The 57,357-nt window shown below is 61.1% G+C and carries 45 protein-coding genes and 1 tRNA gene; 20 read left to right on the forward strand and 26 right to left on the reverse strand.

Annotated elements, in window-relative coordinates; all coding sequences use genetic code 11:
- Positions 1-48: 48 nt before the first annotated feature.
- On the reverse strand, positions 49-759 hold the full coding sequence (locus tag SH809_04290; GenBank protein ID MDZ4698906.1) for a hypothetical protein: 711 nt from the start codon (positions 757-759) through the stop codon (positions 49-51).
- A 206-nt stretch (positions 760-965) separates the two neighbouring features.
- Here SH809_04290 and SH809_04295 point away from each other — a divergent pair, with 206 nt between their 5' ends.
- On the forward strand, positions 966-2,159 hold the full coding sequence (locus tag SH809_04295; GenBank protein ID MDZ4698907.1) for a histidine kinase: 1,194 nt from the start codon (positions 966-968) through the stop codon (positions 2,157-2,159).
- Positions 2,160-2,164: 5 nt separating this feature from the next.
- Positions 2,165-3,013, forward strand: a complete 849-nt coding sequence (locus SH809_04300; protein ID MDZ4698908.1) for a LytTR family DNA-binding domain-containing protein — start codon at positions 2,165-2,167, stop codon at positions 3,011-3,013.
- 213 nt (positions 3,014-3,226) lie between these two features.
- Here the strand turns inward: SH809_04300 and SH809_04305 are convergent, their stop codons facing one another.
- The 10 genes from SH809_04305 to SH809_04350 form a co-directional block, all read right to left on the reverse strand.
- The gene (locus SH809_04305) at positions 3,227-3,604 is read right to left on the reverse strand and encodes a hypothetical protein (protein ID MDZ4698909.1); all 378 of its coding nucleotides are present in this window, start codon (positions 3,602-3,604) and stop codon (positions 3,227-3,229) included.
- Between the two features lie 471 nt (positions 3,605-4,075).
- The gene (locus SH809_04310; protein ID MDZ4698910.1) at positions 4,076-5,068 is read right to left on the reverse strand and encodes a cobalamin-independent methionine synthase II family protein; all 993 of its coding nucleotides are present in this window, start codon (positions 5,066-5,068) and stop codon (positions 4,076-4,078) included.
- Positions 5,069-5,273: 205 nt separating this feature from the next.
- Positions 5,274-6,161, reverse strand: a complete 888-nt coding sequence (locus tag SH809_04315; protein ID MDZ4698911.1) for a carbohydrate ABC transporter permease — start codon at positions 6,159-6,161, stop codon at positions 5,274-5,276.
- Positions 6,158-7,039 carry a sugar ABC transporter permease gene (locus SH809_04320; protein ID MDZ4698912.1) on the reverse strand — a complete coding sequence of 294 codons (882 nt, stop codon included), beginning with the start codon at positions 7,037-7,039 and terminating at the stop codon, positions 6,158-6,160. Before SH809_04320 ends, SH809_04315 begins: the two co-directional genes overlap by 4 nt.
- A 123-nt stretch (positions 7,040-7,162) precedes the next feature.
- Positions 7,163-8,575, reverse strand: coding sequence for a TolC family protein (locus tag SH809_04325; GenBank protein MDZ4698913.1), 1,413 nt, complete (start codon positions 8,573-8,575; stop codon positions 7,163-7,165).
- 238 nt (positions 8,576-8,813) lie between these two features.
- Positions 8,814-10,151, reverse strand: coding sequence for an ABC transporter permease (locus SH809_04330; GenBank protein ID MDZ4698914.1), 1,338 nt, complete (start codon positions 10,149-10,151; stop codon positions 8,814-8,816).
- A 12-nt stretch (positions 10,152-10,163) separates the two neighbouring features.
- On the reverse strand, positions 10,164-11,423 hold the full coding sequence (locus SH809_04335) for a hypothetical protein (GenBank protein MDZ4698915.1): 1,260 nt from the start codon (positions 11,421-11,423) through the stop codon (positions 10,164-10,166).
- A 174-nt stretch (positions 11,424-11,597) separates the two neighbouring features.
- Positions 11,598-12,029, reverse strand: coding sequence for a hypothetical protein (locus SH809_04340; GenBank protein ID MDZ4698916.1), 432 nt, complete (start codon positions 12,027-12,029; stop codon positions 11,598-11,600).
- 38 nt (positions 12,030-12,067) lie between these two features.
- The gene (locus SH809_04345) at positions 12,068-13,315 is read right to left on the reverse strand and encodes an ethylbenzene dehydrogenase-related protein (protein ID MDZ4698917.1); all 1,248 of its coding nucleotides are present in this window, start codon (positions 13,313-13,315) and stop codon (positions 12,068-12,070) included.
- A gap of 134 nt (positions 13,316-13,449) precedes the next feature.
- The gene (locus tag SH809_04350; protein ID MDZ4698918.1) at positions 13,450-15,546 is read right to left on the reverse strand and encodes a T9SS type A sorting domain-containing protein; all 2,097 of its coding nucleotides are present in this window, start codon (positions 15,544-15,546) and stop codon (positions 13,450-13,452) included.
- Positions 15,547-15,880: 334 nt separating this feature from the next.
- On the opposite strand from SH809_04350, the gene SH809_04355 reads away from it, so the two are divergent.
- The 4 genes from SH809_04355 (at position 15,881) to SH809_04370 (ending at position 19,950) form a co-directional block, all read left to right on the forward strand.
- A complete protein-coding gene (locus SH809_04355; protein MDZ4698919.1) occupies positions 15,881-17,785 on the forward strand; it encodes a CocE/NonD family hydrolase in 1,905 nt (634 codons plus the stop codon).
- A gap of 8 nt (positions 17,786-17,793) precedes the next feature.
- Positions 17,794-18,525, forward strand: a complete 732-nt coding sequence (locus SH809_04360; protein ID MDZ4698920.1) for a hypothetical protein — start codon at positions 17,794-17,796, stop codon at positions 18,523-18,525.
- A gap of 106 nt (positions 18,526-18,631) precedes the next feature.
- Positions 18,632-19,648 (forward strand): xylose isomerase, encoded by a 1,017-nt coding sequence (locus tag SH809_04365; protein MDZ4698921.1) that lies wholly within the window; start codon positions 18,632-18,634, stop codon positions 19,646-19,648.
- Positions 19,603-19,950 (forward strand): hypothetical protein, encoded by a 348-nt coding sequence (locus SH809_04370; GenBank protein MDZ4698922.1) that lies wholly within the window; start codon positions 19,603-19,605, stop codon positions 19,948-19,950. The genes SH809_04365 and SH809_04370 overlap by 46 nt, the downstream gene beginning before the upstream one ends.
- A gap of 140 nt (positions 19,951-20,090) precedes the next feature.
- Here SH809_04370 and SH809_04375 read toward each other — a convergent pair whose 3' ends face one another.
- The gene (locus SH809_04375; GenBank protein MDZ4698923.1) at positions 20,091-20,999 is read right to left on the reverse strand and encodes a sugar phosphate isomerase/epimerase family protein; all 909 of its coding nucleotides are present in this window, start codon (positions 20,997-20,999) and stop codon (positions 20,091-20,093) included.
- Between the two features lie 188 nt (positions 21,000-21,187).
- On the opposite strand from SH809_04375, the gene SH809_04380 reads away from it, so the two are divergent.
- The 4 genes from SH809_04380 (at position 21,188) to SH809_04395 (ending at position 28,006) form a co-directional block, all read left to right on the forward strand.
- Entirely contained in the window at positions 21,188-21,646 is a 459-nt protein-coding gene (locus SH809_04380; GenBank protein MDZ4698924.1) for a (2Fe-2S)-binding protein, read from the forward strand.
- A 29-nt stretch (positions 21,647-21,675) separates the two neighbouring features.
- Positions 21,676-23,892, forward strand: a complete 2,217-nt coding sequence (locus tag SH809_04385; protein MDZ4698925.1) for a molybdopterin cofactor-binding domain-containing protein — start codon at positions 21,676-21,678, stop codon at positions 23,890-23,892.
- Between the two features lie 469 nt (positions 23,893-24,361).
- Positions 24,362-26,551 (forward strand): protein kinase, encoded by a 2,190-nt coding sequence (locus tag SH809_04390; GenBank protein MDZ4698926.1) that lies wholly within the window; start codon positions 24,362-24,364, stop codon positions 26,549-26,551.
- Between the two features lie 78 nt (positions 26,552-26,629).
- Positions 26,630-28,006: a transporter gene (locus tag SH809_04395; protein ID MDZ4698927.1), complete on the forward strand. Its 1,377-nt coding sequence runs from the start codon at positions 26,630-26,632 to the stop codon at positions 28,004-28,006.
- 52 nt (positions 28,007-28,058) lie between these two features.
- Here SH809_04395 and SH809_04400 read toward each other — a convergent pair whose 3' ends face one another.
- Together SH809_04400 and SH809_04405 are read right to left on the reverse strand one after the other, a co-directional pair.
- Positions 28,059-29,453: a bile acid:sodium symporter family protein gene (locus SH809_04400; protein ID MDZ4698928.1), complete on the reverse strand. Its 1,395-nt coding sequence runs from the start codon at positions 29,451-29,453 to the stop codon at positions 28,059-28,061.
- 78 nt (positions 29,454-29,531) lie between these two features.
- Positions 29,532-30,005, reverse strand: a complete 474-nt coding sequence (locus SH809_04405; GenBank protein MDZ4698929.1) for a hypothetical protein — start codon at positions 30,003-30,005, stop codon at positions 29,532-29,534.
- Between the two features lie 213 nt (positions 30,006-30,218).
- Here SH809_04405 and SH809_04410 point away from each other — a divergent pair, with 213 nt between their 5' ends.
- From SH809_04410 to SH809_04420, 3 genes are all read left to right on the forward strand, one after another.
- Positions 30,219-30,773 carry an RNA polymerase sigma factor gene (locus tag SH809_04410; protein MDZ4698930.1) on the forward strand — a complete coding sequence of 185 codons (555 nt, stop codon included), beginning with the start codon at positions 30,219-30,221 and terminating at the stop codon, positions 30,771-30,773.
- A 13-nt stretch (positions 30,774-30,786) separates the two neighbouring features.
- A complete protein-coding gene (locus SH809_04415; protein MDZ4698931.1) occupies positions 30,787-31,965 on the forward strand; it encodes a zf-HC2 domain-containing protein in 1,179 nt (392 codons plus the stop codon).
- A gap of 76 nt (positions 31,966-32,041) precedes the next feature.
- Positions 32,042-33,238 carry a serine hydrolase gene (locus SH809_04420; GenBank protein MDZ4698932.1) on the forward strand — a complete coding sequence of 399 codons (1,197 nt, stop codon included), beginning with the start codon at positions 32,042-32,044 and terminating at the stop codon, positions 33,236-33,238.
- Between the two features lie 47 nt (positions 33,239-33,285).
- On the opposite strand, the gene SH809_04425 is transcribed toward SH809_04420, so the two are convergent.
- Positions 33,286-33,531 (reverse strand): hypothetical protein, encoded by a 246-nt coding sequence (locus SH809_04425; GenBank protein MDZ4698933.1) that lies wholly within the window; start codon positions 33,529-33,531, stop codon positions 33,286-33,288.
- A gap of 112 nt (positions 33,532-33,643) precedes the next feature.
- Complete coding sequence (locus SH809_04430; GenBank protein MDZ4698934.1) at positions 33,644-35,533, reverse strand: CocE/NonD family hydrolase; 1,890 nt, start codon at positions 35,531-35,533, stop codon at positions 33,644-33,646.
- Between the two features lie 886 nt (positions 35,534-36,419).
- Between SH809_04430 and SH809_04435 the strand changes: the two genes are divergently transcribed.
- Positions 36,420-37,988 (forward strand): right-handed parallel beta-helix repeat-containing protein, encoded by a 1,569-nt coding sequence (locus SH809_04435; GenBank protein MDZ4698935.1) that lies wholly within the window; start codon positions 36,420-36,422, stop codon positions 37,986-37,988.
- Positions 37,989-38,549: 561 nt separating this feature from the next.
- On the opposite strand, the gene SH809_04440 is transcribed toward SH809_04435, so the two are convergent.
- The 6 genes from SH809_04440 to SH809_04465 form a co-directional block, all read right to left on the reverse strand.
- On the reverse strand, positions 38,550-38,834 hold the full coding sequence (locus tag SH809_04440; protein MDZ4698936.1) for a hypothetical protein: 285 nt from the start codon (positions 38,832-38,834) through the stop codon (positions 38,550-38,552).
- Positions 38,835-38,962: 128 nt separating this feature from the next.
- A complete protein-coding gene (locus SH809_04445; protein ID MDZ4698937.1) occupies positions 38,963-39,346 on the reverse strand; it encodes a type II toxin-antitoxin system VapC family toxin in 384 nt (127 codons plus the stop codon).
- Positions 39,343-39,606, reverse strand: a complete 264-nt coding sequence (locus SH809_04450) for a hypothetical protein (GenBank protein MDZ4698938.1) — start codon at positions 39,604-39,606, stop codon at positions 39,343-39,345. The genes SH809_04445 and SH809_04450 overlap by 4 nt, the downstream gene beginning before the upstream one ends.
- A gap of 14 nt (positions 39,607-39,620) precedes the next feature.
- Positions 39,621-41,174, reverse strand: coding sequence for a YifB family Mg chelatase-like AAA ATPase (locus tag SH809_04455; GenBank protein MDZ4698939.1), 1,554 nt, complete (start codon positions 41,172-41,174; stop codon positions 39,621-39,623).
- Between the two features lie 137 nt (positions 41,175-41,311).
- A complete protein-coding gene (locus SH809_04460) occupies positions 41,312-42,664 on the reverse strand; it encodes a 4Fe-4S binding protein (protein ID MDZ4698940.1) in 1,353 nt (450 codons plus the stop codon).
- 47 nt (positions 42,665-42,711) lie between these two features.
- Positions 42,712-43,995 (reverse strand): FAD-dependent oxidoreductase, encoded by a 1,284-nt coding sequence (locus tag SH809_04465; GenBank protein MDZ4698941.1) that lies wholly within the window; start codon positions 43,993-43,995, stop codon positions 42,712-42,714.
- A 126-nt stretch (positions 43,996-44,121) separates the two neighbouring features.
- Here SH809_04465 and SH809_04470 point away from each other — a divergent pair, with 126 nt between their 5' ends.
- From SH809_04470 to SH809_04485, 4 genes are all read left to right on the forward strand, one after another.
- Positions 44,122-44,985, forward strand: a complete 864-nt coding sequence (locus SH809_04470; protein ID MDZ4698942.1) for an NAD(+)/NADH kinase — start codon at positions 44,122-44,124, stop codon at positions 44,983-44,985.
- A gap of 107 nt (positions 44,986-45,092) precedes the next feature.
- Positions 45,093-45,165: transfer RNA gene (locus tag SH809_04475), tRNA-Phe, on the forward strand.
- Positions 45,166-45,617: 452 nt separating this feature from the next.
- A complete protein-coding gene (locus SH809_04480) occupies positions 45,618-46,451 on the forward strand; it encodes an IS5 family transposase (GenBank protein MDZ4698943.1) in 834 nt (277 codons plus the stop codon).
- Between the two features lie 54 nt (positions 46,452-46,505).
- The gene (locus tag SH809_04485; protein ID MDZ4698944.1) at positions 46,506-47,543 is read left to right on the forward strand and encodes a type IV secretory system conjugative DNA transfer family protein; all 1,038 of its coding nucleotides are present in this window, start codon (positions 46,506-46,508) and stop codon (positions 47,541-47,543) included.
- Between the two features lie 37 nt (positions 47,544-47,580).
- Here the strand turns inward: SH809_04485 and SH809_04490 are convergent, their stop codons facing one another.
- The gene (locus SH809_04490; protein MDZ4698945.1) at positions 47,581-48,480 is read right to left on the reverse strand and encodes a hypothetical protein; all 900 of its coding nucleotides are present in this window, start codon (positions 48,478-48,480) and stop codon (positions 47,581-47,583) included.
- A gap of 166 nt (positions 48,481-48,646) precedes the next feature.
- Positions 48,647-50,257, reverse strand: coding sequence for an ATP-binding protein (locus tag SH809_04495; protein MDZ4698946.1), 1,611 nt, complete (start codon positions 50,255-50,257; stop codon positions 48,647-48,649).
- A 278-nt stretch (positions 50,258-50,535) separates the two neighbouring features.
- Between SH809_04495 and SH809_04500 the strand changes: the two genes are divergently transcribed.
- The gene (locus tag SH809_04500) at positions 50,536-51,123 is read left to right on the forward strand and encodes a sigma-70 family RNA polymerase sigma factor (protein ID MDZ4698947.1); all 588 of its coding nucleotides are present in this window, start codon (positions 50,536-50,538) and stop codon (positions 51,121-51,123) included.
- A gap of 145 nt (positions 51,124-51,268) precedes the next feature.
- Here the strand turns inward: SH809_04500 and SH809_04505 are convergent, their stop codons facing one another.
- Positions 51,269-51,784 (reverse strand): HEAT repeat domain-containing protein, encoded by a 516-nt coding sequence (locus tag SH809_04505; GenBank protein MDZ4698948.1) that lies wholly within the window; start codon positions 51,782-51,784, stop codon positions 51,269-51,271.
- 333 nt (positions 51,785-52,117) lie between these two features.
- Between SH809_04505 and SH809_04510 the strand changes: the two genes are divergently transcribed.
- Entirely contained in the window at positions 52,118-55,303 is a 3,186-nt protein-coding gene (locus SH809_04510; protein MDZ4698949.1) for a serine/threonine-protein kinase, read from the forward strand.
- Between the two features lie 91 nt (positions 55,304-55,394).
- Here SH809_04510 and SH809_04515 read toward each other — a convergent pair.
- The coding region (locus tag SH809_04515; GenBank protein MDZ4698950.1) for a T9SS type A sorting domain-containing protein at positions 55,395-57,357 on the reverse strand (1,963 nt) is incomplete at its 5' end.

Raw genomic sequence — 57,357 nt, forward strand, 5'->3', positions numbered from 1 at the left:
GCAGCCAGTCACCCCGGAGGTTATCCGGGGTGACTGGCTGCCGGTCGATTACATCGCGAAGCAGTAGAAATACCCGTTCCCGCCGGTGCCTACCAGGTTTTCCTGGCTGCAGCCGCGGGAGCCGTGGGCGGCGTTCCAGGACGTCGGGTTGTCGCCGCCGCCGACGCGGTCGTGGTGGCCGACCTGGGCGCTGCCTTCGCCGTTGCTGGTCCAGTTGCCGCAGGTGTGGTCGCCTTCGGCGAAAACCGTCCCGTCGAGCTGCGAGCCGGTGATGATGTCGTGCTGGTTCGGCGTATCGCCGCGGCCATTAACCATCATCCCTTTTTCGGTGAGCGAGTTCTCTTTGCTCAGCTTGTTGTTTTCGCTGTGGAGGTCCGCCACGCTCGTCGCCACGACGACGCTTTTGACATTCATCCACGGGCCGGCTCCTATGCGGTCGCGGGCGTTGACGGCCGGCTGGCCGTCGGCGGCGTGGGCGCTGAGGTAGGCATGCCAGGTTTTGTCGCCCGCACCGGCGGCGGCGGCGAGCGTCTGGCATTGGGCGTCGGCGCCGGCGAGGCCGCCGAGGTTGGCGCCGTCACCCGAGCCGACGCTGGTGATGAAGAACCCCATGTCGGCGGGGTTGAGATCGGACACCTCGGCCACGGTCGTGGACGGCGTCGTTTCGGATGCGGCGGGGGTCCGCGCTTCGCCGCAGGCCTGGAGTATGCCGGCGAGGAGGAGCAGGGCGATTGGGAAATACGAGTGTGTTCGGTTCATTGTTCGTACGGTTGAGTGATAGAGAGCGAAACCATTGGTTCAAGATAGGCATGTCCGAAATAGTGTGCAGGATTTCGGTTTGGATCGCACGTCGTTCCGCATTTGTGCCGTTCGTCCCTGTGAAGAGGCCATCCAGCACATGGGCGGCTCATTTGCCGGAGGGCCGGTGTATATACCGCATGCATGCCCGATTCTGAATGACCACCATGACCCGTACATCTTCCCCACCCCCGCGACCTGCGATCGCGCCGACGCTATCTACGCGCTGGCGCTGGATAGAGGGGGGATTGCTCGTGCTTTTCTGGGGGACATTCGCCCTGCTCGCCATCGGGCGCGAGGCCTTTAATCCGCACTTCGGCGGATCGAGCGGGCTGCACGAGGGGGAGGCATTATACATGTTTTTGGAAAACATGGTTTGGGCGTCTATGACGCCGGTGGTGTTCTGGATCAGTACTCGACTCTTTCCGGACCGGATCGGCTGGTTGCGAACAATCCTCGGCGCCGCCGGCACGGGCGTGACGATGGCCATCGTGGTGGATATGATCGACCATATGTTGTGGAACGGGATCGTCGCCGGCCGGCAGGATCGCCCGTTATCCATCGTCTACATCCTCAGCAATTTTCATTTCCTGACCGAATTTTTTGTCTATACGGTCGTACTCATCGCCGGCTACGCGCGGGCCTACTTCCTCCGCTCGCAGGAACACCTCAAGGAAGCCATCCAGCTCCGCGTGGATGCGGCCCGTCTCCAGACGCACCTCGCCGAGGCCCGCCTGCGCGCCCTCCGAATGCAGATCAATCCGCACTTTTTGTTTAATACGCTCCACGTGATTTCCGACCATTTCGAGGAAGATCCCCGCGCCGCGCGGCGGATGATCGCCCGTCTGAGCGAAATCCTTCGTTACACGTTCGAAGGGACGGAGACCCGTGAGGTGCCCCTCTCCAACGAGCTTCGGTTTCTGGATGGGTACCTTGATATCCAGCGGTTCCGCTTCGAGGATCGCCTCGCGGTTAACCTGGACATCGCGCCGGAGGCCATGGAGGCGCTTGTGCCCACCCTCATCCTTCAACCCCTTGTCGAAAACGCCATCAAACATGGCGTCAGCCAGATCGAAGGCCCGGGCGTGATCACGATTCGCGCCTGGCGGGACGACGAGCAGCTGCATTTGCGTGTCGCCGACAACGGGCCAGGGGTGACGAAGCGAGAAGACAACGGCGGGCGCGGCGCATCCGGCGGTATTGGACTGCGTAACACGCGGGAGCGCCTTGAAACTTTGTACGGGACGCGCCAGCAGTTCACCGCCGAGTCCGCACCCGGCGGAGGGTTTGTCGCCCGCATCGTGTTGCCCTATCACACCAGCAGCGACTACTTTTTGGAGTCGGCGGATGAGGACGAATGATCCCTATGCACGAAGTTACCCCTTCCGCACCGCATACACCCCCCCGCCCGACGATCCGTGTGCTGGTCGTAGACGACGAGCCGGGCGCCCGCCGGCGGGTAGAGCGCCTCATCAAACGCGAGGCAGACGTCATCCTGGTCGACAGCGTGGGCACGGGCCGCGAAGCGCTGGCGGCAATTGCCGAGCACACCCCGGATCTCGTATTTCTGGATGTTCAGATGCCGATGATGACCGGCATCGAAGTCGTGCGCAACCTGCCGGCGGATCGTGCGCCGGCGATCATCTTCGTTACCGCGTTCGACCAGTACGCCGTCAAAGCCTTCGAGCTGGCCGCGCTCGACTATCTCCTCAAGCCCTTTGACGACGAGCGCTTCGAACAAGCCCTGGCGCGGGCGAGGAAGGCGCTTTCGGGATCGGAGGAGGGTCGGTTGGCCGAAAAGCTGGCGGCCATGTTGCAGGCCTTCGAGGGCGCGGCCAGGCGACCGGCGCCGCCGCGGTACATGGAGCGCATCGCCGTCGAGCTCCGCGGCCAGCTCCGCATCGTGCCCGTCGAGCAGATCGATTACATCAACGCGAGCGGCAACTACGCGTATCTCAACGTAGGCGAAGAAAAGCTGCTCGTCCGCGAGCAGATGCAGGTGCTCGAGGAGCGCCTGCCGCCCGACATCTTCTTCCGCATCCACCGCAGCTCGATCGTCCGCCTGAACGAGATCGAGCGCCTGATCAGCAATCCGGGCGGCGACTACGCCGTGCGGCTTCGCAGCGGCATGCTTCTCAAGGTGAGTCGCAACCGATGGGGCGAACTCGGGCTCCGGCTCGGCATCCAGTCCGCCGCCGGCGACGGGGCCGTTTGAGCGCCATCGCGTCCCCGTGCGTCTCAGCGCCCCCCGTGCCGTTTGTCCCCGGCCGCTTCTCCCCCCTTATCGTCCTTAATGCCCTATCGCAGCGAACGCCCCCGACCCGACCATCAACCGGTTCGACTACAACCTGAAGTGGAATAACCTGACCGAAACCGGCGGGCTGGTCGTGTCGGAAAACGTCAAGATCCAGCTTGAGCTGGCGTTGGATCAGGTGGCGACGGCTGGGCAGTAAGCGCGATGTAGCCGAATTGGGAGACACGTGGTGAGGAAATGACGGCGCCGGCCGGCGTGCGCAACCTCGCCCCGGTGGGCGGCGGCTTCGGCGGCATCCTGTGGGGTAGCGCCGGCCTGCCACCAGACGATCGCCTCGGGCGTGGTGGTTAGAGGCTTTGGCGGGGGGCAATCGCCGGCCGTCGGCAAGGTGATCGATACCCAGGTGTCGTACACCGTCCCGCTCGCCCTCGGGGTGTTCGACGAGGTCCACGCCCCGCACGCCGCCCGGCTCCTCGCCGAGAGCGTGAGGCGCGAAAACACCGACGACAGCGGGGCCAGCCGGCCGGCGTATTCGCTCATGACAGGCTTCATCGGGACGGCCTGGATCAGCAAGGCGCAGTCCGACCACAGCTACGGCGAGGCCGCCTACCGCCTCCTTCAGCAGACTTCCTACCCGTCCTGGCTCTACCCCGTGGCCCAGGGCGCGACGACGATCTGGGAGCGGACGGGGGATGGGGTGGTCCGTACTCCGCCGGGGCGTCGGCTGCCCGTGGCATCCCACGTAGAGACGCTCCGGTGGAGCGTCTCAGGGAGGTTGTGTCTTGCGGAATACCTCTTGATAACCACCGCCCACGGAGACGCCCCACCGGGGCGTCTCTACGACTTTTATGTTAAGGGGGCGCGTCGTCTGACGCCGTTTGTCATGCCCGATAAGAAAGCCCGGAGCAGCTGGGCTATGGGTCTCGGGATGACTTTAGTAAACGCTGGCTGCATTCATCAGACGAGCGAATACAACCCCTCGCCAACCCACTTTTCACTTTTCACTTTTCACTTTCCACTTTCTCACTTCCCCTCAAACAAATCTCTTCCTTTCACCAGCGCCCGCATCTTCGCGTCGGCGATGGAGCGTTTGAGCATCCAGAAGCCGCAGTCGGGGTGGACGTACCGGATGCGCTCCACGCCGGCGGCCTTCGCGGCGGCTTCGATCCGCCGGGCGACGAGTTCGGGGGTCTCGACGACGGTGGTTTTGATGTCGATCACGCCGATTCCGAGGCCGATTTCGGGGCGGATGTCGCGGAGATGCTGGAGTTCAGACTCGCCGCGAAAGGCGAATTCGAGCACCATGTGGTCGGTGCGCAGGCGGTTGATGTAGGCGATGAGGGTCTCCCAGTGACCCTTTTGAATCGACTGACCGCCGTAATTCCCGAAGCACAGGTGCACAGCCGGCTTCGTAGGGATGGCATCCAGCATGACATTCAGCGCGCTCGCGGCCCACTCGGCCTCCTCGGGGGAGCCGGTGATGTTGGCTTCGTCGAGCTGGACGATATCGGCGTCGATCTCGCGGAGCTGCGCGGCGAGTACCCCGGCGAGGGCGTGGGCCAGCTCGGGGACGTCGGCGTACTGCCGATCGAGCAGGGTCTTCGCCAGCATGTGCGGGCCGGTGACGGTGAACTTGAGCGGCGCCGTCGTCAGCCGGCGGACGCGCCGGTAGTCGTCCACCAGGTTCAGCATCCCCTCGCCCAGCGGGCCCTCGACGACAGCGGCCGGCCGGGTCCGGAAGCCCATCCCCTTGATCTTCCGAAAATCCTCCACATCCCGCCGCGTCACCCGGCTGCGGATGCCCTCCAGCGGGTTGACGAAGTACTCGATCATCCCGTTCGTCTCGGGGTGGTTGATGTCGAACCGGTACAACTCGCCGTCGGCGACGACGTCGATGCCGGCGAGCTCCTGCGTTTTGAGCACGACGCTGGTGGCGTCTTCAAGCGCCTGCCGGCTCGGGGCGGCCACGAGCCAGTCGAGGATGGGGTAACTGCCGACGACGGTGGTTTGGATCACAGGTGCTGTTTGTCTGAATGATATAAAAATAGGATCATCAGAAACTGGTGATATTTGCCTGTTTCTTAAATATCAAGTCATCCCCGCGCAGGCGGGGACCCAGAAAAAGCCAGTCTGACGGCTGGATTACTTCGTAAGTCGCTTCGCTCGTTTCCCGCCTTCGCGGGGATGACCAATCCTTGGTCTTTGAAATCTCACGTGTTTCTCACCCCTTCAGCCCGCTCAGCGTGACGCCTCGGATGAACTGGCGCTGCATGAGCAGGAAGAAGACGACGACGGGGGCGACGGCCACGGTGGCGGCGGCCATCATCTTGACGTAGTCCGGGTTGTTGATGTCGGAAAAGCCGAGGATGCCCACTTCGACCGGCTTCAGCAGTTCCGAGTTGATGACGATCAGTGGCCAGAGGAAGTCGCTCCACGACCACATGAACAGGAAAATGCTGTACGCGGCGAGCGTCGGGCGGATGAGGGGGAGGACGACGCTCCAGTAGCTCCGGAAGAGGCCGCACCCATCGATTCGGGCGGCGTCGAGCAACTCGTCCGGGATGCCCTTGATCGTCTGCCGGAAGAGGAAGATGCCGAACGGCTCCATCAGCCCGACGGCCGCGACGGCCCAGTAGGTATCTACCCAGCCGAATTGGACCATCATCTCGTAGAGGGTGAGCATCTTGATCTGGAACGGGACCATCATGGTGGCGATGATGCTCCAGAATAGAAGATTCCGGCCCCGAAAGCGTGTTTTGGCAAACAGGAAGCCGGCGAGCGAACAAAAGAACAATCCGGGTAGGATCTTGAGCCCGGTATAAACCGCGCTGTTCAGGAAATACCGCAGCATCGGCCGCTCGGTGAACACGGCGCGGTAGTTCTCCCACGTGAGCGGGTCTGGCCAGAGACTGCGGAGGACGGCCAGCAGCTCGCGCGGGGTGTCGAAAAACGCCTCGGCGTTGGCCGGCGTCTTCAGCGAACTCAGCGCCATCCACACCAGCGGCCCGACCATGACAAGACTGCCCAGAATGAGCAGGGCGTGGACCAGTACATCCACGAGGGGGGATTTCCGCCGGACGGCGCCGGCTGTCGTGGGGCGTGTGTTCATCGTTCCGCCCCCACCCGCCACTGGATGGCCGCCAGCAGTCCGACGATGATCAACAAGACAACAGACGCCGCCGAGGCGTAGCCCATCTCATCGTACTGGATACCCTGCTCGTAGATGTGGTAGACCACCGTCCGCGTGGCATTCAGCGGGCCGCCCTGCGTCATGGCCAGGACGGTCGTGAACACCTGAAACGAGCGGATGACGGCGGTGATACAGACCAGCAGCACGATGGGGCGGAGCTGCGGGAGGGTGATGAACAGGAAATCCTGCCACTCGTTCGCCCCGTCGAGGCTGGAGGCCTCGTAATACGACTCCGGGATCGCTTGCAGAGCCGCCGAAAACAGCACCAGGTCGAACCCGATGTTTTTCCAGACGGTGAGCGCCACCAGCGCCGGCAACGCCAGGTCCTCGCTCAGCAGCCAGGCCTGCGGATTGAACCCGAACCAGGTCAACACGAAGTTGAACAACCCGTTGGAGGCATACAGCCACCGCCACACCATCGTGGTGGCCAGCAGGGAGACGACCACCGGGATAAAAAAGAGCGTCCGGTAATACCGCGCCCAGCGGCCCGTCCGCTCCACGAGGATCGCAAAGAGTAACGCCAGCACCACACCGAAACCCACCGCCGAGGCCACGAACACCAGCGTATTGCCCAGGGCCGAAACAAACAGCGGGTCTTGAAACTGGCGCACGTAGTTGGCCAGGCCCACGAACGGCGTATCCCGCCTCAACAACCCGTAGTCGAAAAAGCTGATGTAGATGCTTTTTAGGATCGGGTAGTACTGAAACAGCGCGAAATACACCAGGACTGGCAGCAGCCACCACACGGGCGCGTGCCGTTCGGCGCTGCTCGACGGGCCGTAAACCAGCCGCCTCATCGGACTATCCTCCACCGAGACGAGTACATGCGCGGGGATACCTCATGCAACAAAAGGCATAAATAACGAGCTTCCATCCAGGGACTCAAGGACGGAAGGGCTTTTAATATCGCGGTATCGGATTTAAAACGAAAGGGGCGTTTTCAGGCTCAGATCAATCATGGTCAGCCGCTGGACGGTGAAATAGGAGCTCCAGAAGCGGCGCAGGGTCTGGATATACGACCGGTTCGCGGCGTCCTTTTCGTTCTGGGCATTGAAGAGGTCGGTGATGTCGATGTTGCCCACGAGATACCGGTTGCGCGCCACTTCGAACCGGCGCGTGGCGATGGTGTCCGCCTGGGCGGCCACCTCCACCTGCCGGCGGAGCAGCTGAAGCTGCAGGGTCTCAAAGTACACGGCCTGGTCCAACTCCTCCCGCTGCAGATCGCTGGCCTCCTCCGCCCGCCGGCGAGCGGCCAGGGCAGACTGGATACGGGCGCGCGACTGGCCCCACTGGAAGATGGGCACCTGGAAGCCAAGGTTAAACTGCTGCCGGTCTAGCGGATCGGTGTAGACACGGCTCAGATCCGTGGTGCTCTGGTTCAAGCCGTAGCTGGCGGACACGTCGATCGCGAACACGTTCCGCCTCGCCTGTTCGAGCAGGCGTTCCGCCTCCAGCTCGTCCAGCTCTGCCTGTAACGCCGCCGGCTGCCGCTGCCGCGCTTGATCCACCGCCTCCTCCGGCGTGGTGGTGATCTCAGGCAACTGCATCGGCGGGATAAGCTCTATCGTCTGCCCCGGCTCCATACGCAACGCGATCCGAAGCTCCTGGACGGCGCGTTGGTGGTTGATTTCGGCATTGTCCCGCGCCGTCCGCGCGTTGATGAGTTGGAGTTCGCTCTGCAGCAGGTCGTTCTCGGCGATCCGGCCGATGTCGAAGCGCCCTTGCGAGAGCACGAAGATCGTGTCGTTGACGGCCACGTTGAACACGGCGATCTCGATATCCTGTTGGGCCTCGAACACATCGAAATACCGGTTTGCCACCTCCCAGGCAATGGTCGCCATGTCCTCCGTGAAGGCCCGTTCGGCCACTTCGAGGCGTAGTGGCTCCAGCCGGCGCTGCCACTTCAACGCATTGTACTGAAAAAGCGGTTGATCGAGCGATACCAACAACGGGGCCGCCTGCCACTGGTTGGACCCGAACCCGCCGGTCTGGGTGATCCGGCTGAGCCCGGATGACACCCGTATACTGCCGCCGGTGAGCGGAATCGGCTGGCTGAGTGCGAGGCTCATGGAGGAAAACGTGCGCTGCTGCTGGATGTAGCGCAGCGAGCCGTCGTCCAGGTCCAGGCTGGTAAGCGAGCGGAGGTACCCCGGCGCGTTGCCGTTGAGCGACAACGCCGGCAACAACTCGGCCCGCGTCGCCCGATAGTCCCACTCGGCGATATCGCGGTCGTACCGCGCAATCCGGGCATCCGGCCCCTGCACCTGCCCGCGCGCGATGGCCTCGTCGAGCGTCAGGCTCACGGCCGGCTGGGCGAGGGTCGGGGCCGCCATGCCGGCGATTATAAACAGCATCAGCGCGAACGCCAGCCCCCCTGGAACAGGTAGCCGCGCACCGCCCTTGTCATCCCCGCGCAGGCGGGGAACCAGTCTGCTATCCGGTTGGCTGGATCCCCGCTTTCGCGGGGATGACGACCTATTTAGGGCCGAGGTAGACACATGAAGCGCGATTCGTTGCATAATGAAAGAAATAAATAAATGGGCGCACTGCCGTACGCCCCAACCTGCCAACCTACTCGTGTCGCAACGCATCCACGGGGTCGTGTTCGGCGGCGCGTCGGGCCGGCAGGAAGCCAAACACCAGGCCGACCGTCACGGCCACGACAAACGCCAGCAGCACGGAAAAGAGGGAGACGATGGTCTCGATCCCCGTCGCCTGTTCGATCCCGAAGCTGATCGACAATCCCACCAGAATCCCGATCACGCCCCCGCTGAAGCTCAGCGCCATGGCCTCGATCAGAAACTGCATGTGCACGTCCTGCCGCGTCGCGCCAAGCGAGCGCCGGATGCCGATTTCCTTGATCCGCTCCATCACGGAAGCGAGCATGATGTTCATGATGCCGATGCCACCCACCACGAGGCTGATCGAGGCGATGGCGGCGAGCACGATGTTGAAGAGGTTCTGCGTGCGCTGCTCCTGCTCCAGCAGCATCTCGGGTATCGTCACCTCGTAATCCACCACCCCGTAGTGCCGGCGCTCCAGCATCCGAGTAATGACTTCCGCAACGGGCTGGACGAACTCCGACCCCTCCACCCCCACCACCAGCCGATCCAGCTGATGGTAGTTTTCGGAGGTCGGCGCCACTCCCTGCTGCTGTTCCTGCTGCGCCTGCAGGATCTCCTGCCCCGTCACCTGCGCGCGGTTCTCGAAGCGGAGCAGCATCGTCGTGATGGGCGTGTAGATGTCCAGGTCGTAGTTGCGAATCCCGAGCCGCTCGATACTCTTGGCGTCGATGTTGCGCTCCTTCAACACCCCGATCACCGTGAGCCACAGCTGACCGCACTTGATCCGGTTGCCGATCGCCTCCTCCTTGGCAAAAAACTTGGTCTTCACATCCTGCCCGATGATGGCCACCGAGGCATTGGACCGCATGTGCTCCTCGCTGAAAAACTGCCCCTGGGCGAGTTCGAATCCGCTTGTCGCAAAGAAGGCGTTCTCCACACCCACCAGCTTGGTCGTCCTCCGGAAGCCGGGCCGTAGCGCGACGGTTTCGACGACGATCTCGGGGTTCACGGTGGCCACCTGCGGTACAAGCGCGCGGATACTCGCCGCGTCGGCCAGCGTGAGCCCCGGCGAATACGGTTGTTTTTCGGTGAGATCGACGTTGCCTTCGTCCTCAACCGCGCCTTCTTGCTGCTGGACGATCGGGGTGATGATAATGTTATTGGCCCCGAGCAGCCGGATCTGATCCAGGATCTCCTGCCGCGCCCCGCTCCCGATGGCGAGCATCGCGATCACCGATCCCACGCCAAAGATGATGCCCAGCGACGTCAGCAACGCCCGCAATTTATTGTAGGCGATCGCTTCGATGGCGATGTTAAAATTGTAGGTAAGTTTTTCGAACAGCATGACGGCCCGGCGTTATTCCCCCGAGACCGTCTGAAGCCGGGCGACGGGCGCCTCGTCCGCCGTCGCCGGCGCGGAGAGCAGCACCTGATCGTCCAGCGAAAGGCCGGCTTCCACCACAACTTCATTCTCATTCAACACCCCCAGCCGCACCTCGCGCCGCGCGGTCCGCACCCCCTCCTTCACATAGACAAAGGTCAACGAATCGGCCGTGTGCACGGCCTCCAGCGGGATGTAGAGCGCCTCGGGCAGGTCCGACACGACAATCGTGTTGCTCGTGGTCATCGCCGGCCGCAGCGTGCTGTCGCTTTCATGGATCACGATGGCCACCTCGAACACCTTGGCGTCCGAGTTCGGCCGCTGCTCGCCGATGTTGGCCACACTCTCCACCACGCCGGTCAGCTTCTTGTCCGCATCCGCGTCGAGCCCGATGCTCACCTTCTGTCCCACACTCACCTTCTGGATATCCACCTCGTTGACATAGGTGATGGACTGCATGATGGAGAGATCCGGCAATGTAGCCACGACCGGGTTCCAGGCACTCACCGTGCTCCCGATCCGCTTCTTCGCGCCATCCCACCCGCGGTCGTAAATCACCATCCCGTTGTCGCTCGCCATCACCGTAAATTCCGCCGCGATCGATACCAGGTCGTCGTGCTGCTTCTGATTCTTCGATAACTCCGCCCCAACCTCCTGCATCTTCGCGATCGCCTGATCCACCTGCGTCACGTAGTTCTTTTTCGCCTGCGCAAACGCCCGCTCCGCCTTCTCGAAATTGATCTCCTCCTGCCGCTGCACCGACGGCGCCTCAAACGCGGCCTGCTCCTTGTTCAGCTTGGCCTCCTCCATCGCATACTGCAGATTCACCAGCTCGTCTCGCGCCTTGCTCAACGTGAGCGCGGTGTCGAGGGCTGTTTGCGTGTACAGGCTCTGCGCCTTCTGCAGGTCGATCTGCGCCGTCTGGATGTTGCTGTTTAACTCGGATTTATCCAGCTCGGCCACAAAATCGCCCTTCTGCACTACCGTCCCCTCAGGCACCAGCTGCAGGATCTTCATCTCATAGATCCGCGCCTGCCGCGCCCGGCTCGGGCCATAGATCGAAACCGAATTCTTGGCCCGCAACTCGCCGGTGGCCGTCACGGTGACGCTGAAGGGTCCCTGGGTCGGCTGGACGACCAGTTCGACGCCGGATTCGGCCGGGCGATCCCAAAGAAAACCGGCGACGACGAGGATGACGAGGCCGGCGGCGATAAACAGGGAGTTTCGGAGATTCATGACGATCGTGCAAGAATGAGCAAGATAGGCTAGGGAGAAGATACGCGGCGGACCCAAAAGTCGCCGGGTCTTCCATATCCGCTCTAACGCAAGAAGTACGCTCGGGATGCACTGCTAAATTCTTAGCATACAACTCTCCCCGCACGATGTCAACCGGGGCGTGGAAATCGCCCCTCAATCATTCTTCGCCCCCGCCTCGATCCATGCCCGCACGGCCTCGATCTGATCACTCGAAAGCGCCTCGCGGCCAAGCGGCATCCGCAGGGAACCGCCGATGAGGGCGCTCCCCTCGATTTTGGCCACGAGGTAGCTGCTGTCCGGCTCGCCCGGCTCCACCAGCAACAACCCGCGCGAGCCAACGCCCGCGACATTGACGAGGTTCTCGTAAGATGCGCCGGCGCTGAGGTCGAGCCCCATCAGGGCATTGGGCCCGACATGGCACCCCGCCACGGCGCAGCTCACATCGAATATCGATGTCTGCAGATCAGTTAGCGTGGGCGCCTCGGGCAGTGGATCGGGCTCCAGCGGGCCGGCGTGTTCGCAGTGGAGCGTGAATAGGGCGAGGACAAAGAGGGGCGCGGAACGAAACAGAAACGACTGAACCATGGCACTAGAAGACAATTTCAGAAGAGGACACCAACCGTCTACCGCACCAGCACCATCGCACGAGTTTCGGAATAGGCGCCATTGGTGAGCCGGTAGAAATAGCTCCCCGAGGCCAGGTCGCGGCTGTCGAACGGGATGCGGTACGGCCCGGGCGCGAGGCTTTCTTGGAGCAGCGTCCGAACGACGCGGCCGTGGAGGTCCAGCACGTCCAGCCGGGTGAACGCCGGCTCGGCGATCTCGACCTCGATGCTCGTGGCCCCGGTGAATGGATTCGGGTAGTTCTGCCCCAGCGCCGTCCGGCGCGGCAGCGCGTCGGAGACGGGCTCGACACTCACTCCGACAATCGCGGAGAAATCCATCGTGTACAACGTCGGATCCACGGCCGTCGCGTCGAGGGCGTGGTTGCTGCCCTGGTTGTCGAACAGTTCGTGCGCGAACTGCACGGATGCGCCCGGCACGACGGTAAAGTCCTGCGCCCCGCCGGCGTACGGCCGCTTGAACTCGACCGTCCAGACGCCGTTGCCGAATGCGCCGGCCGCCTTGACGTCCGCCACACTGCCCGACGGAATCCGCAGCACATGGCCAGGAATCTTGTCGTTTGCCGCAAAGGTCGCCCCCGCGTTAAAGGCGACGGCCTCTTCGATCTTCTTGCCGGCCTGGACACCATAGGGATCGAAGGCCGCGAGCACATCGGCGTTTTCGACGAGGAAGTTGGCGATCGCCCCGGGGTCCACGCTGGCCATGAAGCCGGGCAGACCGGTGATTTCATCCTGAGCATTCAGTAACACGGCCGTGACGCCGTCGTCGTGAATCTGGCCGGTGGCGTTCCAGTGGGTGTCGTCGGCGATGCCCATCGGGTTGGAACGCGAGGCGCGCCACTGCCACACGTCCACCATGCCGCCGTTGGTGCTCATGATCGGAAAGTGGCAGAAGGCCTGGCAGTTGGCGCCGTCGGCGCCGGTTTGCCCCATATCGAACACAAAAGCGATCCGATCTTCGTCGCCGGCTTTCGACCAGCCGGTGCCGTTGAAGTTGTACCGGCTGTGCGAGGCGTCCTCGGTCGCATCCGCCCATGAGGCCGCGACATAGAGGTAGTCGCCGTCGGCCATGGCGTTGAGTGTCACGCCGCGCGCCGTGACAAGCGGCGAAGACGCCCACTCACCCGCCGAAACGACGCCATCGAGCACCGGCGCGCCGGGCTGTACGACGAGGGTGGTGTTCTGGGCGAGGGCCGGCGTCGCCAGGGCGCCGGCGAGGAGGAAGGAAAGGATGGGTTGCCTTGTCATGATATATAAAAACGTGTTATTTGAAAAGCTCGCCGCTCGTCATCCCCAATTTGATTGGGGATCCAAGCAAGGCTGGTTGGTTGCATGGATCCCCGCTTTCGCGGGGATGACGAGGACGAAAACGCATAACGTGCTCATCGCGCCACCGTCATCCCGCCGCTGAGGATGCGGGTATCGGCGCCCTGGCGGATCGTGAGGCGGTAGACATAGGCGCCGGCGGACAACTCGCCGCCCTGGATTTCGAGCTGGCGATTGGAGCCGGCCGGGACGGCGACTTCGGGCAGCGCCAGCGCGCGCCGGCCGAGTACGTCGAACACCTCAAGACGGACGTTCGCCGCCGTGGGGAGATCGAATACGACGGTAGTCGCGACGTCGAACGGGTTCGGGTAGTTGCCGTAGAGGGTGTACGACCCTGGCATCCCATCGCCATCCTCGATCGCGACGCCGCCGCTTTCCATGGGCTCGAAGACGGTGATACTTTCGCCGAGGTAGTTGGCCGTCCATATGGTGCCCGGGAACGGATCATCGTCGCCCTGCGCCACGAGGTCCAGCGGAACGCCGCCGATCGAAGGGAAGAGCACGGCCACGCCGCTGGCATCCCCCTCGATCACCTGGTCGCCGGCTTCGTTGAGCTTCGCGATGTACACATCGCCGTTCATCCCAACCGACAGGATCGCGCCCTGGAGCCCGCCGTCGAAGTTCGTGGCGGTGTACTCCGCGATGCCGTTGGTGGACGGGACGTAGTTGGCCAGCGCGCCGTCGCCTTCGCCGGAGTTGCGGAAGTCACACTCGGCCGCGTAGGCCGCGCTCTCGGGCACCGGCGGCCAGTCCGCCGGCAACGGGTTGTCGCCGGTCGTGCTGGTGCGGAAGACGCCGGTGACGTCGTCGTATGTATAGAGGCCGGCGCCCATCGGGTTGCCGCGCACGGGGTTCGGGTGGCCTCCGTAGTACCGGTGGCCGGGGTCTACCTCGCGGATGTAGTGGAGTCCGTTAAGGTTATTGACCTTGTTGTCGTTCCCCGCGGCGGCGTTGGAGCCCGGCTCGGACGGATCGTAGTCGTTGGTGCAGACGCCGGACTCGCCGGCCTGGGTGTATTCTTGCTCTCCCATGGGGATGCCTCCCCAGCCGGCGTTGGCGCCATTATCCACCGTATAAAAACGCCCTTCGCGGCCGGGCGTACGAGTCATGACGATGTCATACGGATTGCGGAAGCCCGTGGCGAAGAGCTGGACCGGCCCGTCGGGGATGACCTTCGCCTGGTTCAGACCATCGTTGCCGCCGAAGGGGTCGTTGACATCGATGCCGTCGTAGCCTTCGGCCGTGGGGTCGTCGATGCCGTTGACGTTGGGCCGGGTCGGGTCGTCGAGGGTGGGAAGATCGTAGACGTAGCTCGCGCCGGCGTCGTCCGTCAGGACCGGCATTGCCTCGAGCATCGTGAGGTCGATCGCCAGGATGGCGGCCGAAAGCGCGTATTCGTTCGTCCTGCCAAAATTCTCAGCCGGGGCGCCGGCGTTGGTGATGCCGCCTGTGGCGAGGTACAGGATATTCGTGGCCTCGTCGTAGACCATCCCGTTGGGCGCGTGCTGCTCCTCGGAGCGCGGCAGGCCGCGGACGAGATCGACCTTCACCCAGCTGTTGCCCTGTTTCGTGAGCCGGCTGATCACACCCGAGTTCGTGTCCAGATCTGTATCGTGCACGCCGCCGACGCCGCCCTGTCGGGGATCGCTCGAGGACACGTAGATGACCGGGATCGATGCCGTGCCCACGACCAGAACCCCCGTAGCCTGGCGCTGGGTATCCAGGTTCAACTGGAACGGGCCCTGAGCCACCGTGCTGTCGTTCGGCTCGCCGTCGTCATCGTGGTTCTGGGTGTCGAGTTTCACCTGGCGGAGCACCTCTTCAGCCGTCACCGTATAGGCCTGAGGGCCCATCCGCTCGATCGTGTAGGCCACAACGAGCCCATTTTCCTGGGCGACATAGAGCCGGCCGTCTGGCCCGAAGTTCAGCGCTGTCGGGTGGACCACCGCCTCGCCGGCGAGGTCGGTGCGCTCGAACGAATAATCGACGCCGGAGGCGGATAGATAGGTGTACCGATGGGGGCGGACATCGAGGTAGTCGGCCGGGATTGGGCCCAACCCCTGGGCGGATGCCTGGGGCGGGAGTAGCGCGAGGGAAAGGAGGAACACCATCCAGCCGAAGCCGGGATGAACACGAACAACAGGATTAGACATGATACAAACCCAAACAGTCTATAGGAAAACGCTCTGACTGTACCGGGGCCCATGCAAGGGATCCCTTACCGGTTCGATCCCACCTGCCGTACCCCGGGGGAGGCGCGGAGGGGCGGGCTTCAGAAGCGTCAAAAAAGAGGGGCGAGGGAGCGATGTGCGAACGACATCTGTGATGGACCGGAATATCGGAAACGAGGCGAGCGAAACCTGTAGGTTGCTCCTGTGGCTGAGTGCGGGGTAAATCCCTACGCACCCCCGTCGCCTGGCCTCGTGCACCATTGCGCCGGCGCGAGTATATTCCACCCAGATCCTACCATCCAGCCCGATTTGTTCGATGAATCCCACCTTCCGCCGCGCCGCGACCCTCATCCCGCTCCTTCTCACCCTCGCCTTCGCCGGCTGCGACGCCCCCGAACCGCCAGCGGAAGGCCCGTACGTCATCTCCGACCACTACACAAAACACGAATACCGCATCCCCATGCGCGACGGCGTGCACCTCTACACGGCCGTCTACCTCCCGAAGGCGGTGGATGAAGCTCTACCATTCCTGGTCCATCGAACCCCCTACAGCTCAGGCCCGTACGGCCCCGACGCCTTCCCGGATCAGCTGGGCCCGGCTGGCTCCGCCCGCTTCATGGATGAGGGATTCATCTTCGTCAACCAGGACGTCCGCGGCCGGTTTATGTCCGAGGGGAGCTTTGTCAACATGACGCCGGCCTGCCCCAGCGGTGCGCCGGCTGGGTGCATGGACGAAAGCACGGACATGTATGACACCGTCGAGTGGCTCCTCGCCAACGTCCAACCCAATAACGGCCGCGTTGGGATCCTGGGGATCTCCTACCCCGGCTTCTACGCCGCCGCCAGCATCGTCAACTCCCATCCCGCCATCCGCGCCGCCTCGCCGCAAGCCCCGATCGCTGACTGGTTCATCGGGGACGACTTCCACCACAACGGGGCGTTTTACCTGCAGGACGGCTTCAACTTCTTCAGACGATTCGAACACCCGGAGCCCAACCCGACGGCCGCTCGCATGGATCCTTTTGAATACCCTGTCGACGACGCCTACACGTTTTTCCTCGACCTCGGCGCGCTGCCCAACGCGAACAAACGCTACTTCAACCACCAGATCGCGTACTGGGACTCGATGATGACGCATGGCACATACGACGCCTTCTGGCAGCAGAGCAACATCCTCCCCTTTCTGAACAACGTTACCGCCAGCGTCATGACTGTCGCGGGGCTGTACGATGCCGAGGACCCCTACGGCCCCATCGGCATCTATAAGAGCATCGAGGAGCGCAACCCGGACGCGACAAACACGCTCGTGCTCGGCCCCTGGTTTCACGGCGGATGGGTACGCTCCACCGGCGACGCCCTGGGCAATGTGTCTTTCGAAGAACAGACGGCGATCTTCTACCAGGATGAAATCGACCTGCCCTTCTTCACCTTCCACCTCAAGGACAAGGGCGCCATCGACCTGCCCGAGGCCCTGGCATTCGCCAGCGGCTCGAATGACTGGCACCGGCTGCCGGCCTGGCCGCCGCCCGACATGACGACGCGCTCGATCTATTTTCACGCCGACGGCCGACTAAGCTTCGATCCACCGCCAGCCGATGGCGCGGACAGCTATGCCAGCGACCCGGCCAACCCGGTGCCTTACACCCAGGAGAAAACGACGAGCCGCTCGCGCGAATATATGGTGGAAGATCAGCGCTTCGTCGCCGGCCGGCCGGACGTGCTCGTCTACCAGACCGAGCCGCTGACCGAAGACATCACCTTTGCCGGCCCGGTCGCCACGACGCTCCATATCTCCACCACGGGGACAGACGCCGACTTCATCGTGAAATTGATCGATGTGTTTCCGGACGATACGCCCGAGCACCTGGAGCCGGCCGATAAATACCTGGACGTCCCGATGGCCGGCTACCAGATGATGGTCCGCGGCGAGGTCTTCCGCGCCAAATTCCGGAACAGCTTCGAAACGCCCGAGCCGCTCACCCCCGGCGCCATGGAAACGATCCGCTTCGCCGCGCCCGATATTTTCCACACCTTCAAGGCCGGACACCGGATCATGGTGCAGATCCAGAGCACCTGGTTTCCGCTCGTCGACCGCAATCCGCAGCAGTTCATGGACATCTACAGTGCCGACGACGCGGATTTCCTGCCGGCGACGCACACCGTCCACCGCTCGGCCACGCACCCCTCCCGCCTTGAAATCGGGCAATTTATCGCCCAATAACCCGTCCCATGCGTCACACGCTCCCGATACCGATCGGCCTCCTGTTGGGCGCCCTCTTGCTGACGGCGGCGCCAGCACTCGGCCAGGAGGCTCTGATCCCGCCCCTGCCGCCGCGTACGTTCGCGGTGGACGGGCTCGATGACGGCATCGTGCTCGGATGGACCACCCACCCCGGCCAACCGGACCCCGACGCGTGGGAGGTCTACCGCACCGTCCACTTCGCCGACAACCTGCCTTATACCCTCCTCCACACCCTGCCCGGAAGTGCACGCGCCGTGACGGATACGGCGTACGTGATGAACACCGGCTACTACTACTACCTCGTCGCGGTCGGAGGCCCGATGCCTGTGGACCCGACAGGGCTACACGGCACCCCCGACGGACGCCCGCTGCGCAGCGCCCGCTATGCCGCACAGACAGACATCCTCACGGCGGTCGGCTTCCGGCCCGGGCTCGACAGTGATGACCTTATCGTAAGCGGCCCCAACCCCTTCTCGTCCGAGATCCAGCTACGCTACATCGCCAACGGCCCCGCACTCATCCGGCTGAGTGTCTTTAACACCCTCGGCCAGGAAGTGGCGGTGTTGGTTGATGACTTTATCGGGCTGTTCGCCTCCCGGGAAGTGCGATGGGCCGGCGTGGATCACAGCGGCCGGCGGCTCCCGAGCGGCATCTATTTCGCCCAGCTCGCGGTGGGTGCCCGCCCTCCGCAGTCCGTCTCGATGGCCCTCGTTCGGTGATCTTCTGGGGAAGAGTTTCCCCGGGGCGGTGCGCGAATAGGTAGCGCTTCCTATCTTCCAGCACCTGATCCAACCGCCCATACATCGCTCCAACCACACGCCGCCCATGGCTCGCGCAACAGACTACTTCAACGGCATCGGCGCCATCCCTTTCGAAGGACTCGACTCCCACGATCCCCTCGCCTTCCGCTACTACGACCCGGCCCGAGTCGTCGCCGGCAAAACGCTGCGAGAGCACTTCAAATTCGCCTGCGCCTACTGGCACTCGTTCTGTAACGTCGGCGCGGACCCCTTCGGGCCAGGCACCCACCACTTCGCGTGGGACACGGGCAACGACCCGATCGACCGCGCGAAGCGTAAGATGGACGCGGCGTTCGAGTTCATGACAAAACTCGGGCTCGAATACTTCTGCTTCCATGACTACGACCTGGTCGACGAGGGTGCGACCCTCGCGGAGTCCGAGCGACGCCTGCAGGCCATCACGGACCACGCACTCGGCCACATGAAGGCTACGGGCATCAAGGTCCTCTGGGGCACCGCCAACCTGTTCGGCAACCCCCGCTACATGAACGGGGCCGCGACGAATCCGGATTTCAACGTCCTCGCCTTCGCCGGCGCCCAACTCAAGCAGGCTATCGACGCCACCATCAAACTCGGCGGCGAAAACTACGTGTTCTGGGGGGGCCGAGAGGGGTATATGACGCTCCTGAATACGGATATGCGCCGCGAACAGGATCACCTCGCCCGCATCCTCCACCTTTCCCGCGACTACGCGCGAGCCCAGGGCTTTAAGGGATCGTTTTTTATCGAACCTAAACCCTGCGAGCCCACGAAGCACCAGTACGACTACGACGCCGCGACGGTGGTCGCCTTCCTGAAGACCTACGACCTGGACCGCGACTTCAAGCTCAATGTCGAGGTCAACCACGCCACCCTCGCCGGACACACCTTCCAGCACGAACTCCAGGTCGCCGCCGACGCCGGCCTCCTCGGCAGTATCGACGCCAACCGGGGCGACTACCAGAAGGCTGGGACACCGACCAGTTTCCGAACAACCTCAACGAACTCACCGAGGCGATGCTGGTCATCCTGCGCGCCGGCGGCCTCCAGGGCGGCGGCGTGAACTTCGACGCCAAAATCCGGCGAAACTCCACCGATCCCGCCGATATCTTCCACGCCCACGTCGGCGGGATGGACACCTTCGCCCGCGCCCTCATCACCGCCGCGGCGCTCATCGAAAAATCCCCCCTCGAACAGATGCGCCGCACACGCTACGCCTCGTTCGACGCTGGCAACGGGAAGGCCTTCGAAGACGGCAAGCTCTCTCTGGCCGACCTCCACGCACTCGCCTCAACAGCCGGCGAACCCGCCACCACCAGCGGCCAGCAGGAGCTGTACGAGAATGTGGTGAATAGGGGGGTTTAGTTGGCAGGTTGCAGGTTGGCAGGTTTTTCAATGGTTGACGGCTGCCAACCTGCAACCTACTTCGTCGTAATCAGCACCACCCCGCTCGAACTGTGTGCCAGTACATTAATCTGGCGATGTGACATCCGCGTAACGTGTAGTCACGTGTCCAGCACCCCCACACGTTCCATGGCGCGGCGGAGCGTCTTCGCCGACACGTCCACCAGCCAGCTGTAGAACTCGTCTGACAATACACCGCTTGCGTGGTCTTCGATGAACTTGAGCTGCTCGGGCGTCAGTTCAGCTTCCGCGCCGGCTTTTGCATTTTTGTAGGGATTAGCCGGCGTACGGTCCAGCGGAGCCACAAATTCCACGGTCAGTGCATCGTTGTAGCCGGCGGCCTTGAGGGTGGTCAGAAGCCGTACCCAGTCGTAATCCCCCTGCCCCGGCGCCATCCGATTGTTGTCGGCCACATGGAATGCCCGCAACCGTGGGGCGGAATTGAGGATGGCCTGGTGGAGATCGGCTTCTTCGATGTTGATGTGGAAGGCATCCAGGCAGATCCCACAGTTCGGGCCGACGGCTTCGGCCAGCATCAGGGCCTGGTCGTGCCGGTTGAGGAAGTTGGTCTCGAATCGGTTGAGCGGCTCGATCCCGATCACCACGCCGGCTGGTTCGCTGTGGGCGTAGATCTCGCGCAGTCCCTCCACAGCCCAGCCCCACTCTTCCTCCTCGCTCGCCATCGCGTTCACTTTGCCCACTTGCGACGGTACGATGGTCATCTCCCGCCCCTCCAGCTCCTTCACCATCGTTATGCAGTCCTTGAGGTACTGCACCGTGTTGGCGCGCACGCCGGCGTCCGCATGGATGAGGTCGCGCCCGGCGAACATGAGCGACACCGAGCCAAAGCAAAACAACCCGTTGTCTTTCAACAGCTTACGGACTTCCTTCGTGTTGTACTTCGAGGGCTCGCCTTCGATTTCGATGCTGTGATACCCGCATTTCGCGAGCCGGCGGATGGTCACGTCGATCGGCTCGGCGCGCATCCAGTTGTGCATGGAGAGGAACATAGATGGTTGCAGGTTTGCAGGTTGGCAGGCTTGTCCTGAGAGACGACGGCGCAAGCCGGCGGAATGGAAAGTATTCGATCGCGGATAAAAATCTATCATTAACGCCTTTCTTTCGTGCCAATGGTAGAACATTATATGAGGATGCCCTATTTTGGGCCATCCAGTCTCAATCAGCCGACCCTTTCGCCATGGCAAACTACACCCTCGACGTCAACGGAAAACAGCACCAGGTGGATGTCGAATCGGACACGCCGCTCCTCTGGGTCCTGCGGGACCATCTGAATCTGACGGGCACCAAGTTCGGCTGCGGGGTCGCGCAGTGCGGAGCGTGCACGGTGCATCTGGACGGCGCGGCCGTACGCTCGTGCTCTACGCCCATCTCCACCGTGGGAGACATGGCGGTGACGACCATCGAGGGCTTGTCGGACGACGGCTCGCACCCGGTGCAACAGGCCTGGATGGAGCACGATGTGCCCCAGTGCGGCTACTGCCAGGCCGGTCAGATCATGACGGCCGTCGCTTTCCTGAAATCCAACCCGGCCCCGACCGACGATGCGATCGAGCAGGCGATGAACGGAAATCTGTGCCGCTGCGGCACCTACCTCCGCATTCGCGCCGCCGTCAAAACGGCGTCGTCCCACCTCTGATCCGCCCTTCGCCCCATCTCCAAGCTACCATGAGCCAGCCTGCCATGAACACGACGATCAACCGCCGCTCCTTCCTGAAAGCCTCCGCCCTCACCGGCGGCGGCCTGATGATTGGCTTCAACTGGTTCGCCGGCTGCCAGCCGGCCATCGATCCGCTTGCCCCCGTCGGGGACTGGAGCGAGATCAACGCCTTCCTCAAAATCGCCGAAAACGGGATCGTGACGATCATGTCGCCGAACCCTGAGATCGGGCAGAATGTGAAGACGTCGATGCCGATGATCGTGGCCGAGGAGCTGGATGTCGACTGGAAACACGTGATCGTCGAACAGGCCGGGCTCGACACGGTCAAATTTTCTCGCCAGCTCGCCGGCGGTAGCGATTCGATCCGCCAGAGCTGGGCCGGCCTCCGCAAGGCCGGCGCCACGGCCCGCCACATGCTCGTCGACGCCGCCGCCCAGCGCCTCGAGGTGCCGGCGTCGGAGCTGACGACAAGCGCGGGGGTCATCACCCACGCCGGGAGCAAGCGATCGGTCGGCTATGGCGAAGTGGCCAGCGCCGCCGCCCTGCTACCGGTGCCGGAGAACCCGACGCTCAAGGAGGCGAAAGACTTTACCATCGTCGGCACCAGCCGCAAGAATGTCGACGCCCCCAAAATTGTCCAGGGCGAGCCGCTCTACGGTATGGATTTTAAACGGGACGGGATGCTCATCGCCATGATCGAGCACCCGCCGGCGTTTGGGATGACGGTGAAGTCGGTCGACGCCACGGCGGCGAAAGCGATGCCGGGGATTGTCGATGTGATCACGGTCAACACGCGTCCCGATGGATTCCAGGCCCAGTGGATGGACGTGACGGCGTTTCCGGAGCTGGTGGTCGTCCTCGGCCGCTCGACCTGGGAGGTGATGAAGGCCAAAAAGGCCCTGACGATTGAGTGGGAGACGACGTCCAGGCTGGAGAACAGCGCCGAACAGAGCGCCAGCCTCGCCGGCCTGCTCACCGGCCGCACCGCCGAAGTCGCCCGCCGTGACGGCAACCCGGAGGCGGCGTTCCGGAATGCGGCGAAGGTGATCGACCGGACGTATAGCGCCCCGTTCCTCGCCCACAACACGATGGAGCCGATGAACTTCTTCGCGCACGTCACGGCGGACCGCGCGGAGCTGATCGGGCCGATCCAGACGCCGGAGGCGCTCCGCAAGTCGGTCTCGCAACTGCTGTCGATGCCCGAGGAAAACATCACCATCGCGCTTACCCGCATGGGCGGGGGCTTCGGCCGGCGCCTCTATGGCAACTTCGGGATGGAGGCCGCGGCGATTTCAAAAGTAGCCGGCGCCCCCATCAAGCTGATCTACAGCCGCGAGGACGACATGACGCAGGGCACCTACCGGCCGGCGTACCAGGTCCGCTACCGCGCCGCGCTCGACGCCAACAACAACCTGATCGCCTTCCACGTCCGTGGCGCCGGCATCAGCGAAAGCCCGGTGTTCGCCAACCGCTTCCCGGCCGGGACCGTGGATAACTACCTGGCGGAGAACGTCGTTTTGGAATCGAATGTGTCGACGGGCGCCTGGCGCGCGCCGCGCTCCAACTTCATCGCCGGCGCCGAACAGGCGTTTATCGACGAGGTGGCTGAGGCCGCGGGTAAAGACCCCATCGCCTTCCGCCTCGAACTGTTCGACCGGGCGATGACCAACCCGGTGGGCACGGATAACGACTACGACCCGGCCCGCATGGCCGGCGTGCTCAAGCTTGCGCGCGACAAATCGGGCTGGGACGCGACACCCGCCGGCGTCGCCCGCGGCGTGTCGGTCTACTACTGCCATAACTCATACGTGGCGCAGGTGCTGGACCTCACGATGAACGGCAACCAGCCGATCGTGGACAAAGTGTGGTGCGCGGTCGACTGCGGCATCGTCGTCAACCCGGACGCGGCGCTCAACCAGATCGAAGGCGGCATCGTGGACGGCATCGGGCACGCCATGTACGGCGCCATCACGATCGCAGACGGCCGGCCGGAGCAGCGCAACTTCGACACCTACAGCCTCATCCGCAACACACAGGCCCCAAAAGCCGTCGAGGCTTTCTTCGTGGACAACGGCATCGACCCGACCGGTCTCGGCGAACCCTCGCTGCCGCCGGTCTCGGGCGCCCTGGCGAACGCCATCGCGAAGGCTACCGGCAAGCGACTGTACAGCCAGCCGTTCGCTCCGGCGCTGGAGGGGTTGGAGCTACCGAGTGCGGTGGGGTGAGATCATAAAAATGCCGATGACCTGCAACAGTGATTTATTCACTGACGCCGTAGAGAAGCCCCGGTGGGCCGTCTCTGAACGACCAGGATTAGCACAAGTGCTGCGGTTAAACCTTGTGCAGAAGACGCCCCACCGGGGCGTCTCTACAGAATCTGTCATTGGCAGCCTCGCAAGCATCTGTCCCGATGGTGCCCCCTCCGTGTAGGGCTGGCCCTTGCAAAAATGAGAGGGGGTTCATATCTAATGACGTCAGCTTCCGCCTTTTTGAGATGCTCCCCGCATCTTATTTGGCGATCACATGTCGGTTGTTGATCCGCTTTTTCGCCTGTGAAGTAAGGGGGGCGTTTACTTATCCAGAACGAACAGGGCCTCCATAGACCTGTTCGTTATCCTGTATCCCTACCCCGTACCGATTGCCACCAGGCCGGCTCCCCTCGACGGTCTGGTATAACACCCCATCGTCTTGGAATTGATCGGTTCATCGCGACTCCACTACGACATCATCGAGAAGCTCGGTGAGGGCGGGATGGGTGTGGTGTATAAAGCGCATGACACGAAACTGAAACGGCATGTCGCCATCAAATTCATGCCCTGGCGGTATGCCACGATTCCCGACGTTCGGACGCGGTTTCGGATCGAAGCCCAGGCGGCAGCCACGCTGAATCATCCGAATATCGCTACGATTTATGCCATCGAAGAATTGACCAGCCCGGACGGGGTGGATGAGATTTTCTTCGTGATGGAGTATATCGACGGCATGGAGTTAAAACGGCGCATCCAGTCGAGCGAGATCCCCCTCGTCGAGACGGTTGATATTGCCTTACAGATCGCTGAGGGATTGAGTGTGGCGCATGAACACGGCATCACACACAGGGACATCAAGCCGGCCAACATCATGCTCACCCCGAAGGGCCGGATCAAGCTGATGGACTTCGGCCTCGCGAAAATAGGGCCCGGCATTCAACTGACTCAAAACAATACGACGCTTGGCACGCTCGCGTACATGTCGCCGGAGCAGGCGCGGGCCGAATCGGTAGACTATCGCAGCGATATCTGGTCGTTTGGGGTCGTCCTGTATGAGATGCTCGCCGGCACGCTACCCTTTGCCGACTATCGCGAGCATGCGCTCATCTATGCGATCATCCATCATTCGCATACGCCGCTCACGACGCAACGCCCGGAGCTCCCCGCTTCGTTGGCAGCGCTCGTAGAACGCGCCATGCAGAAGGATCCCAACGATCGCTTTCAGGGCATGGACGCGATGATCCTGGAACTGAAGCGCATCCGAAAAGAATTGCGGTTCGGGGCGGGCGGCCTGGACGATGGCGACACACAGCTGGTTCAGCCGACCTTGCCGGTGGCGATACTGCCCGGCCCTTCGCCGGTCGTCCCCGAGGAGTCTATCGAGATAGCACCAGCGGCGCCCGAACCTGTACGCCCCCGGCGTGCGCTTCAGGGGCTCGCCATCGCCCTGATCGTCCTGGTCGTAGCGGTCGGTTCTTTTTACGGGCTGCAGAGCGAACCGGCTGACGAGGCAGCCTCCAACGCTCCCGGGGTCATGCCATCCCCCGGCGAAGCAACACCCGACGAACCAGAACTCCGCGAACAGGCATCCGATGAACCGTCACCCGATGAACAGGTATCCGGCGGCCTGACCTCAAGCGAGCCGCTTACGAATGCTTCGCCAGATACTCATGTGGATAATCCAGTCCCCGGTGAGAGCCCGGCTACCGGAGGCGATACGGAGTCCCTAGTAGCCGGGGCCGACCCCGCTACCAGACCCTCAACCGAGCCGCCATCAGCCCCGGTGCAGGCGCCGACACCCACCGACACCCCTCCCGCAGCGGAACCAAACGCCCTGCTCGAGGCCGGCAAGAACCAGGCGACCGCGGCCAGGGCAGCGATGCAACGCGTGTTGGACACGCTGCCGGCGGACGAGACGCTCCTCGGCTCAATCGACGCGTATGGTTCCGCGAGAGAAGCGCAGCGACTCGGCGAGACCGCTTTCGAACAGGCGAGGTACGACGTGGCGCTCGCGCAATTCAGTCAGGCAGAAACGGGGTATCGAACAGCGCTGACGGAAGCACTCGTTACGGAAGAAGCGCGTGTTAACGAGACGCGTCGGGCGCTCGCTCAACTCATGGCCCGAGTCACGGTAACGTCTCCCGAGCCGGCATCCTACACCAAGGCGCTTGCTAAAGAGGCCGAAGGAAATCGAGCCTTTCAGGCAGGGGATTATGCCCTCGCCAATCAGCTCCTTCTCGAAGGCGTGGAGCTCCTCCAGCAACTGGATGCCGAACACACCCGCGAAGCGGAAGAAAAACGACATCTCGAGACACTCATCGATGAGGCCAAACAGCACCTCACGTCCGCTTTCCTGGATGAAAATTTTAGTCAATTTAGTTCGGCGGTGGCGCTGTCAGCATCCGAACAAAGGACTTGGACCAGCATCTTCGCTTCGTTTAAGAACTTCCAGTTCACGATTACGCGTGAATCCCTCCAGAACGTGGACCCCGACACGTACATCTACGAGTGCGGCGCTTCATTCACCTACACAAACAATAAAAACGAGAAAAAAACTACCGCTTTATCGTTCCAACAAACGCTCACACGGGAAGCCACCCGGTGGACGTCCTCCAAGTTCAGTTTCCCCCGCTAGCACCACGCCAACCACCCACTCGGTTTACCGCGCCGACCTGCTCCGCCCATAGGCTACCGCCCACCGAACCGTCTTCTCATGCCCATGCCCGCCACCGCCCGCACCGTATTGTTGTGTTTCGTGCTGCTGCTGTCTATTTCCATTCGTCCGGCGACGGCCCAGCTCGACCAGACGTTTAACGACGTTTTTAACTACTTCCTGCGTGACCGATTGGACCGAGACGATCAGGTCTTCCATGGCCAGCATTATTTCCCGGCGGCCGACAATGCGGAGCAGCTCCTCACCCCCGCCCTGAACGGGCTCATCGCATCCAACATCTCTTCATTTCCTCTGAGTTCTACGATCGCCGGCATGTCGATCGACTTTATGAACGGCGCCGCCGTCGTGACCAACGAGAGCCTGGGGCCCATCTTCGCGGAAACCGCGGAGTCCATCGGCCAGGGGAAAATCAACATCGGTCTCAGCTACTCCTACATGAATCTTGATCGTTTCAGAGGTCTCCCGATCGATCAGATGCGGTTCACGTTCGCGCATCAGGACGTCACCCCGACGCCTCCCTTTGAAGAGGAACAAACCCTTCCGGGCAGTCTGGGCGCTCCTGCCTATGAACTGGACAACATCGATGTCTTCCCGAACATGGACATCAGCAGCAGCATTTTTGCGTTCACGCTTTCCGCCGGCGTGCTCCGAAACCTCGACATCAGCCTCGCCATCCCGATCGTCAATATCTCTATGTCCGGGCGTGCGACGGCCGTGATCAACAGCTTTACCTATGGCCGACTCATCCCCACCCGGCCCGAGATCCAGGGTGCCGCCCACGCGTTCGGCGGCAACCAGCTCAATCCCATCCTCACAGCGGACACTACGTACAATGTCAGCACAAATGGGGTGGGCGATCTGGCCATACGTCTGAAATATGTGTTGCCCGGCGCAAACGCCCTCAAGGTGGCTTTATTGGGCGATATCAGGCTGCCTACCGGCGATGAACACAACTTTCTTGGCACGGGTAAACAGAATATTCGATTCCTCTTTATCTCCTCCCGGCGGTTTAATGACTTCAACCCCCACATCAACCTGGGCTACGACAAACGCGGCGGCGCGCTGGACAGCGACGAAGTGGAATATGCCATTGGTTTCGACCACAAAGTGTCCAACACGTTGACCTTCGCCGCGGACCTCCTCGGTTCATTCGACCTGCAAGAAGATGAAGCCATCGTCCTCTTCCCGGGCTCGATCGGCATCCGGGAGCAGTTCGAGGCCGGCTCACTCACGCGTTTCTTCGACCTCAGCAATATCCCAGAAAGCCGGCGCGACAACACGACCGATCTGGCCGTAGGCTTCCGCTTTGCGCCCTCGGACAAGGTCGTCCTCATGGTTAATATCCTCACGCCGCTCAACAAAAATGGCCTGCGTTCGGATGTCATCCCGACCGCCGGCCTGTCGGTCTCTATCTGACGCCACGCCCGCGCGGATAACCCATCAACTTCATACATGCAGGGCCGTGTACTCAGGCCCGCTTTTCCTCCGCGATCAGCGGGTGGTCTGTTTGAGGCACGGTTTCCAACACCGGCCGGCTCCGCCACCAGTTTGCCAGCGCGGACCCCGAGATGTTCATCCAGGGTCCAAAAATAGCTGGCGCCAGCCCCACTGTGGCCACCTTCCCCATCTGCAGGGCAATCCCGGTCGCCAGCCCGCCATTCTGCATCCCCACTTCGATGGAGATCGTCCGGCACGATTGTTCGTCCAAGCCGATCAGCCGGCAGGCCCAGTAGCCCAGGGTGTAGCCGGCGGCGTTGTGCACGATCGCCGCCAGAAAAAGTAATGGCCCGACCGTCAACAGGTCGTTCCTACCCGTGGCGACGATGATGGTGAGCACGACCGCGATGGCCGACATCGACAGCAGCGGCATCGCGTCGTGCAGCCACCGGTCGCGGCCCCGTAGCAGTCGGTTGACGATCAGGCCGAGCACGATGGGCACGATAACCATCTTCACGATCCCGATCATCATGTCGAAGAAATCGACGGGGACGAATTGGCCGGCGAGCACCTTCATCAACAACGGCGTCATCAGCGGCGCCAGCAGCGTGCTGCAGGCCGTCAGCGTGATCGACAGCGCCAGATTCGCGCGGGCGATGTACGCCATCACATTGGACGCCACGCCGCTCGGCGCCGAGCCAATCAACACGATGCCGGCGGCAATCTCGGGCGCAAATCCGAGGCCTCGCGCCAGGGCGACGCCTACCAACGGCATAATCGTGAACTGACAGGCCAGCCCGATAAACACCGCGCGGGGCATTCGGACGACGCCGGCAAAGTCGCCCAGGCTCATCGACGTCCCCATGCCGAACATGATGATCTGGATGAGGGGCACGATCAGGTTCTTCAGCTCATAGTCCCCCACCGCCAGGAAATACGACGGATACACCATCGCGGCCGACACGGCGGCCAGGATCCAGAGCGTAAAGGAGAGACTCCGCAGCGCCGGCGCCCCGCGGCCCCCGATGGCGAGGCACACGAAACACGCGATAAGCATGGGGCCGGCGACTGCCGCGCCGGCGGTAAATGCTGCGATGACTACGCCAAGAGCGCACAACGCGGCCCCGGCAAGGAAGATTTTATAGATGATGTGCACAGTAGCAACCTCAAACATCCAATAAGCCCCCCACCCACCATCACGAAGAGCCGGAACGTACGGCACATCCACCTGAATTGCTACCTCGTACGCGATAGACCACGCATCGCGGAGCGATGCCGCAATGTAGGCCGGCGTTTCAACGCCGGACTCCTTGAGGTGCCCCCTACCCATGATGCACAATGAGCAGATCGTCAGGGTCGTGCCCTGAAGCACGGGGGCTATGATGCGGCGTCGCGCGGCGACGCCAACTTGTCGTACAATATCCAAGCGGTCCAAAGAGTGGCGCCAGGCAGATGCAGCTGGTCCGCCCCCGGTCGCCGAGGGGCGGACCCATTCGCGATGCGATCACCCGGCTACGGCCACCTTTTCGAGCGCGCTGTTTATGTCGGCCGCGGTCAGCGTTCGGTGGACTGGCTCGATGCGGGTGCCGTAGCGATCGGGCTCCGGCAGGCGTACCTTCCCATCAGCGGCCACGGGTACGATGAGGCTGCTCACCGCCCCCCGGTAGGTGCCCGTGAGGGTCAACACCCAGTCTCCGTCCTCCGGACGTTCCCAGGCAATTTCGTAGAGGCCCTTCGACCGGGAGGTCAGCGTAATCGGGAGGGTCTGGCGGACCCCGTCGACCAGTCCTTCCGCGGCGCCGATCACGCGGGCATTTTCGGGGCGCTCGCAGCCCTTCGCCTGGATGGCGAGCACGGAGCCGGCCTGCGTCGGGTATTCCGCGCGGAGGTAAAAGCCGCCCTGGAACGTCGCTGCCGTACCGACGGCCAGCAGGACAAAGGCGAGGGAAAGAATGGCACGGGTGTGGTTTCGTTTCATATCGTCTCTCCGGTTGGTTGTGAGGTTCTGGCGCGCGACTCGCACCGGTGTTCTGATGGTGTGATGCCAGGCATACACGAAGCGTTTAGTGATCCCCGGCAAAAAAAAACGCGGCATGCGTAAACCTCGGCGTCCCCGGCGGCATCCAACCTCTATACAAACCGGAATAGACGGCAGCCCTGCCCCCTCGTAGCGCATCGCGTTGAGATCATTTTGGAGGAACCCCTTGACGACCCCCATCCACCCACCGCCAACCTCGTGCAGCGCGCGCAGGCCGGCGATACGGCCGCGTTCGAGCAGCTGTACAGGGCGCATGTCGGTCGCATTTATGCCCTGTGTCTGCGTATGGTGGCGGATGTGACCCGGGCGCAGGCGCTCACGCAGGACGCTTTCGTCCGCGCCTGGCAGCAGCTTGGCAGCTTCCGTCAGGACAGTGCCTTCGCTACCTGGCTGCATCGCCTCGCCGTGAACGTTGTGCTGGTCGATCTCCGCGCCGCACGCCGGCGCGCCGCACGCTTCGAGACGGCGGGCGAACTGGAGCCCTTCGAGGTCGCCGGACGGGAACCGTCGCCCGATACAGGCATGGACCTTGAACGGGGGATCGCCGCCCTGCCGGCACAGGCGCGGTCCGTCCTCGTCCTCCACGATATCGAGGGCTATACGCACGATGAAATCGGCGTAGCCATGGGCATCGCCCCCGGCACCTCGAAAGCCCACCTCCACCGGGCCCGCCAGTTATTGCGGACAACGATGGCGCCTAACGGATGACGCGATGAACACAATGAGCCATATTACTTCCCAGCTAAACGACTACGTCGACGGCCTGCTGCCGGCCGACGACGCGCGCGCCGTTGAACGCCACCTCGCCGAATGCGCCACCTGCCGCACGGCCGTCGATGACCTTCGCACCCTGCTGGCCGATTTGCTTGCGTTGCCGCCGGTCGCCCCGCCGAGCGACCTCTGGGCCGGCATCAAAACGCGGCTCGAAACGCAGCTCGCCCCGGATGAAGCGCCGCGAACGCCCGCACCGCCGCGGGCCCCGATCCCACTCAATACCCCCGTGCGCCACTCGGATGTTGGGAGCACTCCCCCGAGCCGGCTCCAGATCCGCATGCTCAGCCAGTTCGTCGCGGCCCTACTCGTCGTGACGGGCCTCGCATGGGTCTTCATCCGATCCGACGCATCGGGCTGGCAGGTGGTCGCGCTCGCCGGCCTGCCATCGGTGGATCAGAACGGACTGCGCGGCAGCGGCCGACTCCGCGTTGGCCAGTGGCTCGAAACCGACGCCACCTCGCGTGCACTCCTGGATGTTGGCGACATCGGCACCGTGGAAGTAGCGCCAGACACCCGCCTCCAACTCCTCGGCGCCGAGGCGAACAATCACCGGTTGGTGCTGGAGGAAGGCCAGATCGAGGCGTTTATATGGGCCCCGCCCCGTCTGTTTTTTGTCGATACCCCATCCGCCCTGGCGATCGACCTTGGGTGCGCCTACACGCTGGCCGTCGATAGCGTGGGCACCAGTTTATTACACGTCACGTCCGGTTATGTCGAACTGAGTCACGGCGGCCGAACGACGCTCGTGCCGGCGGGTGCGATGTGCCGGGCGCGCCCCGGGCGCGGACCCGGTACGGCGTTTCATGAGGCGGCCTCGCCCACGCTCCAAGCTGCGCTGGAGCGGTTCGATTTCGAGGATGGAGGATCGGAGGCCGTGGCCGACATCGTGCGCGAGGCCGGTTTCGACGATGGGATCACGCTCTGGCAGATGATTCCACGGGTCGACCCTGCCCTTCGCGGCCGCGTCTACGATCGCCTCGTGACGCACATCCAACCGCCGGCGGGGGTGACTCGTAAAGGGGTGCTGGAACTCGATCCCGACATGCTCGAATCCTGGCAACGGCACCTGGGGCTCCATGTTGACGAGCCCAAAGTCAAAAAGAGCCGACTCGTCGCGACGGAATAACGGCTGCCCATCTTGCACGCCGGCTCGCGAATTCCTACCGTGGCCTGTCCATTTCCTTCATCCAAGTTTTCCCGCCATGCCGCGTCGTGTTGCCACCGTCCCTCTCCTTGGCGCTGGCTTGCTGGTGCTGGCCTTCTCAGCCTGCAGGTACAATCCGGAAAGTACGGCACTCGCCGGCCCAGGATGGCCCGCTGAAACCTGGCCGGTTTCTACCCCCGCCGCCGAAGGCTTCGACCCGGATTCTCTCGCCGCCATCGAAGCCGACGTGGCCGCCGGCGTCTACGGATCGGTCGACCACTTCCTGCTCATCCGTAACGGCCGCGCCGTCATCGATACGCACTACGACCGCACGTATACCCTGCCTTCAGACGCGCCCGACACCACCGATCATCCCTACAACTACAGCCACCCGAACTGGCATCCCTATTACCACGGTAGCGATCTCCACACCCTCCAATCGGTCACCAAAAGCGTCAACTCCGCCGCCCTCGGCATCGCCATCGACGCGGGACTGATTCCAGGGGTCGAATCCCCTGTTATGCCCTACCTCCAGGCCTACAGTCCCGACGTATCGGACCCCCGCAAGGCGGCCATGACCATCGAGGACCTGCTCACCATGCGGAGCGGGATCGACTGGTACACAGAAGGCGGATATGGCAATACGGACCACAGCACGATTGTCATGGAGCTCAGCGACGAGTGGATCCGCTACATCATCGGCAGACCGATGGATGCCGAACCCGGGACGGTGTACGAATACAACGACGGAGCGAGCGTCCTCCTGGGTAAAATCATCACGGAGGCCACGGGTATGCGAGCCGACCTCTGGGCAGCCGAGCGCCTGTTTAAGCCGATCGGCATCACCGAGCATTACTGGAAAATCACGCCTGATGGGGAGACGGATACGGAGGGAGGACTTTACTTGAAAACCCACGATCTGGCGCGTATCGGGTACCTGTTTCTGCGCGGAGGAGAATGGGAGGGGAAACAGATCGTTTCGAAAGCGTGGGTGGATAAATCCACGGCGCCGGTAGTGGCGGATATCGCCCCGGCAAACGAGCAGGTAAACCTGGGATACGGCTACCAGTGGTGGGTGCCGGATCAGGAGAACGGTCGCGCAACCGTATTTGCCGGAAACGGATATGGTGGCCAGTTTGTACTGGTCGCCCCGGACTACGACATCGTGGCGGTTTTTAACGCGTGGGATATCGACGCCCCCCGCACCACCTGGCGGTTACTGCAAGATCGGATTTTGCCGTCGACGCGCCGCTGACGTGTTGCCTCCGAGCTTACGGTCCCGGATGCAAAACCGTCAATTACTTATTCGCCTTCAACTTCGGCGCTGACAGCGGCCGCGGCCGAGTCAACTACCGTCGCCATCGAATCGGGCACGGCCAACAGGGAATCCGTGGTCGAGGTCAACGAATCGATAACAGTCGTCATCATTTCGGAGGCCGGTACGGCAACCGATTCGGTCGCGTGCGGGGCGTCATGCTGTTCAGCGCTTCCACCGCAGGCGGAAAGAACAAGAGCGAGGGTAAGTATCGTCAGGAAATTGCTTTTCATGTCTTCGTGTTGTGTGATAAAAGCGTGGGGTAACAGCTGTTAAAGTCATTGCGAGCCACAGAGTTGCCGAAATAACACAACAAGATTTGTCGAACGAGCCCCACAAGCCGTATTACCGGGCGATGATCGGGAGCCGGATGTGCGACGGGTACGCGGCCGAGGAATGAACCGTATTCCGGGCCTCCACTCCCTCTACCTCATCATAATTGTTGCCGCCCGTATTCAGGTTGCGCATGAAACGCGGGAAGTTGCTGCTTGAGATCTCGATCCGAATACGGTGCCCCGGGTTGAAGTAATTGCTGGTCGTGAGGGGTCCCACCTCGAGCGGATACACCTCGCCGGCTTCCATAAACACCTCGCGGTCGTACCCCTCGCGGTACCGCACGCGCTGGATGGTTTCATCCAGGTTGTACGCCTTCCCATCCGGATATACATCCAGCAGCTTCACGGTAAAGTCGGTGTCCCGGGCGTCGGACGAGACGTAGAGGGTCAAGTCGATCGAGCCGGACACCTCGACGCCTTCCGCGAAAGGTTCGGTGGTATAGACGAGCACATCCTGCCGGGCCTCTATCTTTCGCTGGTCGAACGACCCGCCCTGGATCGCGTTGCCGGTGCAGCACACGTTGCCGCCATAGGAGGGCACGGGGTTCATGGGATCGTAGACGAACGTGTCCGGCCGGTCGCCGCGCGCCGGCGGGCGGGTCGTGGTCAGCCGGCCGTCTCCGTACAGGCTGTTCGCCGCACCTCCGCTTTCCAGATAATAGGTCGCGACGGTCGCCTCTGGCGGAGGCCAGGCCTCGGCGGTATTCCACACGTTGCTGCCCATCGTGAAGTACTTCACCCGCGGCATGGCCGCGCGTTGGCCGGCATCCTCCCCCTTCAGCCAGAGGTCGAACCAGCCGTACGTGAGCGCGTCGTAATCGAGCCGCGCATCCCCCATGCTCCGCTCGCCGACGATGGTGTTTTCGGTTGCCCGTTTGAAGCCGCAATGCAGCGTCGGGGCGATCACCAGGTACTGGTTGTCGGCAATCTCCGGCGCGGCTGTCTGGCGGACGTGGTTAAACAGGGCGATATTGGGCCCGGTGGACACATCGTACCACGAGGCAAACCACATGGTGGGCTTATTAAACGGCATGTCGTCGTGGTAGAGCCCGCCGGCGTACCAGGCCGGGTCGTTCGGCTTACGCCGGATCATGTCTTCGTAGACACCCACCGGGCCATCGACGCTTTTGATGAGATCCATCACGGGGAGGTGGTAAAACGCCTTGGACCAGTCGACTTCCGGCCGCTCCGGCGCCAGGTCGAACGAGCGGGAGATCCGGATCAGATCCTCCTGGGAGACGTCTGCTTCAAAACTCGGCCGGGCGACATCGTTCTGGACGCCGTAGAGCCAGGAGAAAAACAGCATCTGCTCGGCCCCGCCGCGGTACCAGTTGCCCTGCTCGTACCAGTCGCCGATCCGGCCCACGCCGGCGCCGTACCCCTGCGCCACCATCGCCGCGAGCGCCGGATGGTCCTGCGAAGCCACCGCCATCTGCCACTCGGCCGTCGACGAACACCCGATCGCTCCTACCTTTCCGTTAGACCACGGCTGGCCGGCCATCCAGGTGAAGGCATCGTCGCCGTCGGTGAGCGGCGTGCCCAGGATGTCCCACTCGCCTTCCGAGAAGAAGCGCCCGCGTTCGTTCTGGACGACGTAGGCATAGCCGCGTTTGACCGCGTCGAGGGCGGCGCGGTACGTGCCGGCGTTTTCCTCGCCGTCTCGCCAGCTGTTGAAGTTGTAAGGGGTTCGGGAAAAGATGACCGGGACGGGGCCGCCACTTTTCGGCCGGTAGATGTCCGTCGCGAGGCGGACGCCGTCGCGCATCGGCATCATCACCTTCTGATCGATGACGGCGATGGCCTCGAGTTCGGCGCGGGGGTTGTCCTGGGCGCGGGCGGCGGGAATGAGGAGGAGGCCGGCAAGGATCCAGCCGGCGAGGCATCGGATCGAAGATTTCATGGCGGTACCGCTCTGGTTCAGCCCGTAACCTACAACCCGCGGCGGACTTTGGCATCCCCCACCCCGGTGCACGTCAAAACATCATTTTCGGAGCCAGTACAAGACAAGATTACCCGGCCTCTGCGGCGTGACCTTGATCACGGCAACGGGAGCAGCTATATCCGATCTCTCTTACGTTGACGCGTTCGAAGGGTCAAAGCAGGGTCGGTTGGGCCTTTATCAAACCATGAGAACGGCAACGTTAAATCAGGTTCAAATCCATGCCCGTAGGCCGACAAGCGGATGGTGCCATCCATTGGAGCCAGAACCGCTACATATTCTCGTGATGCTACTCCGCGTCTCCGCGGGAGCCTTATTTTTCTATTCGGTCAAGGGGATGGGGATGTTCCCGCGGAGGCGCGGAGTATCGTTTTGCGCATGGCTCGGCATGAACGCTTACGAACACTGCAAATGGGGCATTACGCTTATTTACGGTATTTCATAACGCAACGAGAAGGAGATCCGGTATACTCCCGCTTAAGCGCTTCCCGGGATAGGCCTCTAGCGAGGCCACGAGCTGCGCCAGACAGGTCGGAAACAGTTCGCTACGCTGGTCGATGCGAAGGAGAAATTCCCCCCTGGCCAAGGACATGTGTGGCACTGAGATTGTAGGGGGAGATGGTTTCCGGCAATTCAGCCTGCCGTACATCATACGTGAAACGCCTGGACGTACCGTTGGGGACGCTCAGTCGGAATCGCGGCATCCATCCGGTTGTTTTATGAGGGATGTCAAAGCGCGCATGAGGACACACACGTTGCGTTCTCCCACCACCCATGTAGCCGCATCAGACGCCCAGGACTACGATATAGCTAGCGTCCCCGTAATTCTCCGCTTCTCACCCACACGATGGCCTATTTCAACATTCTGCTCTTCCTGATCGGGTTCGCCGTACCCATCGCTTCCTTTGCCGACACGTTTTACGTCGACCCGGCCGGCAATGATAGCAATCCGGGCACCTCCGCGCGACCCTTTCGCACGATCGCTCACGCCGTGAAGCAGGTGTCTCCAGGCGATACGGTGCTGGTGAGAAACGGCGTGTACCGGGAGAAGGTCATCATCTCGCGTTCGGGAACGCCGGATCGGTATATCGTACTCAAAGCCGTGAACCAGGGTGGGGCTAAAGTCGAAGTCGCTGAAACCGGCAAAACAGATGGAATCAAGATCGCGGCCAACTACGTGACGGTGGATGGGTTCGAGGTGTACGACCCGAATCCCGGCCCGGGAAGAACCGGCAATTGCATCACCGTCTGGGAGAATCATCACGTCAATATCTTGAACAACCGGGTGCACGGCTGTGGCGCCGCCGGCATTCAGGTAGGCCGATGCGACCATATCCTCATCGAAAACAACGTCGCCTACGGCAACGCCAAATATAACCCCAGTCAATCCAGCGGTATCGGGCTCTATCAAGCGCGCTCGGTCGATAACGCACCAGGCTACCACATCATCGTGCGAAACAACCGGAGCTACGACAACATCAACCTGGTTTTTGCAAGCTTTAAGCCCGGAGAAACGACAGATGGAAACGGCATCATCCTCGATAATTTTTATAACGAGGGCGACACGAACGTGAAGTACCCGCACCGCACGCTGATAGAAAACAACCTGATTTACAACAACGGCGGAAAAGGGCTCCACGTGTTCAAAAGCGACCATGTGGATGTATTCAACAACACGGTGTATCACAACAACAAAGACACCCAAAGTACCGCTACCTGGCGAGGCGAGTTGAGCCTGGTTTACTCGAAAGATACCGTATGGCGAAATAACATCGGCGTTGCCAAACCCGGGGCGGGGGTGTTGTCCTGGAACCGCGCGCTCCTGATCGCCCGATCTGAAGAGATGGTCTGGGAAAAGAACCTTTCTTTTGACGGAACACCCGGGAATGAATCGATCAATTTCAGCGGCACGTCGGTCGATCTGACAGACCTGAAAGGCAATCTGTTGGGTGTCAGTCCCGGGATGAATGATCCTCAAAAGGGCAAATTCGATCTTCGAGCAGACAGCCCCGCCCTCGATGCCGGCAGCAATCGGATCGTCTCTTTTTGGGATATCGATTACAAAACGAGAAACGCCAGCTCCGTGGATATCGGCGCGTTCGAGCATGGGGGGATATTGGCTACCGGGATCGATCCCGAACCCCCTCAGGTTACGGATCTGCCGCAGGCGACGAGTTATCCCAATCCGTTTTCAGGCGAGGTCACCGTCACCTACCACCTCTCTCGTCCTGCTCCAGTGCGTCTCGAGATCTTCAATGCGCTGGGCCAGCATATGGCGACGGTCGTCGATGCTGAAAAACCAACCGGTGAGCATACGGCGCATTTCAGCGGCAGCCATCTACCCAATGGCGTGTATTATTACCGGATTTTTGCCGGCAACGCTACATGGACGAAGGCTATGATTCTGGCGAGATAAGTATGCGGTGAGTCCTGATCTATCCAGCCAGGCGACTAAAAATCACCTTTCCAGTGGCGGAAACAGTTCTTCGAGCAGGGCGCCGCCGCCTTCAAGTCGTCCCGGCCGAATCCCTCCGTCCGGCAGTATCCGGGCGAGGGATATCGCCGAATCACCTACATGATGCTCGACCGCAACATCGTGGCCGTCAGCCCGGCCAGTATGTACCGGGTGCTCAAATGATGTCACAGCGCCAACAACAGGCGCAGCCGGCTCTCTACGGCTTGCATCGTCGATTCGCTCACGCGTCCCCATCTTTCTACAAACCGTGCCTCGGTCGACAACGAACGAATATCTTCACACTTAACGTAACTGGGGTTTTTTAATCCTCCTTCAGGCGGCGTGATGAGAACATGGCTCGGAATTCCTTTCCGGACCGATGTGATGGGCAATACAATGGCGAGTTCCGCCGGCCCATGATTCAACGGATTTACCGAGATCACCAGACACGGGCGTTTGCCCTGTTGTTCATGACCCAATGTCGGGTTGAGATTAACCAGCCATATGTCGCCTCGGTCCGGCCTAATCTGTGACATGCTCATCGCCCTGATTATCCATCAACGTGACATCCCAGCTTCCTCGTTCGGCGATCTCCTCTTGCCATGCCGTACTATCCGCCTTTAACGCCGCATACGCTTCGTTAAATTCCTGGAAGAAATGATCACGCTCCCAGGCACCAACAATCTCGTCGAGCGCCTCGACCAGCGAGACACCTCTTCGATCGGATAGCAGTTTAAGAATGCGATGCGCTTCGGGACTTACACGAATGGTGGTGGTAGCCATGATCGACAGATCGGGTTGTTGCATGTGTGTATACAGGTTTGATTACACAAGCGTATCCACGATGTTTCTCACCCTCCCCCCTGCCCCCACTTCCGGTCCAGCGCGCGGTATTGGATGGCCTCGGATATATGATCAGTCCATCACTGCCGCGGTTAATTCCCTTTCAACCTATGCGAATCCATGACATGAAGTCCTTCCACGAAGTCAAAATCCTTTAAATTCCGAGTGATAAGCACCATTTCATGCTCAATAGCCGATGCCGCGATGACGGCGTCGGGCAATTTGATCCTGTACTGGCGCTTGAGCGCTATTGTCCTCCTGGCGATCTGGTCCGTGAGCGCTAAAATGGGGCATGCGGCAACAAATGCTTCAAGTTGCTCCATCTCTTGCTGCGGCACAAAGTATCCCAGCAGCTCGATCTGGTTGATAACGGAAAGATACCCCGACTGAGTCCGTACGTGGTCCTCCAACCACTGGCTTGCATCAGGAGGAAGCATCCCCCCTAGAAACTCAATAACCGCATTGGTATCGATCAAGCAGGGCGTTCCCATTCTTCTCGGCTCGCATCAAGCTGCTGTAAGAGACGTACCGCGGTCTGCCTGGAAATACTGCCGCCCCAAGGGTCTAGAGGATGAGGTGCCGTCACAGCTGGCGAATCTGGGATCATGCGCACCAGATGGAGTTGCTCCAGCTGTTGGATGAGCTGTAACGCACGTTCATGGAGCAGCTCAATCGTTATGCGTTGCATGAATGGACCTATTGGTTCGATCTGTTGCATTGTTTCTAATGGTTTCATGTACGCAGTGATGTTCAGGAGGCTCCCCCCTGTCCCCACTTCCGGTCCAACGCGCGGTACTGGATGGCCTCCGAGACGTGCTCCGGGCGGACGGACTCGGCGCCAGACAGGTCCGCGATTGTCCGGCTCACCTTCAGGATCCGGTCGTACGCCCGGGCGCTGAGCCCGAGGCGTTGGATGGCCATCTTCATGAGTTGCTTGCTCTCGGCATCGAGCGCGCAGTGCTGGCGGACGAGTCGGGTGCTCATCTGGGCGTTGCAGTAGACGCCGGCCTGGCCGGCAAACCGCGCCTGCTGCCGCTCCCGGGCCGCCAGCACCCTCAATCGCACGTCGGCGGACGACTCCCCGTCTCGCCGGCTGCTCATCTCGTCGAACGAGACCGGCATCACGTCCACATGCACGTCGATCCGGTCCAGCAACGGGCCGCTGATCTTAGACAGGTATCGCTGAACCTGCACCGGGGCACACACACACGCCCGCGACGGGTCGGTCAGATGCCCGCACGGACAGGGGTTCATCGAGGCGACGAGCATAAACCGCGCGGGGTAGTCCACGGACACCCGCGCCCGGCTGATGGTGATCCGGCCTTCCTCCAGGGGTTGCCGCATGACCTCCAGCACCTGGCGTTTAAACTCGGGCAGTTCATCCAGAAATAGGATCCCGTTATGGGCGCAGGAGATCTCGCCCGGGCGCGGGTTGACGCCGCCGCCGCACAGGCCGGCGTCGGAAATCGTGTGGTGCGGCGACCGGAACGGGCGCGTGGCGACCAGGCCCGTGCGGGTGGAAAGGGTGCCGCTGACGGAGTGGATCTTGGTCGTCTCCAGCGCCTCGTCGATCGTCAGCGGCGGCAAGATGGTGGGCAGCCGGCGGGCCAGCATCGTTTTCCCGGAACCCGGGGCGCCGACCAGCAGCACATTATGCCCGCCGGCCGCCGCCACTTCGAGCGCGCGTTTTACGCCCTCCTGCCCGCGAACATCGGCGAAGTCGATGTCGTACTGCCGCGCCTGCTCGAACAGCTGGCTGATATCCCGCCGGTACGGCGCTGGCCCCGGCGCGCAGCCAGAAAGCAGGGCGTAGGCGTCGCGCAGTCGGGTGATCGGGTACACGTCGATGCCCTCGACGATGGCGGCCTCCGGCGCGTTTTCCGCCGGCACCAGCACGGCCCGCTTCCCCTCGGCCCGCGCGCGGAGGGTGATCGGCAACGCGCCCCGGATGGGGCGGACGTCCCCGTTCAGCGCCAGCTCGCCGGCGATAAACAGCTCGTCAAGCGCCGCCTGGGTGATGGACTCGTCCGCCGTCGCGATCACCCCCATCGCAATCGGCAGGTCGAACGCTGTACCCTCCTTGCGCACGTCCGCCGGCGCCAGGTTCACCGTGATCCGGCCCGTCGGTCGCGGAAGACCATTCGAGCGCAACGCGGTCAGGATCCGCTCCTGGCTCTCCCGCACCGCCCCATCGGGCAGCCCGACCATGATGTACTTCGGCACCCCGCCCCGGGTGTGCACCTCGATTTCGATGGGAAACGCATCAACGCCAATAACGGTGCTGCTCCAGACGCGTGATAACATGGGATGGTCTTTTTATATATAGACAATCCCGATAGCGCCGGCGTACCGTGGGGGTTCAAAATTTAATGTTCGCGTTTTAACCCGGGTTACGGCCGCCGGGGGGCGCGGGGGGCGGCCTAACCCGGGCTCCTAGCGTATCAATCCGGCAGGATTGATACGCTCTCCCGATCGATCAGCACCGGGCCGTTATACCGACCCTCCTTCGGCCCATTCTCCAGCTTCAACACCCCGCGCGGACACACCGCCGCGCACACCCCGCAGCCCACACACGACGACCGGATGATGTTCTGCCCGCGCTGGGCGTACCAGCGAACGTCAATCCCCATCTCGCAATACGTCGAGCAATTCCCACACGAAATGCACTGACCGCCATTCGTCGTGATCCGGAAGCGCGAATAAAACTTCTGGATCATCCCCAGCACCGCCGCCATCGGGCATCCAAAGCGGCACCATACGCGGTTGCCCATGATCGGGTAAAAGCCGGTGCCGACGACGCCGGAGAAAATCAACCCGATATAAAACCCGTACCACGACGAAAACAGTCCCGACAGACTCCCGAACACGGCGCCCTCCGTGGCCGAATTGATCCAGAGCGCCGCCGTCGTGAGCACCACAAACACCAGCACGCCGTGGATCAGCCACCGCTCGATCTGCCAGGCTTTAAGCGACTTATCGGACAACTGCCGAAACGGATCGCCCAGCGTCTCGGCCAGCCCGCCACACCCGCACACCCACGAACAGTACCACCGCTTCCCGAAGAAATACGTCAGGATGGGCGTGGCGATAAAGATCATCACGGCGCCCCAGAACACCATGAACACCCCGAGCGACCCCGAGCCCGAGAGCCAGTCGACGGTGCCGGGCCAGAGGTAATCGTATTTGAGGGGCCAGAAATAGGAGAAGTAGAACTCCGGCTGGTTAAACATCACCAGCAACGACGGCAGCAAAAACGCGAACCCGAGTTGGAAAAACATCACCGAGATCGTCCGCAAGATCTGGTACCGGCTGTGGCGGTACTTGAAGAGCATCCGAACGCCCATGACGAGCACGGCCATCGTATAAAACGTCCCATACATAAACCACTTATCCGCCGGCACCCCCTTGAGCGCCAGGCTCAGCGGGCTAAAAATGGGGATCAGATTCGCCAGCCAGGCCTCCTGCCAGTAGAGGATGCAGTAGAACCCGGTGAAGACGATGCCGAGCGTCCACCCCACGATGCCTTTCATCCCGGTGGTGACAGCGTTCTGCCAGATCCCGTCGTTATTGATCCCCGCCGGCCGCTTCAGATACCGCCAGAAATACAGGAACCCGCCGCCTGAAATCCCGACCAGACCAACCAGAAACACCAGCAACGGCTGCCCGAGGTCGCCGGCAAACAACGCGACGATCCAGGCCAGCACTCCGATGCCGATGAGCGCCATCCCGGCCTTTTCGACGCCGTCGAAGTGGGATCCGGGGCGGGTGAGTTGGAAGCTGACGTCGTGGGACATAGGGTAAAAGGTAAAAGGTAAAAGGTAAAAGGGAATTCGCTAATCGATTAATCGCTAATCGCTAATCGATTAATCGCTAATCGATTCATCGCTAATCGCGGGGCAAACTCCGGGTCGAAATTCGCCTCGCCAAGCCGGGGGCGGACGTAGTCGATCGTGCGCTCCTCCAGCAGCCAGCGTTCACAAACGGCGTGGCGGAAACGGACGCCGAGGAGGTTAAACCCGAGCACCCGCCCATCGCTCGTGCGGTAGTTGACGCGAACGAGCTGCTTGCCTTTCGGGTGTTGCCAGAGATCGGAGACCACGCCGGCCGGCGGCTGGGCGTCCACCTGACCGTACGTCTGGTACTCGATCGTAAAAAACTTGGCCGAGTTGAAATACGGCGGTTTCTGGTAGGCGTCGCGGTCGCCGCAGATGATGCGGGCGACGACCTTGCCGTGTTGCCGGCCGGTGTACCAGAGGGGGTCGATCCGGCGGTAGCCGATCCCATCCTCCCGAAACTCCGCGCAGTCGCCGATGGCGTATACATCCGGGATGTTCGTCTCGAAAAACGCGTTCACGAGCACTCCGCGGTTGGTCTCGATCTCCGAACGGGCGACGACGCTCACGTTCGGCACGACACCGGTGGCGATGCCCACGAACTGGCAGGAAATCTCCTGGTCGTGGCTCGTGACGACCGCGCGGGCCCGGCCGGCGGCGTCGCCCAGCACGGCCTTCATCTCGGTGCCGAGGCGGAGGTCGACATGGTGGGCGCGGATCTCGTCGTTGATCATGGCCGACTCCTCCGCCGGCAGCGCGAAGTCGAAATAACTCTTTTCGCGGACCAGGAAGGTCGTCGGGATGCGCCGGGTGTGGAGCATCTCCACCATCTCGATCCCGATGAGGCCGCCGCCGAGGACAACGGCGCGCTGGACGCCGCGAGTGTCGCGCTCCATCGCGGCCAGGTCGGGCAGGCCGTAGAGCCCCTGCACGCCGGCGAGGTCCTGCCCGGGCCAGTCGAAATACCGCGTCTGCGACCCCGTGGCGACGATCAGCACGTCGTACGAAAGGGACGCCCGCTGCCGGCAGCGGAGGATCTTATCCGTCGAATCGATCTCCTCGACAAAGTCCCGCACGAGGTCGATCCGGTTCTTCGCCCAGAAGTCGTCGGCGTACGGTTTTGTATCCTCGTAGCGCATGTGGCCCATGTAGATGTACATGAGGGCCGTGCGGGAGAAAAAATGGTCGGATTCCGAGGAGATGACGGTAATCTTGAAGTCGCTCCCCTTTCGGATGTGCCGCGCCGCCGTGATGCCGGCGACGCCGTTTCCGATGATGACGACGTGTTTCATAAGGGAGAGGTCCGGAAGCGAATGCCTTTGGATGATGCGCTATACGACCTGTGTGGCCGAGGCCCACGGAACGTTACCCGAGCCGCGGCGGTTGAGTGCCGACAGGGCCACCCAAGGTACACCAAAATGATCTACGGGATCACCGGTAACACAAAGAAAACAGAACTCTGGCCGGCGTTGGTCGAGCTCATCAATGGATTCAAGACGGAATCCATCCGGTTCGTGCTCGACGCCCCCATTGCGAAAGGCCTGCGCGAGCGCGGCCTCCTGCACGAAAGCGAGCAGGTAGCCGAGAGCACCAATCTCCCGAACGCGTCGGACATCATACTCTCCTTCGGCGGCGACGGCACCCTGCTCAACACCGCCTTCCAGATCGGCGCGCGGCAGACGCCGATCCTCGGCGTGAACATGGGCCGGCTGGGGTTTCTGGCGGATACGGAGGTGGCCCAGCTCGGCGAGACCATTCGTCGGCTCGAGCGCGGCGAGTACCGGATCGAGTCGCGCATGGTGCTCGAGGCCCGGCTGGACGGGGCGAGCGGCAAGGACACCCACTGGGCGCTGAACGACATCGTCATCGAACACAGCCAGACCACCCAGCTCATCTCCGTGGAGGTGAAGGTGGACAGCGCCCCGCTGACCACCTACTGGGCGGACGGCCTCATCATCAGCACCCCGACCGGGTCCACGGCCTACTCCCTCTCTGTCGGCGGCCCCATCCTCTCGCCCGGCAGCGGTGTCGTCGTCCTGACCCCCCTGGCGCCGCACACATTAACGGTGCGGCCGATCGTGTTGCCGGCGAGCGCCGTGATCGACATCCAGGTGCCCAGCCAGCCCTACATCTTCGCGGCCGACGGCCGAAGCAAGATCATCGAGGACGACAGCGTGCGGATCACGATCCGCCGGGCGCAGCACTCCGTGAAGCTGATCAAGATGCCCGAGCAGGACTACTTCCAGACGCTGCGGTCGAAGCTGCGGTGGAGCGGTCGGTGAAAGAAGGCAAAGTGGAAAATGCAAAAGGCAAAACGGTGTTGTCGTGAAAAAAGTGCGCGCCGGTTGAACCCTCCCGGGGGTGACGCGTATATTCGGTCCGCTTCAAGGGTCAGGTAGCTCAGTTGGTAGAGCAATGGACTGAAAATCCATGTGTCGGGGGTTCAATTCCCTCCCTGACCACTACATAAAGCCGTAAGTTGTTGCCCAGCAACGACTTACGGCTTTTTAATTTTTAGAACTAAAGGAATTACTAAAAGTTTGTGGGGCGGCCCAAAAGGGCGGTGGCGCGGGGTGGCTTGGAGCGGGATAGGACCTTCAAAAAGGCTGAGGCGAAGGTTTTTGAAGTGCTATGAGGGCGTGGCGCGAGGGGATTGGACTAATGGTTTTCCTAAAAGTCCGCGTAGAGCAACCAGTCGATGCCGGATCTGCCCCACTGTCAAGGTCCACGAGTATTCCCCAGTTAGGGCCAGGAGTGTTCCCCACCCCGGGGCCACGAGTATTCCCCACCCTTTTGGCGTGAAGCCAACTGAACCGCCCCACGTTTGTCGGAGACTAGGTTAGAGCCTATCCGAAAACCTCATGGGAGGGTAGATTGAAAGTGTCTTACGCTTCTCAATCTTCAGCCCCTCGCCATGAAGCCTTCGGACTTTGAATGTACAGTTGATTCGAAGTTTTTACCATCGGAGAATCTGTGGCTGGCGGTTGAACCGCTCTTGCCACCTGAGTCCCCGAAACGAAAAGGCGGTCGGCCTCGCATGCCAGATCGCATCGCGTTCTTTGCCATCTTTTACATACTCAGGACGGGTATCCAATGGAAGGCGTTGCCCCGTTCTCTCGGAGCGGCATCGACTGTTCACGACCGTTTCCAGCAATGGTGTGCCGCTGGTGTGTTCGAGCGACTCTGGGTCAGCGGACTGCTCGAATACAATACCGACGTCGGTCTCGACTTCGAGTGGCAGTCTATTGACGGAGCCATGACGAAAGCACCCCTCGGCGGAGGTGAAACAGGGCCAAATCCAACAGATAGAGGCAAAAAAGGCACAAAACGCCATCTGCTCACGGAAGCTGGTGGCCTGCCCATCGGCCTGGTTGTAACGGGGGCCGAGCGCCACGACAAAACGCAGGTTCAGGCTGTGCTTGAGAACATGCCGTTACTGCCGCCTATCCCCGATCGGGAGTCACCGCAGCACTTTTGCGCCGACAAGGGATACGACTTTCGGGATGTCCGGCGATTGGTCATTCGCTTGGGCTACGTCACGCACATTTTGAGTCGTGGCGATGAACAGGAAGCCCTACGCGTCCCAGGTTATCGAGCCCGTCGTTGGGTATGTGAAAGAACACACAGTTGGCTGAACCGATTCCGGCGGATTCTCATCCGTTGGGAGAAGAAAATCGACAATTACATCGCCTTCCTGCATCTGGCATGTGCCTTCATCGTCTGGAGGCATTGCCCGGTTTTCGGATAGGCTCTTAATCCGCTCGCCCTCACCTCCGCCGAAAACGCCTTCGACGAAGCCTGGATGCTTGCCGACATGCTCGTCATCGAGCGCGGGGGCGATGCCTTCTGGAATGAGGAAGCGCGGGCGCTCCTGGCCGGCCTCCTGTATTTTGTGATGACCGAGCCCGAGGCGACACGCGTCCTCATCCCGGGCGGGACGCCCCTTCCGCGCGACCTCCTGAGTGTGCGCCGGCTCCTCACCCTGCCGCCGCAGGCCATGGAGGTGTTTTTTGATCGGTTGGCCAGTGGGGAAGGCGTGGCGGCTCGGGCCGCGAGCCGGCACCTCCAGAAGGCCGACAAAGAGCGGAGCGGCGTGCTTTCGACGGCGCTCAGCCACACCCATTTTCTGGATGCGCCGGCGATGGAGCGGGTGCTTGGTTCAAACGATGTGGCAGGAGGGCCGTGTCATGGGTCGGTGGCCGTCGACCCCTACGGGGAGGTGGATGGGACGTTGTCGTTGTTTTTGGTATTACCGCCCGACCGGCTTGCGACGTATCGCGGGTGGCTTCGGCTCATGATCGCATCGACCCTGCTTGTGCTGACCCGGAATCGCCCGGCCTCTCGCGTCCTGTTTCTGCTCGACGAGTTCGCCAACCTCGGCCGTATGGACCTGTTGGCTCAGGCCGTGACCCTCATGGCCGGCTACGGCGCCACGTTCTGGTTCTTTATCCAGGACCTGCCCCGGCTGCGCTCCGTCTACCCCTCCGACTGGGAGACCTTCCTCGCCAACTGCGAGGCGCTCCAGGCCTTCGGCAGCCGCGACCCGATGACGTGCCAGTACCTCTCCCGAAGAACCGGCCAGCAGACTGTTTTTGTACGTAGCGACAGCCAGGCGAGTGCGTCCAAGGGCTCGCCTCACAGCGTGAGCGTGTCCGAGACCGGGCGAGCGTTGCTCCTGCCCGACGAGGTTGAGCGGATGGAGGAGGATGAGGCGCTGCTGTTCGTGCGGGGCGAGCGGCCTATCCGGGCGAGGAAGGTCGTGTATTACCGGGACCGGGAGTTCAAGCCTAGAGGGAAGCCGCTGTTTGATGGGAATCCGTTTTTCGATACGGGTCCGTAAGTGCCATGACGATTTACCACGGTATTACACAGGATCTCTATCTGAACGCGTTCACGATGGAGTCACCGAGTACCTCATACAAGCCAAATCCTTCCCCTTCATAGAGACGCGTCTCCGTCACAACGAACACTTTTCCATCATGCGCCATAATGCCGAGAGGCTTTTCGTATATGCTTTGATTCGGGTCCGGGTCGCTCCGCAGCGTCGGCTGTTCGCGGGTGATATGCGTCTCGCCCGTTTGGCGTTTTACAATCCATCCCGACATATATGCATTCTCGTCACACCTCCCTTTCGTAGTCGCCCGGTATCGTTTCCTGGCCACGAATCGGTACACCGTAACGCCACTAAGACTTCCACTAAATAGGTCCATGGCAAGCGCCGTCTTCGCCCGCTCGATCGGCTCGATCGAACTGCACATATTCTCTTCGATCTCTTGTTCTACAAAATAGGCAGCCAGTTCATCCAAGGTGTCATCCGTGCCACCGCGTACGACCTGTATTTCTCGGCTCATCGGGTATATTTCCAGTTCCACATCCGAGGCAATGCCTATCTTTGGAATCGGATGCATAACGAATCCCCCCATGGAGACTCCCGGATAATCCGATATCAGACCGAAGAGAATGCCTGTATAAGGCAATTCGGGCGGAAGCCATCCTAGTTGTACGGTTTCAGTCACGTAGGCCTCCGTGCGAGAGTACCCGAAGCCAGGCAGTACAGAACGGACAAACCATTTATCTGGGAACCGCTCGTAGCGCCACCATTCCTCGTCATTTGGCAACCTATTCCAAGTGCCTTTCGAATAGCGCGCTATAGGAAGGATGATGCCATCCGCACGCACCAACGCAAGCCACGGGGAGTCGAGTGGTGACTGCCCCGATACCCTGGCAGGCAGTACACAATGTAGGATCGTGGCGCAGAGTAGGAAAAGAAGCTTCATTCGCATCGAAGTTTTGTGCAGCCGAAGAGTAAGTCGTTCCGATCATGCGGATATCGGAAGATATGATTTCGGGGTGGGGCCGGCGCCCCAGTCCGAATGGGCTACTTACTCAGGAATCCGGCATTGCAGATCGGACATCTCCAGTCCATCCACGATTTTGCCCGACTCACCCCCACTGCGACGGAGGCTTCTTGTACTTCTGCTGAAACAACCGCGCGAAGTGCCTCGGGTCTCTGAACCCCACCTGGTACGCTACTTCCGACACATTGCCTGCTTTCTGCTCCAGCAGTTGCCGGGCCCGCTCCAGCCGGCTCTCCTGAATGAATCGGTGAACGGTCTGTCGGGTCAGTTCCTGCATCTTGCGCTGCAGCTGTCGCCGGCCCAGCCCCACTTCCTCCGCCAACTGCTCCACCCCGAACTGGCTGTCGCCCATTCCCGACTCCACGACAGTCCGCACCTTTTCCAGAAACGCCGCATCAGCCGAGGTCACCGTGATCTCTGTCGGCTTCAGTACGACTTCCTGGCGATACTTCTTTTTCAGCTCCTGATTCCGCTGAATCAGGTTTTCCGTCCGCGCCAGCAGCTCGCGGGCACTGAAAGGTTTGTACAGATAATCGTCCGCGCCCATCTTCAGCCCTTCGATCTTGTTCTCCTCGGCGGCTTTCGCCGTGAGCAGGAGCACCGGGATGTCCTGCGTGCGTTTGTCGCGACGCAGCGCCGAGCAGAGTCCGAAGCCGTCGAGCTTTGGCATCATGACATCGCTGATCACGAGGTCGGGCAGGGCCGAGAGCGCCAGCGCGAGGCCCGCCTCGCCGTCTTCGGCCTCAAGGATGCGGTAGGCTGTCAGGTGGCTCTTCAGATAGGCGCGTACGTCGGCGTTGTCCTCGACGAGGAGGATAGTGGCGGTGGTTAAGGTGGCTAGGTTGGACTGGGTGGACAGGGCGGACTCGGTGGACGGGGTGCCGTCCGACTGGTCCGCCCTGTCCAACCTGTCCACCGCAGGCGCGGCGTCATCGTCGGCAATCAGTTCCTCGTCCTTGAGGTGGCTCCGCCCGAGAGGCAGCGTCAGCTTGAACGTGCTGCCGAAACCTTCCTGGCTTTCCACGCGCAGCGCGCCGTGGTGCAACTCGGCGAGCTCCTTCGCGAGCGCCAGCCCGATCCCGCTGCCTTCGTGCCGGCGCGTCGGCGAGGCGTCCGCCTGGTGGAAGCGGTCGAAGATGTGCGGCAGCTCCGTCGCCGGAATGCCCTCGCCGGTGTCGCGGACGACGATCAAGGCCGAACCCTCGGAGGCCTCGACGGATACGCGAATCTTCCCGCCGGCGGCGGTGAACTTGAAGGCGTTCGAGAGCAGGTTGTAGACGATCTTCTCCAGTTTGTCGCGGTCGAAGTAGACCTCGAGTGTTTCGGGCTCGGCCTCGACACGGAGGTGTTTCTGCTCACGTTCAGCGCGGGAGACAAACGAAAGCGTGAGGGCTCGGACGAAAGCGACGAGGTCGTCGGCGCGGGCTTCGAGGCGCATTCCGCCAGCCTCGAGCCGGGCGAGGTCGAGCAGTTGGTTGATGAGCCGGTGGAGGCGATCGGCCGCGCGGTGCATGGAAGATAGCTGACCCCGGTAGCGGTCGTCCATCGGGCCATACGCCCCATCGAGGGCATCACGGATGGGGCCCAGGAGGAGGGTGAGCGGGGTGCGGAATTCGTGGGAGAGGTTAACGAAGAAGCGTGATTTCGTATGGTCGAGTTGCTCAACCCTTCGAACACGTTCCAGCGCAGTTTTCAAATTCTCAGCTGCACGAGCGCGTGAACGCCACCATCGACAGATCAATGCCAGCGCACATGCAACGATCAATGCGATCGACAGATCTAGGTGAGGTGCGAGCGCTATCTTTTCCACAGGACAAACCCTTCGATTATGATGCGTTAATGTGTAGCATGCAAAAGAGCGCAAGTCATATCTTGCGTTTATCTCATGCCTCACATCCATCACGTAGTCCTGTGAGCAAACGGGCCACGAGCCGTTGTTTTTAGGACACTGCGGCCTCTGGGCCATCCTGATCCGTGAAAACTGCACCGCCCTCAGATATCACGCGCCTACTCAACGCGGCTCGAGATGGAGACGAGCAGGCGCTTCGTGCGGTTTTTCCTCTCGTGTATGAGGAAATCCGTGAGCGCGCCCACCGGCAGCGCCAACGCTGGCATGGGGACGTCACGCTCAACACAACGGCACTTGTCCACGAAGCGTATATCAAACTAACCGGCCACACCGACTTCGAATGGGAAGGTCGCGCCCACTTCCTGGGCGTCGCGGCGAAAGCCATGCGCCACATACTTGTTGACTATGCTCGCCAACGACGGGCAGAAAAACGCGGCGGCGATGTTCAGCGGATATCGTTTGAAGAGTGGCATATACCCGACGCGGAGTTCGCGCTGACCGACGAAAAGGCCGACAGTATCGTGGCTTTGGAGGACGCCCTCCTTGCCCTCGAACAAGTCGATGAACGCGAAGCGCGGGTAGTCGAGTGCCGCTTCTTTGGCGGGCTGTCGGTGGAGGAAACGGCCAAGGTGTTGGGCATTTCTGAGCGAACGGTAAAGCGCGATTGGGCGATGGCCCAGGCATGGCTCATGCGAGAAATGAAGCGCGGCTAAGTGTTTTGCTTCTTATTGACGAAACGCTGCAGGCCCCATAACCCTGCCGCAGCCCAAGGGACAAAATCGGAAAGGGAGCCCGCGTTGCCGCGAGCCCCCTCTCGTATCGGGATGGTGGAGAACCGTCTTTCCCGAATGTCGCTACTTACTGGAACGAGCCGTCGTGATCCTTAAGCACATAGGTGATCGTGTGCCGCACTTCCGGGTTCTTTTCGAAGTGAACCGCTCGTTTCAGGTAGGCCATCGACCAGTCGTCGCCCAGTTTGCCCAGTGCAACTACCGCCATCCGGCGGACACGGTCGTCCTCATTATTTCTGTAGATGGTCACGACTTCCATCACGGTCTGCCGGGTTGCCGGCATGAAGTCGCCATACTGGATGAGCCGCTGCAGCGCGCTCTGTGTCATGCCTTCGGTCGACGAAGTGAGAGCGGCGGCGAGGCGCTCCCCATACGCGCGCCAGTCCTGGATTGACAGCGTGATGAGGTCCTGATGCGCCGGGGCTGCTTCCCGGATCGTCGCCGGGTCGAGCGTGGTGATTACGGTGGGAGCGCTGCGCTGAGCGTGGGCGGCGGCTAAGGGCGTCATGATCATGACGGCGGCAAGCGCCAAGCGGATGATCGAGTAGTTGGACGTAGTGAAGGGATTGCGTGTCGTTTTCATGGCGTTCACCGTCAGGATGGTCTGGTTGGCCGTTTGGGGCGAGAGCGTCGGATCATTGAAGACGCTCTTGCTTGCTTCACCCATTACCACGGAATCCATTGTCGCCAGGGGCCATCGATGTGAGATTTATTTTTGAAGGTGAAGGATGGGGACGTGCCGGCAGCCCTTCAACGGATCCGACTCAGAAAGACAGGGCGGCCGATCGGCTCTTTTATTATGGGCAGCGAAATAAGTCAGCGCCGTGAGCCCATTCGACAATGAAATAGGCGAGCATTGCTTATCTTTTCAACTGCTTAAATGGGTCAAGCCCACATCTTGCCTACGCTATCCCTTATGGCCCAATCGCAACGTGACCGTATCAAAGCCCTCTTCGAACAGGCGCTAGATCTTCCCATGCCGGCGCGAGCCGCATTCCTGGAGGACTCCTGCGCCGGCGATGCGGAGTTGCGCAAGGAACTGGAAAGCCTGTTGATTCACGCTGAAGGAGCGCCCGACTATCTGGACCGGCTCGCAGCTGACGTTTTGCCCGGGGACCGCCTGTTCATCGCACCGGCTGATTCCGCGGATCCCCTGATTGGCCAACGAATCGCGCATTACAACGTGCTACAACGACTTGGTGCCGGCGGAATGGGGGTCGTTTACAAGGCCATGGACACCCGATTAGACCGTGTCGTGGCGCTCAAATTTCTGACCCATCCGCTTAATATCGAAGCGGAAGCGAGGCAACGGTTCGTCCGAGAAGCAAAGACGGCCTCTTCGCTCGACCATCCAAACATCGGCACGGTCTACGAGATCAATGAAACCGATGATGGGAGGCTCTACATCGCCATGGCGTTTTACGATGGGGAGACGCTGAAGGAAACGATCGCCAGGGGGCCCCTTTCGATCGAAGACGCACGGAACTATGCCTGCCAGATGGCCGAGGGCATGACAAAGGCGCACGGGGCTAACATCATCCATCGGGATATCAAACCGGCGAACGTGATAATAACCTCGGGCGGAGTAATCAAGATTGTCGACTTCGGACTGGCGAAGATGAGCGGGGTCGATCCGTTGACCAGGACCGGCACGACGATGGGCACAGCCGCCTACATGAGCCCGGAACAGATCCGTGGCGAAAAAGCGGATCATCGGTCGGATCTCTGGTCGCTCGGAGTCATCCTGTACGAAATGATCGCGGGCACGAGACCATTCCAGGAGAATTATGAAAGCGCACTGGTCTACAGCATCGTTCACACCGAGCCTGATGACTTGTCTCTTTTACGCAAGGACGTGCCGGAATCCATGGTGTCGCTCGTCAAAACACTGCTTCAAAAGGATCCGGCATCACGTGTCTCGCTAGCTTCAGACATCCTGCCCACGTTAAGATCAGATACTGCAGAAACCCGCCATCTCGAAACACCTCCGCGGGTAGCACGCAACCCCGTCATCCTCACTGCAACGGGAGTCGTACTAGCCGCCTTTTTTGTTCTATTCTGGTGGGTAGGGCGAAATGGAACTCCCAAGGCAGATGGGGCAACGACGCCGGCGCTCAATATGGCGAAGATTGCCATTATACCGTTTGATGTGCGAGAGGACGAGTTCTCGAATTTGCGAGAAGACATGGTGGAAGTAGTCCACCTGGCCATTCAAAATTCCGAAGAGGTTTCCAGTGTCGATCCGAACACCATGTTTGTTTACACAGCCGGCGACAGCATGGTCTCCAAGGATCCGGTACGGGCCTCCGCATTCGCACGTAGTGTTGGAGCGGGTTGGTATGTACTGGGACGCATTTCGCAGCTGGACGATCACATTCAGGTAATTCCAAGACTGTATCGCACTTCGGGAGAGGGATCGTTCGATCTGGCCATAATCTCCATGCAACATGTCGACCAGATTCGGCATGTTGCAGACACATTGGCTCAGCGTATCGTCGGAACTGTACTCGACCGCCCGGACATCCGAATTGCCAGCTTCGCCTCACAATCGACCAGCTCACCAATTGCGTTTCGACATTTCTTGAGAGGGCAGCATTTCTTCAAAGAAAAACAGTATGAAGAGGCTGCCGAAGCCTTCGAACTGGCCCTGACGACGGATTCCACCTTTGCCCTTGCCGCTTTTCAATATGCGCAGAATTATTTCTACCTATACCAGGATGATGTCGACTTCCAACAACGCCTTTATCGTCAGGCGGAACGTCATCTCGACAAACTTCCCATTGCTCTGAGGTGGCTCGTGCAAGCGGAGGTCAGTGCTTTTGCTCATGGCGAGCTCAATAAGGCGGAGCCCTTGTACAGGAAATACCTGTCCAAATATCCGGACGATGGGTATGCACTCATCACGTTCGGTGATTTCCTATTTCATTTCAATCCACTCCGCGGACGATCGGTGAGTGAAGCTAAGGAGTATCTCGAAAAAGGATATCGGATTGTTCGTAGCGACCAAGACGATGCGCTTTTGCATCTAGGATTCTTCGCAGTTCGAGAAAACGATATGCAGCGATATCTATGGGTTACAACACAAGCCGACTCGATTAGGGGAACGCAAGAAGAAGAAGGTATATTCCATCTTCCCCTCTACAGGGACATGATTCAAACAAAGCCAGAGGAGAGAGGTCCCATGATTGATATTCTGGCACAAGTGCCCGACAATTTACTTACACAGGCTCTGTATTTAAGCGCGAGAGATATCCCTGGCTCGATTCGTTCAAATATATTCAACCCTGAACCAGTTCGAACACACAACGCCCAATTGTTAGAGGCAGCTGGAGGGCGCTTTAGCAGGGCCGATTCGATCCGACTTGAACGCACATCGGATCATTATGCTATTAATCTATTCCACCGAGCCAGAATCGCTTCTTCGCCATGGTCAACCCAATCACTAGATGCCATCAAGGCCATACGGGATGAAGTGAACGAGTGGAATCCGGCAGGACGGCCATTTATCCGTACCCGTGTGGTTGTATATGACGATCCGGAGACTGTCAAAACTTATTTACTTGGTATTCTATCCTTCCGTTTGGAGGATGATTCGACACTACAGATTCAAATCGATCATGCAAGAAATCGTGCCTCACGGCAGGATGAGGATAAAACATGGGTAGCCGTAGCGCAGATATTAAATGTTCTTCAATCTGCCCGAACAGACGATCCCGACGGCGCGATTCGACATTTTTATGAAGGCATCATCCCTCTACCGTCCTACTGGTATTCGTTTGATTCACCCCTGACCACCCAGGATTTCAGCCGCCTCGTAATCGCCAACTTGTTGTTTGAACAAGGGCGATTCGAGGATGCTCTACCCTGGTATGTTTCTTTATTCGATGGGTGGGACACAGATGCGCTCATCTATGCCGCCCCTGTTTATTACCAGCGCGCGCGTACCCTCGAAGAACTGGGTAATCCAACCGAAGCGATCACCTATTACACCCTATTTATGGAGTTCTGGAAGGATGCCGAACCAGGCTTACGCCCCATGGTGGCGGATGCGGAGCGTCGACTTGAGTATTTGTATCAGGGGATGACCAGCGAAGCCAGATAATTGGCTTTGTCACAATGAGGCCGGCTACTCCTGAATGGCCCCGGAAGTGGCCATTCAGGATTTAGGCCATTGTCTGGCTCTTACTGCCGGTTTATTGCCCGAGATACACTACCGACTTCGCGGCGATCGGTGCGCCGTCTACCGTTACCCGAACGAAGTAGACCCCGGCCGGCACATCGCCGCCATCCCAGCTCACGCGGTGGGCCCCTGCCGAAAGCATACCCCGCTCAAGGTCAAGTACTTTCTGGCCGAGCACATTATACAGTGCGACGGCGACCTCCCGGGTTACTGGCAAATTGAGGTCGATCGTGAGCCGGCGAGCGAATGGGTTTGGAAAGAGCGCGAAGTCGACTTCTGACTGCAGGGGCTGGCCGATCACACCCGTGGCCACATCCGGCATGGGGTTACGCGCAAAAAAAGCAAAGATTTCAGCGCTCGCGTCGATGTCCTGATTCACAAACCCCAGGAAGTCCGGCCACTCGCCTCCTGGAAACGATCCGCTTGGCCAGGTATGTCCCCCGTTTAGGACGTTATAATATTTGGTTTCGACGCCGTCACAGTCCGGATAATCATACAGACGCACCGTACTGCTATCATCCGATACGGCATCCTCGATGTCAGTTACGATGGGTTCGGATGCACATCCGTTCTTATCCGCCCAAAAAGCGATAGTCTCCTGAGGGTCGAGGAAAATGTATTCCCCATTTTTCCATTCCGCGCCCTCCGGTGGCCAGAAGAGGTCCTCCGTACCATGGATAAGCATGGCAGCTATCGGTCGAGGCGGCTCGCACGTCGCCCTATAGGCTTCATCGATCGGTCCGCCCACGCCGGCCACCGATGCGATCCGATCCGATAGATCACAGGCCAGCTTCCAGAGCATTTGTGAGCCCATCGAGTATCCCGTTGCATGGACTCGGGTTGGATCCACATTGTATTGGGAGGAAAGTGCCTCGATCAGTTCACGCGTAAAACGGACGTCGTCATTTACCGAAACGCGCCCATCGAAATTCCAGCCGGTGTCAGGGCCGTCCAACGGATCATCGACGATGAGCCCATCCAGGTACGCGAGGAGTACCCGCTGATCGTCAGCAACCGACGCCATCAGATCGATGTCCTTCTGGAGGTCCCCATCGAGTGTGTACCCATGGTAATTGAGGACCAGAGGCCATTCCTCTGAACCGTTGTAGGTAGCCGGCACATAGAGCAGGTAGGTGCGAAGTGAATCACCAACCTGCAGACTTCCCTCATGGAAGACGCCGGGAGTGGATTCGGGTAATGGATTGCGCTCAAAAAACTCCAGAATGAGCGCACTCGCATCGATGTCCTGATTAACATGCCCGAGGAACGCCGGTAAAGCTCCTCCTCCAGGCCAGCTATGTCCGCCCTCGTTGATGCGATAGAAACCGACCTCGGTATCCGAATCACACCCTTCGTACAAGAACCGCGTCACCGTACTGCTATCTGTCGCGACAAGGTCGGGCTCGCCCGATTCTACAGGCTCCGCCGAACATCCCGCGAGTGAAGCCCAGTATGCGGCAGTCTGATCCGCCGACTCAAACACGAGCCCGGCCCCTGAGACGCCGTCATAAGGAACGATCGGATCACCTGTACCATGAAACTGGAGCATGGAAACGGGCCGAGTTGGAGTGCAGCTCTGTATCGTGCCATTGTCCATTTGATTGGCGAGTGCGGCCAGTGAGGCAATACGATCATAACGGGCGCATGCGATTTCATAGGTCATCGAGGCGCCCATGGACCACCCCGTAACATGAACCCGCTGCTGGTCGATCGCATAGTCCGCAGACAACTGGTCGATCATTTCCAGCGTAAATCGAATGTCGTCATTGGATGAAAGGGTGCCACCAAGCACATTCCACCCCTGGCCGCTTGTCCCGGTAAACGGATTGGCGACCTGGAGTCCTTGCGGGTACACCACAAGAAAATGCCTGGCGTTCGCGACGGAGTCCATCTGGCTGATATCCGCCTGAAACTGTGCCCCGACATTAAAACCATGATAGCTGACGACCAACGGCCATTCCTGAGTGCCATCGTAC

The organism is Rhodothermales bacterium, from assembly GCA_034439735.1.
Taxonomy (GTDB): Bacteria; Bacteroidota; Rhodothermia; order Rhodothermales; family JAHQVL01; genus JAWKNW01.

Excerpts from the sequence above, each read along its gene's own strand:
- SH809_04365 (MDZ4698921.1), top strand. The coding sequence starts at position 18,632 with ATGGCTCGCGCAACAGACTACTTCAACGGCATCGGCGCCATCCCTTTC.
- SH809_04450 (MDZ4698938.1), bottom strand. The coding sequence starts at position 39,606 with ATGAAACCATTAGAAACAATGCAACAGATCGAACCAATAGGTCCATTC.
- SH809_04315 (MDZ4698911.1), bottom strand. The coding sequence starts at position 6,161 with ATGAACACACGCCCCACGACAGCCGGCGCCGTCCGGCGGAAATCCCCC.
- SH809_04510 (MDZ4698949.1), top strand. The coding sequence starts at position 52,118 with ATGGCCCAATCGCAACGTGACCGTATCAAAGCCCTCTTCGAACAGGCG.
- SH809_04460 (MDZ4698940.1), bottom strand. The coding sequence starts at position 42,664 with ATGTCCCACGACGTCAGCTTCCAACTCACCCGCCCCGGATCCCACTTC.
- SH809_04320 (MDZ4698912.1), bottom strand. The coding sequence starts at position 7,039 with ATGAGGCGGCTGGTTTACGGCCCGTCGAGCAGCGCCGAACGGCACGCG.
- SH809_04340 (MDZ4698916.1), bottom strand. The coding sequence starts at position 12,029 with ATGGTTCAGTCGTTTCTGTTTCGTTCCGCGCCCCTCTTTGTCCTCGCC.
- SH809_04345 (MDZ4698917.1), bottom strand. The coding sequence starts at position 13,315 with ATGACAAGGCAACCCATCCTTTCCTTCCTCCTCGCCGGCGCCCTGGCG.
- SH809_04350 (MDZ4698918.1), bottom strand. The coding sequence starts at position 15,546 with ATGTCTAATCCTGTTGTTCGTGTTCATCCCGGCTTCGGCTGGATGGTG.
- SH809_04405 (MDZ4698929.1), bottom strand. The coding sequence starts at position 30,005 with ATGAAACGAAACCACACCCGTGCCATTCTTTCCCTCGCCTTTGTCCTG.
- SH809_04360 (MDZ4698920.1), top strand. The coding sequence starts at position 17,794 with ATGCGTCACACGCTCCCGATACCGATCGGCCTCCTGTTGGGCGCCCTC.
- SH809_04395 (MDZ4698927.1), top strand. The coding sequence starts at position 26,630 with ATGCCCATGCCCGCCACCGCCCGCACCGTATTGTTGTGTTTCGTGCTG.
- SH809_04485 (MDZ4698944.1), top strand. The coding sequence starts at position 46,506 with ATGCTTGCCGACATGCTCGTCATCGAGCGCGGGGGCGATGCCTTCTGG.
- SH809_04425 (MDZ4698933.1), bottom strand. The coding sequence starts at position 33,531 with ATGAAAAGCAATTTCCTGACGATACTTACCCTCGCTCTTGTTCTTTCC.
- SH809_04300 (MDZ4698908.1), top strand. The coding sequence starts at position 2,165 with ATGCACGAAGTTACCCCTTCCGCACCGCATACACCCCCCCGCCCGACG.
- SH809_04370 (MDZ4698922.1), top strand. The coding sequence starts at position 19,603 with ATGCTGGTCATCCTGCGCGCCGGCGGCCTCCAGGGCGGCGGCGTGAAC.
- SH809_04355 (MDZ4698919.1), top strand. The coding sequence starts at position 15,881 with ATGAATCCCACCTTCCGCCGCGCCGCGACCCTCATCCCGCTCCTTCTC.
- SH809_04290 (MDZ4698906.1), bottom strand. The coding sequence starts at position 759 with ATGAACCGAACACACTCGTATTTCCCAATCGCCCTGCTCCTCCTCGCC.
- SH809_04455 (MDZ4698939.1), bottom strand. The coding sequence starts at position 41,174 with ATGTTATCACGCGTCTGGAGCAGCACCGTTATTGGCGTTGATGCGTTT.
- SH809_04295 (MDZ4698907.1), top strand. The coding sequence starts at position 966 with ATGACCCGTACATCTTCCCCACCCCCGCGACCTGCGATCGCGCCGACG.
- SH809_04505 (MDZ4698948.1), bottom strand. The coding sequence starts at position 51,784 with ATGAAAACGACACGCAATCCCTTCACTACGTCCAACTACTCGATCATC.
- SH809_04375 (MDZ4698923.1), bottom strand. The coding sequence starts at position 20,999 with ATGTTCCTCTCCATGCACAACTGGATGCGCGCCGAGCCGATCGACGTG.
- SH809_04380 (MDZ4698924.1), top strand. The coding sequence starts at position 21,188 with ATGGCAAACTACACCCTCGACGTCAACGGAAAACAGCACCAGGTGGAT.
- SH809_04440 (MDZ4698936.1), bottom strand. The coding sequence starts at position 38,834 with ATGCAACAACCCGATCTGTCGATCATGGCTACCACCACCATTCGTGTA.
- SH809_04435 (MDZ4698935.1), top strand. The coding sequence starts at position 36,420 with ATGGCCTATTTCAACATTCTGCTCTTCCTGATCGGGTTCGCCGTACCC.
- SH809_04430 (MDZ4698934.1), bottom strand. The coding sequence starts at position 35,533 with ATGAAATCTTCGATCCGATGCCTCGCCGGCTGGATCCTTGCCGGCCTC.
- SH809_04330 (MDZ4698914.1), bottom strand. The coding sequence starts at position 10,151 with ATGCTGTTCGAAAAACTTACCTACAATTTTAACATCGCCATCGAAGCG.
- SH809_04335 (MDZ4698915.1), bottom strand. The coding sequence starts at position 11,423 with ATGAATCTCCGAAACTCCCTGTTTATCGCCGCCGGCCTCGTCATCCTC.
- SH809_04385 (MDZ4698925.1), top strand. The coding sequence starts at position 21,676 with ATGAGCCAGCCTGCCATGAACACGACGATCAACCGCCGCTCCTTCCTG.
- SH809_04490 (MDZ4698945.1), bottom strand. The coding sequence starts at position 48,480 with ATGAAGCTTCTTTTCCTACTCTGCGCCACGATCCTACATTGTGTACTG.
- SH809_04420 (MDZ4698932.1), top strand. The coding sequence starts at position 32,042 with ATGCCGCGTCGTGTTGCCACCGTCCCTCTCCTTGGCGCTGGCTTGCTG.
- SH809_04325 (MDZ4698913.1), bottom strand. The coding sequence starts at position 8,575 with ATGGCGGCCCCGACCCTCGCCCAGCCGGCCGTGAGCCTGACGCTCGAC.
- SH809_04480 (MDZ4698943.1), top strand. The coding sequence starts at position 45,618 with ATGAAGCCTTCGGACTTTGAATGTACAGTTGATTCGAAGTTTTTACCA.
- SH809_04465 (MDZ4698941.1), bottom strand. The coding sequence starts at position 43,995 with ATGAAACACGTCGTCATCATCGGAAACGGCGTCGCCGGCATCACGGCG.
- SH809_04305 (MDZ4698909.1), bottom strand. The coding sequence starts at position 3,604 with ATGAAGCCTGTCATGAGCGAATACGCCGGCCGGCTGGCCCCGCTGTCG.
- SH809_04415 (MDZ4698931.1), top strand. The coding sequence starts at position 30,787 with ATGAGCCATATTACTTCCCAGCTAAACGACTACGTCGACGGCCTGCTG.
- SH809_04470 (MDZ4698942.1), top strand. The coding sequence starts at position 44,122 with ATGATCTACGGGATCACCGGTAACACAAAGAAAACAGAACTCTGGCCG.